The sequence below is a fragment of the Mariniflexile gromovii genome (assembly GCF_017814435.1).
Lineage (GTDB): Bacteria > Bacteroidota > Bacteroidia > Flavobacteriales > Flavobacteriaceae > Mariniflexile > Mariniflexile gromovii.
On record NZ_JAGJCB010000005.1, the window covers coordinates 115344 to 173014 of the forward strand.

The 57671-nt window shown below is 32.3% G+C and carries 47 protein-coding genes (2 of these 47 cut by a window edge); 13 read left to right on the forward strand and 34 right to left on the reverse strand.

Going from position 1 to position 57671, the window contains the following annotated elements; translation table 11 throughout:
* Both J8H85_RS07580 and J8H85_RS07585 read left to right on the forward strand, forming a co-directional pair.
* Positions 1–215, forward strand: partial view of an OsmC family protein gene (locus tag J8H85_RS07580; RefSeq protein ID WP_209654143.1) — the 3' portion only. 208 nt of this gene lie to the left of the window's left edge; 215 of the gene's 423 nt are visible here — the last part of the coding sequence; its start codon lies beyond the left edge, outside the window; it ends in the stop codon at positions 213–215.
* 16 nt (positions 216–231) lie between these two features.
* Complete coding sequence (locus tag J8H85_RS07585; RefSeq protein WP_209654145.1) at positions 232–681, forward strand: response regulator; 450 nt, start codon at positions 232–234, stop codon at positions 679–681.
* A gap of 40 nt (positions 682–721) precedes the next feature.
* On the opposite strand, the gene J8H85_RS19150 is transcribed toward J8H85_RS07585, so the two are convergent.
* From J8H85_RS19150 to J8H85_RS07625, 8 genes are all read right to left on the reverse strand, one after another.
* Entirely contained in the window at positions 722–1039 is a 318-nt protein-coding gene (locus J8H85_RS19150) for a four-helix bundle copper-binding protein (protein ID WP_209654147.1), read from the reverse strand.
* Between the two features lie 383 nt (positions 1040–1422).
* The gene (locus tag J8H85_RS07595) at positions 1423–4026 is read right to left on the reverse strand and encodes a PAS domain-containing protein (protein ID WP_209654149.1); all 2604 of its coding nucleotides are present in this window, start codon (positions 4024–4026) and stop codon (positions 1423–1425) included.
* Between the two features lie 6 nt (positions 4027–4032).
* Complete coding sequence (locus J8H85_RS07600) at positions 4033–4479, reverse strand: response regulator (protein ID WP_209654151.1); 447 nt, start codon at positions 4477–4479, stop codon at positions 4033–4035.
* 371 nt (positions 4480–4850) lie between these two features.
* Positions 4851–5198 carry a hypothetical protein gene (locus J8H85_RS07605; RefSeq protein WP_209654153.1) on the reverse strand — a complete coding sequence of 116 codons (348 nt, stop codon included), beginning with the start codon at positions 5196–5198 and terminating at the stop codon, positions 4851–4853.
* Positions 5199–5369: 171 nt separating this feature from the next.
* A complete protein-coding gene (locus J8H85_RS07610; RefSeq protein ID WP_209654155.1) occupies positions 5370–6281 on the reverse strand; it encodes a mechanosensitive ion channel family protein in 912 nt (303 codons plus the stop codon).
* A gap of 10 nt (positions 6282–6291) precedes the next feature.
* A complete protein-coding gene (locus J8H85_RS07615; protein ID WP_209654171.1) occupies positions 6292–8115 on the reverse strand; it encodes an SLC13 family permease in 1824 nt (607 codons plus the stop codon).
* A gap of 113 nt (positions 8116–8228) precedes the next feature.
* Complete coding sequence (locus J8H85_RS07620) at positions 8229–9248, reverse strand: AI-2E family transporter (protein WP_209654173.1); 1020 nt, start codon at positions 9246–9248, stop codon at positions 8229–8231.
* A gap of 38 nt (positions 9249–9286) precedes the next feature.
* Positions 9287–9526 (reverse strand): DUF7218 family protein, encoded by a 240-nt coding sequence (locus tag J8H85_RS07625; RefSeq protein ID WP_209654175.1) that lies wholly within the window; start codon positions 9524–9526, stop codon positions 9287–9289.
* 198 nt (positions 9527–9724) lie between these two features.
* Here J8H85_RS07625 and J8H85_RS07630 point away from each other — a divergent pair, with 198 nt between their 5' ends.
* Positions 9725–9910 (forward strand): CsbD family protein, encoded by a 186-nt coding sequence (locus J8H85_RS07630; protein ID WP_209654177.1) that lies wholly within the window; start codon positions 9725–9727, stop codon positions 9908–9910.
* A gap of 142 nt (positions 9911–10052) precedes the next feature.
* On the opposite strand, the gene J8H85_RS07635 is transcribed toward J8H85_RS07630, so the two are convergent.
* From J8H85_RS07635 to J8H85_RS07655, 5 genes are all read right to left on the reverse strand, one after another.
* The gene (locus tag J8H85_RS07635) at positions 10053–10586 is read right to left on the reverse strand and encodes a lipid-binding SYLF domain-containing protein (protein WP_209654179.1); all 534 of its coding nucleotides are present in this window, start codon (positions 10584–10586) and stop codon (positions 10053–10055) included.
* A gap of 108 nt (positions 10587–10694) precedes the next feature.
* The gene (locus tag J8H85_RS07640) at positions 10695–11543 is read right to left on the reverse strand and encodes a mechanosensitive ion channel family protein (protein WP_209654181.1); all 849 of its coding nucleotides are present in this window, start codon (positions 11541–11543) and stop codon (positions 10695–10697) included.
* A gap of 4 nt (positions 11544–11547) precedes the next feature.
* The gene (locus J8H85_RS07645; protein ID WP_209654182.1) at positions 11548–12270 is read right to left on the reverse strand and encodes an MlaD family protein; all 723 of its coding nucleotides are present in this window, start codon (positions 12268–12270) and stop codon (positions 11548–11550) included.
* A 6-nt stretch (positions 12271–12276) separates the two neighbouring features.
* The gene (locus tag J8H85_RS07650) at positions 12277–13020 is read right to left on the reverse strand and encodes an ABC transporter ATP-binding protein (RefSeq protein ID WP_209654184.1); all 744 of its coding nucleotides are present in this window, start codon (positions 13018–13020) and stop codon (positions 12277–12279) included.
* A complete protein-coding gene (locus J8H85_RS07655) occupies positions 13020–13838 on the reverse strand; it encodes an MlaE family ABC transporter permease (RefSeq protein WP_209654186.1) in 819 nt (272 codons plus the stop codon). The genes J8H85_RS07650 and J8H85_RS07655 overlap by 1 nt, the downstream gene beginning before the upstream one ends.
* A gap of 870 nt (positions 13839–14708) precedes the next feature.
* Between J8H85_RS07655 and J8H85_RS07660 the strand changes: the two genes are divergently transcribed.
* From J8H85_RS07660 to J8H85_RS07700, 9 genes are all read left to right on the forward strand, one after another.
* Complete coding sequence (locus J8H85_RS07660; protein ID WP_209654188.1) at positions 14709–18707, forward strand: non-ribosomal peptide synthetase; 3999 nt, start codon at positions 14709–14711, stop codon at positions 18705–18707.
* Positions 18694–19488 (forward strand): 4'-phosphopantetheinyl transferase family protein, encoded by a 795-nt coding sequence (locus J8H85_RS07665; RefSeq protein ID WP_209654190.1) that lies wholly within the window; start codon positions 18694–18696, stop codon positions 19486–19488. Before J8H85_RS07660 ends, J8H85_RS07665 begins: the two co-directional genes overlap by 14 nt.
* Positions 19489–19962: 474 nt before the next feature.
* Positions 19963–21087 carry an acyltransferase family protein gene (locus J8H85_RS07670; RefSeq protein WP_209654192.1) on the forward strand — a complete coding sequence of 375 codons (1125 nt, stop codon included), beginning with the start codon at positions 19963–19965 and terminating at the stop codon, positions 21085–21087.
* Between the two features lie 520 nt (positions 21088–21607).
* Positions 21608–24241, forward strand: a complete 2634-nt coding sequence (locus tag J8H85_RS07675; RefSeq protein ID WP_209654194.1) for a non-ribosomal peptide synthetase family protein — start codon at positions 21608–21610, stop codon at positions 24239–24241.
* A 254-nt stretch (positions 24242–24495) separates the two neighbouring features.
* A complete protein-coding gene (gene gmd / locus J8H85_RS07680) occupies positions 24496–25608 on the forward strand; it encodes a GDP-mannose 4,6-dehydratase (RefSeq protein WP_209654196.1) in 1113 nt (370 codons plus the stop codon).
* Positions 25609–25692: 84 nt separating this feature from the next.
* Positions 25693–26784 (forward strand): GDP-L-fucose synthase family protein, encoded by a 1092-nt coding sequence (locus J8H85_RS07685; protein ID WP_209654198.1) that lies wholly within the window; start codon positions 25693–25695, stop codon positions 26782–26784.
* A 412-nt stretch (positions 26785–27196) separates the two neighbouring features.
* Entirely contained in the window at positions 27197–27667 is a 471-nt protein-coding gene (locus tag J8H85_RS07690) for a T9SS type A sorting domain-containing protein (RefSeq protein ID WP_209654200.1), read from the forward strand.
* Positions 27668–27671: 4 nt separating this feature from the next.
* On the forward strand, positions 27672–28400 hold the full coding sequence (locus tag J8H85_RS07695) for a hypothetical protein (protein WP_209654203.1): 729 nt from the start codon (positions 27672–27674) through the stop codon (positions 28398–28400).
* Positions 28397–31456, forward strand: a complete 3060-nt coding sequence (locus tag J8H85_RS07700; protein WP_209654205.1) for a fibronectin type III domain-containing protein — start codon at positions 28397–28399, stop codon at positions 31454–31456. The genes J8H85_RS07695 and J8H85_RS07700 overlap by 4 nt, the downstream gene beginning before the upstream one ends.
* Positions 31457–31805: 349 nt before the next feature.
* On the opposite strand, the gene J8H85_RS07705 is transcribed toward J8H85_RS07700, so the two are convergent.
* From J8H85_RS07705 to J8H85_RS07805, 21 genes are all read right to left on the reverse strand, one after another.
* A complete protein-coding gene (locus J8H85_RS07705; protein WP_209654207.1) occupies positions 31806–33050 on the reverse strand; it encodes a WcaI family glycosyltransferase in 1245 nt (414 codons plus the stop codon).
* Complete coding sequence (locus tag J8H85_RS07710; protein WP_209654209.1) at positions 33047–33469, reverse strand: VanZ family protein; 423 nt, start codon at positions 33467–33469, stop codon at positions 33047–33049. Before J8H85_RS07710 ends, J8H85_RS07705 begins: the two co-directional genes overlap by 4 nt.
* Before the next feature lie 289 nt (positions 33470–33758).
* Positions 33759–34607, reverse strand: a complete 849-nt coding sequence (locus J8H85_RS07715; RefSeq protein ID WP_209654211.1) for a glycosyltransferase family 2 protein — start codon at positions 34605–34607, stop codon at positions 33759–33761.
* 28 nt (positions 34608–34635) lie between these two features.
* The gene (locus J8H85_RS07720; protein WP_209654213.1) at positions 34636–35196 is read right to left on the reverse strand and encodes a DapH/DapD/GlmU-related protein; all 561 of its coding nucleotides are present in this window, start codon (positions 35194–35196) and stop codon (positions 34636–34638) included.
* A gap of 44 nt (positions 35197–35240) precedes the next feature.
* Positions 35241–36500 carry a glycosyltransferase gene (locus J8H85_RS07725; protein ID WP_209654215.1) on the reverse strand — a complete coding sequence of 420 codons (1260 nt, stop codon included), beginning with the start codon at positions 36498–36500 and terminating at the stop codon, positions 35241–35243.
* Positions 36500–37681 carry a glycosyltransferase gene (locus tag J8H85_RS07730; RefSeq protein WP_209654217.1) on the reverse strand — a complete coding sequence of 394 codons (1182 nt, stop codon included), beginning with the start codon at positions 37679–37681 and terminating at the stop codon, positions 36500–36502. Before J8H85_RS07730 ends, J8H85_RS07725 begins: the two co-directional genes overlap by 1 nt.
* 17 nt (positions 37682–37698) lie before the next feature.
* On the reverse strand, positions 37699–39015 hold the full coding sequence (locus tag J8H85_RS07735) for a hypothetical protein (RefSeq protein ID WP_209654219.1): 1317 nt from the start codon (positions 39013–39015) through the stop codon (positions 37699–37701).
* Positions 39015–40247: a glycosyltransferase family 4 protein gene (locus J8H85_RS07740; RefSeq protein ID WP_209654221.1), complete on the reverse strand. Its 1233-nt coding sequence runs from the start codon at positions 40245–40247 to the stop codon at positions 39015–39017. Before J8H85_RS07740 ends, J8H85_RS07735 begins: the two co-directional genes overlap by 1 nt.
* Positions 40248–41309: a glycosyltransferase family 4 protein gene (locus tag J8H85_RS07745; RefSeq protein WP_209654223.1), complete on the reverse strand. Its 1062-nt coding sequence runs from the start codon at positions 41307–41309 to the stop codon at positions 40248–40250.
* A 64-nt stretch (positions 41310–41373) separates the two neighbouring features.
* Entirely contained in the window at positions 41374–42480 is a 1107-nt protein-coding gene (locus J8H85_RS07750) for a glycosyltransferase family protein (protein WP_209654225.1), read from the reverse strand.
* A 53-nt stretch (positions 42481–42533) separates the two neighbouring features.
* The gene (locus tag J8H85_RS07755) at positions 42534–43868 is read right to left on the reverse strand and encodes a UDP-glucose dehydrogenase family protein (protein ID WP_209654227.1); all 1335 of its coding nucleotides are present in this window, start codon (positions 43866–43868) and stop codon (positions 42534–42536) included.
* A 44-nt stretch (positions 43869–43912) separates the two neighbouring features.
* Positions 43913–44761 (reverse strand): dTDP-4-dehydrorhamnose reductase, encoded by an 849-nt coding sequence (rfbD, locus tag J8H85_RS07760; protein ID WP_209654229.1) that lies wholly within the window; start codon positions 44759–44761, stop codon positions 43913–43915.
* Positions 44758–45303 (reverse strand): dTDP-4-dehydrorhamnose 3,5-epimerase, encoded by a 546-nt coding sequence (rfbC, locus tag J8H85_RS07765; protein ID WP_209654231.1) that lies wholly within the window; start codon positions 45301–45303, stop codon positions 44758–44760. The genes rfbD and rfbC overlap by 4 nt, the downstream gene beginning before the upstream one ends.
* On the reverse strand, positions 45300–46169 hold the full coding sequence (gene rfbA, locus J8H85_RS07770; RefSeq protein ID WP_209654233.1) for a glucose-1-phosphate thymidylyltransferase RfbA: 870 nt from the start codon (positions 46167–46169) through the stop codon (positions 45300–45302). The genes rfbC and rfbA overlap by 4 nt, the downstream gene beginning before the upstream one ends.
* An 11-nt stretch (positions 46170–46180) precedes the next feature.
* Positions 46181–47224, reverse strand: coding sequence for a dTDP-glucose 4,6-dehydratase (gene rfbB / locus J8H85_RS07775; RefSeq protein WP_209654235.1), 1044 nt, complete (start codon positions 47222–47224; stop codon positions 46181–46183).
* A 73-nt stretch (positions 47225–47297) separates the two neighbouring features.
* A complete protein-coding gene (locus tag J8H85_RS07780; protein WP_209654236.1) occupies positions 47298–48239 on the reverse strand; it encodes a glycosyltransferase family 2 protein in 942 nt (313 codons plus the stop codon).
* Positions 48240–48261: 22 nt separating this feature from the next.
* A complete protein-coding gene (locus J8H85_RS07785) occupies positions 48262–49011 on the reverse strand; it encodes a CatB-related O-acetyltransferase (protein WP_209654238.1) in 750 nt (249 codons plus the stop codon).
* 19 nt (positions 49012–49030) lie between these two features.
* Entirely contained in the window at positions 49031–50275 is a 1245-nt protein-coding gene (locus tag J8H85_RS07790; protein ID WP_245243756.1) for an MATE family efflux transporter, read from the reverse strand.
* Between the two features lie 114 nt (positions 50276–50389).
* A complete protein-coding gene (locus J8H85_RS07795) occupies positions 50390–52705 on the reverse strand; it encodes a polysaccharide biosynthesis tyrosine autokinase (protein ID WP_209654240.1) in 2316 nt (771 codons plus the stop codon).
* Positions 52706–53218: 513 nt separating this feature from the next.
* Positions 53219–53692, reverse strand: coding sequence for a UpxY family transcription antiterminator (locus tag J8H85_RS07800; RefSeq protein WP_209654242.1), 474 nt, complete (start codon positions 53690–53692; stop codon positions 53219–53221).
* A gap of 53 nt (positions 53693–53745) precedes the next feature.
* Complete coding sequence (locus tag J8H85_RS07805) at positions 53746–55101, reverse strand: exopolysaccharide biosynthesis polyprenyl glycosylphosphotransferase (protein WP_209654250.1); 1356 nt, start codon at positions 55099–55101, stop codon at positions 53746–53748.
* 622 nt (positions 55102–55723) lie between these two features.
* Here J8H85_RS07805 and J8H85_RS07810 point away from each other — a divergent pair.
* On the forward strand, positions 55724–57671 hold the 5' portion of the coding sequence (locus J8H85_RS07810) for a hybrid sensor histidine kinase/response regulator (protein WP_209654252.1). 479 nt of this gene lie beyond the right edge of the window; only the first 1948 of its 2427 coding nucleotides appear in the window; it begins with the start codon at positions 55724–55726; its stop codon lies off the right edge, out of view.

Consider the following 57671-nt stretch of genomic DNA (forward strand, 5'->3'; position numbering starts at 1 on the left):
GCTTTACACCAGAAGTTATTGAAACCAAATGTGCTATTGTAATGAAGGATGGCGTTATTACTAAGTCACAACTCTCTGTTAAAGCAAAAATCCCGAATATAAAAGAGGATGAATTTAAAGAAGCTGCTACAAAAGCAAAACAAAATTGTCCTGTAAGTAAGGCTTATAAAGCTTTGGAAATAAGTCTTGAAGCTAGCTTAGAAAATAAAATATGAATTAATTTCATTTATTATGTTACAAAAACCGCTCTTAATTTACCTAGCCGATGATGATAATGAAGACCGTATGCTTTTTAAAGAAGCATTGGACGAAATTAACATGAATGTTTCTGTTGAAGATTTTGATAATGGTGTAACCCTTATGGAACATTTATTAATGAAAGATAAACCTTTGCCAGACGCCATTTATTTAGATTTAAATATGCCTTTGATGAATGGTGAAGAATGTTTGAATGATATTAGAAATGAACCTTATCTTTCGCAAATCCCCATCATTATATATTCAACGTATATTGATGAACAAATGGCCGATAGACTACAAAGCAATGGCGCTAATTGGTATTTGATGAAGCCTAATACTTTTGGGAAACTTAAAAGCTTACTACAAAAAAGCTTGAATTATATTTATTCAGACGCAAAAAAAACATCTCATCTTCCCGAATTCATAATAACGGCATCGTGAAGGAGATGTTTATTAGTTTAAATAATTTCAAAAACTAATATTAAACCATATGCACTCGGCATTCTTGCGCACATGCAATACAGGAATCTGCACATTTTTTACAGTGTTCATGGTCATGCTGTTGGCATTGTTCTGCACACCATTCGCAAATTTCAGCACACAATCCACAATATTTTTTAGCGAAAAAACTATCGGCTAGCATAAACTTTACACAAATTAAACATGCCTCTACACATTGCATACAGCAATTTGGACAATCGTTGTGACTTTCCTTACCCATCATTTCCGAAAGACATTTTTGGCAATCTATTATACATTGTTGACAGGCTTCTATGCAACTTTCATAACTACGTATCATATTCTTAAATTTAGATTATTACTATAATTTACCTCTAAGTTAAAAGAATAGAAATAGCTGTTTTGGCTCAAAAGAAAAAGAATTTGACACAATAGCAAATGAAAAACATTTACAGTCAATAGAAGTATTGAAAAAAAATTGAATATCCGTAATCAATCATAAATTACTGTCTCCTCGAGCATTGCCGAAAACAAAACGTGTTTTGGTTGAAGGTAGCTCGCAAAGCGAATCGAGAGATTATTAAACTTTAATAACTTCAAAATGAGGTCTCGACTTTAGTTTATCTTGAGCGAAGTCGAAAGGCTCGACATGACATGAAGTATTTAATTATGATTGATTACGGATAAGCAGTAAAAAATTAAACAGAAAACAATTACAATGAATTACTCGTGCTGTGCTGGAAAATAGACAATAAATTGAGCACCTACATTTTCGGTTCCAATTGCTGTTAAATAGCCGTTATGGTTTTCTACAATTTTTTTACATATGGCTAAACCAATACCGGTACCAGAATATTCTGTTTTTTGATGCAGGCGCTGAAATACCTCAAATATTTTTTCGGCATATTCCTGTTTAAAACCAATGCCGTTGTCTATAAAGGATATTTTGTGAAACTGCTGTCGGCCTTTAGAGTTTTGATCTGGTATTTCAGAGGCTGATGCTTTTGAGTAAAGAATCTGAATTTTAGGTGTTTCATTTGCGCTTTTGTACTTTATAGCATTCGCTATTAAATTAGTAAACAACTGTTCCATTTGAAATGTAACACCCTTTATTTTTGGAAGTTTATCTGAAATTATCTTGGTTTCAGAATTATGAATGCTGGCCGCTAAATCTTCCTTAACCTTATCTAAAACCTGGTTTAAATCAATTTTTTCAAAATCACTTTTACTGAGGTTTATTTTAGAATAGGCAAGCAAATTCTCAATAAGTGATTGCATGCGGCTAACCGCTTTTATTACTTTACCAAAATACTCTTTACTTTTATCTGAAAAATTTTCAGCTTCAAAATCTTGTATTCTTAAAGCAAACAATTGGATTTTACGTAAAGGTTCTTGCAAATCATGACTTGCAACACGGTTAAAAGACTCTAATTCGGCATTTCTGTTTTTTAACTCTAAATTACTTTTCAACAAATTCTCTTCCGCTTCTATGGTTTGGGTTACGTCCTGCACCACACCAACCATAACCATGCTGCCATTTTTATTTATAAATTGCCCATCGGTTTTAAAATACTTTACAGCTCCTTGCTTGGTAATAACACGGTATGTATGCTCGGTAGAACGGAGTTCTTTCAGTGCTTTTGCCCCTACTTTATCATAAGCTTCTAAATCGTCTGGATGGATAAATTCCCTGTATTTTTCAAATGAAGGCTCAAATTCTTTGGGTTCGTACCCTAACATTCTATAATAATTATCTGAAATTTCAGAAACATGAGTATCTAAATACCACAGAAAACTGCCTGTTTTAGCAATACGTTCCGCATCCGTTAAAATAGAATTTTGAATAACGAGTGTTTCATTCAGTTTGATTAATTCCTCAGCTTTTTCCTTTTCTTCAGTAACATCACTTGTGGTTACTGTAACCCCGTCACCTAGTTTTATGGCTGTAGCACTAAACCATTGTATGGAACCATCTTTATTATAAGGAACTTCATATTCTACGGTTTTATCATCCTCTACAGCGTTAACCAAATGTTCAAAAACACCAGATTTGAAGGTATTAGGAAATACCTCCGATAATTTTTTACTCTTAATATTATCTGGCATTTCTCCAGTAACGGGACTTATTTTATCGTTAACAAATAAAATTTCAAAGTCTATAATTTTACCATCGTTTCCTCTGATGCTTTTAAAGTGCATTACTATATGTGAAATACTCTTGAAGATATTTGTAAGCAATGCTCGGTTCTCTAAAAGCTTTAAATTTTGATTTTCTAAACGTTTTTTGAGTGTTAATTCTATTTGTTTGGCTTCTTCTTCTGGTGTAGAATTACGGCCTGTTACCAAAACGCCTTCTGCAAGTGGTGTAGCCAACGAGTGAAACCACATTTGTTTACCATCTACTTCAATTTGTCTATCAAAAATAACTTTGGTTTTTTCTTGAAAAGACTTTATTAATTCTTCTAACTCCTTATGCGACTTATGTAAAGGGTACACTTTTAAAACAGTATTTCCAACTATATCGTTAGGTTCAAGCCCTAAATAATCTCTGTTACAATCATTAGCATATAAAATTTTGAAATCTATGATTTCATTAGAACCATTCAATACGGGTTCGTAGTAGTTTACAATATTATCGGTTGTTGCAAGTAAACTTTTTAAAAAAGCTTCTGATTTTCGAACCTTTAATTTATTATTATATATTCTAAAAAATGAAATAACAAATACAAATAATGCAAAAAAAGCCAGCAATAGTAACATACTGGGCGTTAGAGATTTGTGAGCGCTATAAGTTACTTTTCTTTCTTGCATTAAACGCTTTTCATCTGCAAGCATCCTATTTTTAATACTTTTTATTTCATTAAGGGTTTTATTTATTTTTAATTTATAGGATTGTTTTGCTTGTAATACCTCTTGACTATCTTGAGCAGTGGCTAGATCTAAATTTGTAAGTTGGCTATATAAATTATTCAATAAAGCTGTTAACGGTTTTATACGTGCTTTTTGTAAATCACTATCATGAGTAAGTATTTTTAAACTATCCAGTATTGTTTTACCTTCTAATTTATAGTTTTCAAAAACCCTATTTGAAGATTTGTCTTTTATTAAATCCTCCCTAAATTCTTCAGATTCAGCTTTAGTGTAGTGGGTTGTTAAATCACCTAAAGCATTATAAACTTGCAAGGTATGCACAACCATTTCAGCCGATTTTTGGGTAAGCATAATTTGCCTATAAGTCATACTTGTTGTTACCAAAAGCAACATTATTGCAATAAGCAACAATACAATATAGGTTTTTGAGGAAGTATAAATATGCTTAAAGCTCATATAGGTTTAAATACGTAATAAAAAAGTATCTTTATTTAAATTTGAAGTATGCTCATGCCAATTAACTTTTAAGGTTTTCTCTACTATTTCACATAGTTTATTAAAACAGCTAGGTTTGTTTATATACACACTGGCGCCATTTTGAAAAGAGTCCTCAATATCTTTCTCTGATGAAGAAGTAGAGTACATGGCTATGAAAACGTCTTTAAATAATGAATTGTTACGAATTTCTGTTAAACACTGTATACCATTTAAAATAGGCATATTAATATCTAAAAATATTAAATTTGGAAGTTTAACATTAGGCTGAAAAAGATAATCTAATAATTCCTGGCCATGTTTAAAAAGTGACAATGTTGTTTGTATCGAAATTTCCTCCAAGGCTTCGCTAAAAAGCATTCTGTCATCTTCATCGTCATCTGCCAAAATAATATTAAATATAGTATCGTTCATAAATGTAGTTTCTAACTAAGGTTAAATTTAGCATATTGCTTTCTTGGTAAATATACTTTTTACAAACCTTAACACTACTATTATTGTACTATAAATCTGTAAAGTAATAAGCTTGTCCTTTGAAAAAATTGGAGAGAATACTAAAATCACATTTTACAAAAAAGAGCCTTTTAAAAACCAATCCTTATCATGCCTAAATTACTATTCGAAAGATATGACTTTAATTTAAAAATTAAAATCATTAATGACATTAAATATTATATGTTTAAAATTTTATTGAGTTTTATACTGAGTAGAAATCGAACAGCCCTTAAGCTCTAATATACAGAGAGATAGATTATTTGTTTAAATGACACAGAAAAAAAATTAAATCAATCTTCAATATTATTGATGTTTTCTTTGTTAGAAACATTTGCTTCTGGTATTTTTTTAAAAAATTCTGCCAATTCTAAATCAGTATTTGGTCCATAACCCAATAGAAGTGTCCCTCTTTCTTCTTTGTTTGTTTTAATTATATAAAGTATAGACATATCCGAAGGGTCGCTCATACCTTCATACCTGTGTTCAGCAACAATAAAAACATCTTTGGGGGTATATTCGTTTTTTGTTTCACTGCTTATTAGTTTATCACCTTTATAATGAAAATTAGCAGTATAACCTTTCTTTTGATATATTTTTATATAATCTTTCTCATGTTTTGCAAATTCATCATTTTCCATTTCCTTAAATTTTAAGATTAGTTTTCTTTTTTTTAGGATGCATAGCTTATACCTTCTACACCCTAACTAATCAAATTTGCAAAAAAAGGCAGAATAAGATTAACCCAAATACATTTCTATTTAACCTTATTCATTAAAAAGGTTATATAACTATAAACATTTTAAAGAAAATTAGCCTTCATTTGAATTTTCGCTGGCATCTTCATTTGGGGCAATTTGCAGCTTGTTTTTACCAAAATCCAAGGTGCGTATTGGGAATGGGATATTGATACCTTTATCGTTGAAATTCGTTTTAATGAGTTTGATGGCTTTATGCCTTGCTTCATGTTCTTGTTTTACTTTAACCATATCAATCCAAAAGCGGGTCATAAAATTGATGGAGCTATCTCCAAACTCCGTATAGAAAAACTCAACACCCTCCCCTTCTTTTTGTTCGAAATTCTCTGAAATAATACGTACTACCAAATCTTCAACCTCTTGCAAATTACTTTCGTAACCTACGCCGCAGCTTACCGCAATTCTGCTTCTAGGGCTTATGGAGTAATTGGTAAATGAATTTTCTACAAATTTTGAATTTGGAATTACCACATAATTATTATCTGTTTGTCTTAAAACGATGTTCCGGAGACTTATTTCAGACACAAAACCATCAGCATCACTAGTTTTAATGTAATCGTTTATTTTTATTTTATCCATAAAAGACAGCACCACGCCTCCAACTGTGTTGCTTAATGTACCTTGAAGTGCTAAACCTATGGCTAAACCTATTACACCGGCACCAGCTAGAATGCTAGTTAAAACTTTATCCAGATCTAAAACACCCAAGGCTACAAAAAACCCAATCATGATAACAGCAATGAAAATTATTTTTGCTACAATTTCTTGGATTGATTTTTGACTGATATGCGTTAACAAATACTTGTTTGAAACCTTTCTAATGCCTCGTGCAATAAAATAAAACAGCACCATTACCAAAATGGCCATGATTAAGTTTGGCAGTTTTAAAATAATGGCATCCATCCAACCATCTAACTTATCCCATAACTTACTTACGGATTCTTCTATTGAAAATTTATTTTTCATCTTAAAAATTTTATAACATTTTGGTTAATAAAAAAGTAGCTAACACCCAAAGTATCAAACTAAGCATGCCACCTATAAACAAAAAGTGTTTAAATCGGTAATTACCTATGCCGTAAACCAAGGTATTTGTTTGATAACCAACAGGAGTAAAAAAGCTAAAATTAGCTGCAAACATGACTGCCAATATAAATGGTTTGAAATCTAGATTCATACCTTGGGCTACCGAAATAGCTATAGGCGTCATAATAATAGCTGTTGCATTGTTACTAACCACACCACTTAATACCATCGTTACAAAAAACAGGGTTCCTATAATTATATGATTAGGTTGCCCTCCTAAAAACCCCAATAACTTTTCTGAAACCCACATATCGGTTCCAGTGTTGTGCATGGCAAAGCCTAATGGAATCATTCCGGCAAGCAAGAAAAATATTTGCCAGTTTACTTTTTTATAAACGGTGTTTAAATCTAAATTTTTAGTTATTAACAACAAACACACACCTGTTAAGGCGCTTACCATAATGGATAATATGCCTGTTGCTGCCAATAAAATTACTAAAAGAAGAACACTTAACGAAAAATATCTTTTGAACTTCGATTTTCTATTAACATTGTCAAACTCTTGTAATATCACTACATTTTCCATAGTTTGAAGTATAGGAAATTTTTCTTTTGATGTTTCAACCAATAATCTATCACCAGACTTTAACGATAATCGATTCATACTGCTGCGCACCGTTCTATCTTTTAAATTTGTAAGCGTTTTTCGTTTCTTTATTGCTAATGGTATTACATCTTGAGACATAAAACTTCTTAAACTTCCTAAAGTTTTGCCTAACAATGCAGCTCCAGGGAGCATTAATAGTTCTACGAAAACCTTTTCATCTAATTCACTAGACTCTGTTGTTATTTTATCTTTGACTTCATCTTGTAGCTCGTTGAATTTTTTTTCTTCATAAACACTTAGATTTTCAGATGTTTTTATACGGGATAAGTTTTCAAGATCACACATTAAAAGCAATTCATCATTCTCCTTGAATGTGATGTATTTACCAGGTGAATTATGAATTCTGTTATCACGAATTAGCTGTAAAAATGAAATATCTGGGTTCTCGAACAAAAAGGTTTCCTGAATTTTTTTTCCCACTAAATTTGAGTCGGGATTTATATGAACTTTAGTTATATAATTATCAATTTCATAATCTTTACTTAAACTTTGTGCTTTATCCCACGGCAACCAACGCAATGTTATGGTAATATACACAATAGAAACCGTTAGAAATATAATACCCAATAATGAAAATTCAAAAAAACCTAACTTTTCAGCTCCTAAGTTTTTTGCAACAGCGCTTACAATTAAATTTGTAGATGTGCCCATCAAGGTACACGATCCTCCTAATATACCTGCAAAAGAAATTGGCAGTAAAAGTTTGGATTGCGGAATTTTATACTTTTCTGAAAGTTGGTTAATAATTTTTATAAAAACAACTACTACGGCCGTAGTGCTAATAAATGCAGAAATACCCGCCGTAACAAACATAAAAAAGGGAGCTATAATATAAATGGGCAACGATTTTACCTTACCCATACCAGACGTAAGCCAATGGATAACCCCGTTTTCTTCCATGGCAATAGCCAGTATCATTAAGGAAAGAACAGCAATTGTGGCAGGGTTTGAAAAACCACTAATGCCTTCTTCGGGAGTTACCAATCCTAATAAAATGAGCGATACAATAATAAAAAAAGCTATTTTATCTATAGGGAAAATCTCAAAAACAAAAAGCACTATGGTAACCAATAGCACTGAAAACATTAATATAATTTCTCCCTCCATCTATTAAAATATTAATTTTTTAACTATTGATTTTATATGTTGTAAATTATAAATTTAAGCAATAAGCTATTAACTTAAACCAAATGAATATTGATACCATAAATAAAAATATATTAAAGCCTATTATGGTCTTTACCGTATTCTTTTTTATAAATTCGGACGACTAACAAGAATAAACTAATTAATAACGGTCCAAAAACCAACCCTATAAAACCAAAAAGAGGTATTCCAATAATAACCCCTATGAGTGTTATTAATGGATGAACATCGTCTAGTTTTCGTAGTACATATAAACGAATAAGATTGTCAGTAACACCTACCACAACAATACCATATATTAATACGCCCCAAGCTTGAAAAGTGTCTCCATTCGAAAGTGCCAATATAAAAACGGGAATAGTACCAAGAAAATTTCCAACAAAAGGAATCATGGAACCAATGGTTACAACTACTGCCCAAAAAAACGGACTTTCAACACCAAACAATAAAAATCCTATTAAGGCAACCACTCCTTGTGCAATGGCCACTAGTGGAATACCCAACGCATTGGAACGAACCATAGCATATATTTCTTCTCCCAATGTTTTAATATTTTCCTTACTAATGGGAATATATTCAATTAACGATTCTCGAAGTTTTCTTCGGTTAGTAAGCATATAAAAAAGTAAAAAATACATAACAGATATGGCAATAAATGTACTAAACGTACCCCCAAGAATATTCGTCACGTTTTTTGTTATACCGCTTGAAATGGAAGATGCATCAATTTGATCCGTTATATTATAGCCTAACGCCTGTTCCCATGTTTGCAGTTTTGTTTTAACCGCTTTTATTACTTTTTCTGAATTTTGTGCAGCTTTACCTATTTTGTTACCTAACATAAGTACAGCTCCAGCAATTGGGAGTAGAATAGATATAAAAGATAAGAACATAAGAAATCCTGCTGCCAAATTAGCATTCCACCCTTTTTTTACTAATTTAACCATGATACCTTTTAACAAAACGTATAATGTAATAGCTCCCAGTACGCCCGAAAAATAAGGTATCATTTCCCTAAAAATCAAACCTCCCATTAAGAGTATTATTAAAAGTGTAAATATTTGACGTATTTTTTTTGGATTTATAATGTTCATTGTTCAGAATTATATTTAATACAGTTACTATTAAGTGTTTAATTATTTCTTAGGGCATGAATAAGTTCGGGTTTATTCATTTTAGAACGTCCTTTAATACCAACGTTTTTTGCCTGTTCATATAATTCGTCTTTGGTCCACTTTTCATAAGGTTTAGCTTTTCCTCCTTTTTTCCCAGCATCTGGCGTATTGGCAATACGAGCTGCTTTTTGTTTACTATACCCTTTCTCACGAAGGGCTTCGTACTGTTCTTCGTTTTTTATACTTGGAATGTCCATAACTTTAATTTTTATATTCAAATTTTAGTAAAAAATATTAATCAACTTAACCTTATCGCATTAAATATTGACTTAAAACAAACAAATGACTTGCTGTTTATTGCATCAATAAATTATGCTTTTGAGTTAATGAGTGCGTGTTTGCTTCAGTAATTTTATTTCATAGTAAAATAAATTATTAATTAAAAATTAAAAATCATGAATAAAGATCAAATAGAAGGAAAATGGAAACAGATTAAAGGTAAGTTCAAACAAAAATATGCAGATCTTACCGATGACGATTTAACCTACTCTGAAGGGAAATTCGACGAAATGATGGGTAAACTTCAAGAGAAAACAGGTAAAACGAAAGAAGATTTAAAAAGAGAAATTGAATCTTGGTAAAATTACCGATTAATAGCAATGTCCTCCTAATTAAATTTAGGGGGATATTTTTTTTGAACTAAATAAACCCTGTTTGTTTTAATTACAAAAAAAAGGTTAGCCAAATTTGGCTAACCTTTTTCTAAATTAGACTAGTGTCTAATTATTTAAATGAGTGGTATTCAAATTTTTGTCCACCTACCGAAGCATCGGCCATAAGACCTGCTTTTGGCAATGCAAAAACCATAACACCATCAGAATAACCAACATGTTCAGATTTTCCTTCTTCCGCTATTACTGCAGATGCTTCAGCGGAAAATTCATAATTACCTTGTTTAAATTTTTCCAATGCCGCATCAGTTTCAAAGAAGATGACTTCAATTACAGCTTGCCCACCAGCTTGCAATCCAATATTTATTTTCTTCAACGAAGTCATTCCTATAGCTGTACCATTTTCATACACAACACCATTACCACTGGCACCACCTACAATTAAACCACCTTTACCCACATTAGGAAAAATAGCATAACCAGAAGCATTCTTGAAAAATTTTTCCAATCCAGCATCTTTGGCAATTAACGTGCTTTTGGCTTTCTGAGCATCGGCCATTATTTCTTTGTCTTTGTTCGTTTGCGCGACAGCAGTGACTGTAATTAGTGTGACACAAGCTATCATGAGTTTTTTTAGAGTTTTCATAATTTGATTTTTTTTATTGTTAATATGTTCAAATTTAGAATATTAAGCTATTTTAGAATATCTCTAACAAATTCATTATTAACTCAAAAAAAAAGATCTTGTATGTTATTAATTTTTCTCAACTTGTTCAATAGAAACGGTTGTAGTGGGTAAGTTAAACTCACGCGATTTTAAAGTAGCATATATTTTTAATTGTAAATCCGTTTTCAGTTTTCCTCCAGGGGCTCTTACTTCATCTGTTCTGTACCAAAAATGCACTAAAATATTAACTAAATCATTTTCAATACTATCAACCAAAATATCGTACATAGGATTTTTCAAAACAAATTCATTCTCATTTAAAATAGACTCAATAAGTTCTAAAACCTTATGTATATTATCATCATGCACCACACTTACAATGAATTCGTTACGCATTAATTCATCTATAGTGTAATTTTTTAGATTATTCTTTAAAATAGAACCGTTTGGAATGTAGGCATCAATACCATCTACTGTTTTTATGGTTGTAGAGCGTAATCGCATTTCTATCACCCTACCTTTTATGCCTTCAATTTCTATCAAATCTCCTATTCTAAAAGGTCTTTGAAATGCCATTAATATGCCTGCTATAAAATTTTCGCCAATATCTTTTAACGCAAAACCAATTATAAAAGTAGTTAAGCCTGCACCTGCCAAAATTTTATTTGTTACATCGTCAAAACCTATAATACCTAGAGCTATTACAAACAGTACAACCGTTAAAATCAATGAAATAACGCTTAAAATAAAGTCTGCTATTAAGGGATCGTTGGATTTTGAAATAATCATTTTTTTGGCAGATCTATTTATAAATTTAATAATGAATAACCCAACTACAAATACTACTAAGGATAATAATATTTTTGGTAAATGAGCTACCAAATTTATCCATGATTGGTGAATAGAATCCTTAATTACATTTATTTCAGTATCCATATTTTTATTTATCTTTTTCTGCTTGTTTCTCTGCTTCTTCTCTAGCTTTTTCCCTTTCCTTTTCTTTCTTTCTAAAATAACCTCTTAGCAGGAAATTATGTTTAGCCGCTTCCATGTTTTGTTCTAAACCTTTGGATCCCTTTCTTAAATTTTCCATGGTTTTTTCCATATCCTCAGCAACGCCTTCATCGTTCAACAATCTTCCTAAAGTTCCCTGCCCTTCATTAATATCTATTAACATAGTTGCTAATTCGTCCGTAATAACTTCGGCATTTTCTGCAGTTATTTTAACGGATGCCAAAATATCATCGAATTCAACTGGCTCAACCGATTTTATTGATGCACCATCTTTAACTTCTGGAGAATTTGTACTGCCTTGTGAAATCATTAAAAGTTTATCTCCAATAACACCTTCCGAAGTTATGGATGCTCTACTATCCTTCTTAATGAACTTTTTCACATTTTTGTCCATCATAGCTACCACATTTACGGTAGAATCGTTAGTAATTGATATGCTTTCTATAGTACCTACTGCAATTCCTGAAAAGCGTACCTGACCACCAACTTGGAGCCCACTCACATTTCGGAAATTGGTACTGATTTTAAACTTTGAACTAAATAAATTTTGGTTACTTCCTATAAAAAAAATAATTACAAAAAGTATCAAAAGTCCTAAGGAAACAAATATTCCCAGTTTTATTTTATATGCGTTTTTATTCGTCTTCATAATTTTCTATTTAAAAAATGATTGTATGTATGAATCGTCGTCATTAATAAATGCTTCCAAACTGCCTACTTTGTAAACTTTCCCATCTTTTATCATGGCAATTCGATCGGCAACCGTTTTTACGCAGTTAATGTCATGCGTGATGATAATGGATGAATTTTTGAATTTTCCCTTAGTATCATTTATCAAATTACTTATTTCGTGAGACGTTACAGGATCTAAACCCGTGGTAGGCTCATCGTATAAAATGATATCGGGATTTACTACCAGTGTTCTTGCTAAACCAATCCTTTTCTTCATCCCACCTGATAATTCTGAGGGCATTTTATCAATGGAATCTGGCATGCCTACATTTTCTAAAGCTTCAACAATTTTATTGTTCATTTCTTCTTCAGAAAACCCTTCCTTTAATCTTGAAAGCGCAAAAGTTAAATTTTCCCTAACCGTCATAGAATCATATAAAGCCGCACTTTGAAAAAGGAATCCTATTTTTTTTCGGACTTCAATTAAATCTTCTTCGTTAATGTCGGTTAGCTCATACTCTCCCACTTTAATACTACCTTCATCATGCTTTAAAAGGCTGACAATACATTTGATTAAAACCGACTTTCCTGAACCTGACTTTCCTAACACCACTAAATTTTCATTATCATGTAGTTCTAAATTTATGCCATCTAAAACCTTTTGATCTCCAAAACTTTTTTTGAGATCATTTATTCCTATAAGAACGTTATTTGCTTTTTTTTCCATTAGAATAAATCGGTTATTTGTACAGCAATTAAGTCTACAATAATTAATAATAACGATGCGGTAACTACGGCCGAATTTGCAGCAATACCAACACTTTCGGTACCTCTGCCTGCATTGTATCCTTTGTAACAGCCCACTAACCCAATAACAGCTCCAAAAAAGAAGGTTTTTATAACCGCAGGAAATACATCAATAAACTCTACTTGGGCAAATGCTTGGTTTATAAACAAATCCAAACTTACATTGTCTTTAAGGTTAATACCTAACCAACTTCCGAAAATCCCAATAGCATCGGCATATAAAGTAAGTATGGGAATCATTACAGTAGCCGCTAAAACCCTGGGGATAATTAGAAAATTTATGGGGTTTGTGTTTGAAACCTCCATGGCATCAATTTGCTCGGTAACCCGCATAGAGCCTAATTCAGCTCCCATACTAGAGCCTATTTTACCTGCACAAATTAAAGCTGTGATTACGGGTCCCATTTCCCTTATTATAGAAATAGCCACCATACCTGGCAACATGGCAACAGCCCCAAACTCTACCAACGCCGGTCTGGATTGAATGGTTAAAACCAAACCTACAATAATACCTGTAATGGAAATTAACCCCACCGATTTATTCCCGATTTGATAACATTGTTTTAAAAATTCCTGAAATTCAAATGTTTTGGTAAACAAGTTTCTTAATACTGTTTGTAAATATTCAATAACATTCGCAACATCGATAAAAAATGAGTTGCTTTTATCTTTTATTAAAGTAAGAAACGAATTGAGATTTAAAGAGGATTCTTCTTGATTATGTAATTTATCAGGCATAGTTATTGTCTTTAAATATGCCTATAAAGTTACATGCTTTCAAATGTTTAAAATTTATAAGATTTTAATGTTTTATTATAGAATATCAATGAATTTAAAATAGTCAAATTGAATATTAATTTTTTATCTTTTCTAGTTTCATTACTTTAATTAATTGCCACAGATTTTACAATTTTTGAATCTTTATTAAAATAATTCGACTATCGTCCAGCCAGTGCCTCCACAAATTTTAAAACGCAAAATTTCATGAGTTTTAAAATTTGAATATATTTTTACATTCATATAATTTTAACGTTTTTTTGACCTTTATATAATTTTACAGATACTTTTTTTTCAATTTTTCAATAAAAACAAAAATACCCCTAAAACATAAAACATTCACCCAAAAACAATCATCTAAAACACCTCACTTACCCTACCATTACTGTGTTATGGCTCACTTTAATAAACAGTAATTCAACGAATATAATTGCTATATATAGGATTGTTGACCAATCTTAATTTATAACGTAATATTTTTAAGCCAGAAATCAATTTAGTCCCTATATATAAGTATTGGTTTTCGATTAATAGCACATAATAATTTTAAACAACAAATCATTCTAGCAATATTTTGCTAGTACAACATGTTAAAATAAAATTTATAGACTATTAGGCTTCATTTCCCTCATTGAAGTCATTATGAGAATAACCTATATTTTCACTTTTTACATGAATAATAAATATTAAACCAAGTTTTTTTATGATTCATAAGTTTAAAAAACTTAATGATTCTAATTGAACTACAAATTAAAATTTAGTGCAAACAAAAAGTATAAACTCAAAATAAAAACCCCCAATACAATATTTAATATAAATCCTACGTAAAAAATGAAAGTTCAATCTCACAATCAAAACAAAACTCAATTGGATCCACTTTTACACAACATTGAAAGTGTTATCAATACCACAAATACACAATTAGAAATATGGACAGATTGTATAATAGGAGGTGATGATGCCAATAAGTCTTATAATCTTTCTTATTCCATTACATTCAAAGGTGATTTAGTTTTAGAAGCATTACAACAAGCCGTGAACATTTTAGTTGAGCGTCATGAATGTTTGAGAACTTCGTTCAGTTCTGATGGTATTTATATGAATCTCTTCAAGGATCTTAAAACCGAAATAAGCGTTGATGATATCTCTCAAATTCCTGAAGATGAAAAGGAAAGCGCTAAAAAAAATATAATAGATAGCGAAGTTAATTATCTTTTTAATCTCGTTGAAGGCCCTTTATTCAAAGTTAAATTAATTAAACTCGATGATTTAGAAAACATTTTAGTACTTACACACCATCATATTATTGGAGATGGATTAAGTATTAACATAATAGTAGAAGAGCTTAGTATTATTTATTCTGCCCATATTGAAAATACAATACCAAAACTAAAAACTCCAGAACGTTTTAGTGAATATGCAAAAAAAGTAAATGCTTTAAAAGAAAACAACGAATACAAACAGATAGAAGATTTTTGGCTTGATATCTATAAAGATTCTGTTCCAACCATGGAATTACCTATAGATGAAACCCGACCTCCATTACGCACATACAATAGCACACGCGTTGATTTTCCTATTGATATTAAACTAATAAATTCATTAAGACAGTTAGCAAACAGTGCCGATTGTAGTTTAACAACCAGTTTGCTTGCGGCGTACGAAATTTTTATATGCAAAATCACTGGTCAAAAAGACATTGTAGTTGGGTTTCCTGTTTCAGGAAATAGGCAATACAACATGAAACATTTAATTGGAGATTGTGCAAACCTGCTCCCGTTACGAACTAAAATAAATACCAATATTAGCTTTGTAGACTACCTAAAACAAAGAAATCCAGCAATAATTGAATCTTATTTACATCAACAAGTTAGTTTCGGGCATCTTTTGCAAAAGTTAGCTATTGCTAGAGACCCTTCCAGAGTACCCATGGTACCTATTACTTTAACGGTCGATTTAAATAGGGATATAGAAACTGAGTATTCCTTTATGGGGCTCACCTATGAGTTTGAAATTAACCCAAGAGCTTATGCTTCTTTTGAAATGCAAATTCATGCTTGCATGTCCAAAAATGTACCTACCCTTCAATGTTATTATAATACGTCACTTTTTAAGGAAGAAACCATACATAAAATGATGACTTCATTTGAAGACACCATAAGCAAACTCATTTCAGAACAAAACAGCCCATTAGCAGATATTATAAAAGGTGATTATCTAGCCGATTATACGAAGCTAAATGATACTGAAACGCCCTACCCCAAAGTTTCATTATCTGAAATACTAAACAAACGATCTGAAATTTCCCCTAACAATATTGCTATTGAATATAAAAATACTCAAATAACCTATAAAGATTTACACATTAAGGTAAATCAATTTGCACATTATTTAGAAGCCCAAGGTGTTCAATCTGGTGATTATATCGCGGTTTCTTATCCAAGAAGTCCAGAATTAGTATATGCCATTTTAGCAATTATTCAATGTGGTGCTGCCTATCTTCCTTTAGATCATGAATACCCCGCTAAGCGTGTAGAATATATGATGGAAGATTCTGAAGCTAAATACTTATTAACCAGTAAGGCATTGTCATTATCATTACCAAAATGTTCTAATACCATTTTGATAGATGATGCGATGGAATCATTAAGTCAATACCCTGAAACAAAGCTTGAAAGGTTTGTAGACCCAGAAAACGTATTGTACCTTTTATATACTTCTGGTTCTACCGGAAAACCCAAAGGAGCAAAAATAACGAATAGAAATGTAGTTAATTTATTTTATTCCCTAGAGGTTGAACCAGGTATAACGGAAACCGATAGAGTTCCTTTTATTTCTACCATATCTTTTGATATTGCTAGTTTTGAGTTGTTTTTCCCTTTATTCAAAGGTGCTGTTTTAGTGATACCAGACCATGAAACACCAAGCGATGGTAGATTATTTTTAGAAATGCTAGATAAGGAAAAAATATCCTTAGTTGTAGCAACACCAACCACCTATCAAATGCTTTTAGATTCAGGATGGAATAAAAAATTACCAATAAAAATATGGTGTTGTGGCGAACCTTTACCCGCTAAACTGGCCAAAGAACTTATAGATAGGAGTGATGAACTTTGGACCTTGTATGGCCCTACTGAAGTAACTATTTTTTCTTCTTGTAAACACATAAAAAACGAAGAAACCATCATTTCTGTTGGTGCTCCTATTGCCAATATGCAATATTACATTGTTGATGAGCATTTAAACCTATTGCCTCCAAACGCTATTGGCGAGATTGCCATTGGAGGGGACGGTGTTGGAAAAGGATATTTAGGAAAACCTGAATTAACAGCTGCAAAATATATTCCTAATAAGTTTTCAGATAAAAAGGATGCTATCATGTACCTTTCTGGTGATATAGGCAAATTACTTCCTAGCAATGAAGTGATGTGTTTGGGACGTATTGACCATCAAGTTAAAGTAAGAGGGCACCGCATTGAAATTGGAGAAATAGAACATGCATTAACTTCCATAAAAGGCATAAAGTCGGCCATTGTATTGGCTAAAAAAGATATTCTTGTTGCTTTTGTTGTAGTTGATTATGAATTTACTACAGAACTTGATGAAATTAGATCATGGAGAAATGAATTGGCATCACAACTACCAACTTTTATGGTACCGCATGTTTTTCATATTCTTGATAAAATGCCTAGAACTTTAAACGATAAAGTAGACCGTACGGCATTGCTGGAGTATAAATCAACTTCTGAAAATGAAGATGCCTGCACAGAGCCGAGAACAAAAGAAGAAAAGTTAGTCGCAAGCATTTGGCAAGACATATTAAAAAAAGAGAAAATAGATATTTTTAGTAACTTTTTTGAGATGGGCGGGCATTCTATTATGGCGGTAAACGTTATGGTAGCTATAGAAAACAAAACAGGGATACGCATTCCTCTTTCTGCATTGTTCCAACATTCCACCATTGAAAAATTTGCCAAATTATTAACTGTTGAAAATGAAATTTCTTCAGATTATTTAGTACCGCTCAAGCCAAATGGAACAAAAACACCTCTTTTCATCGTTCATGGGAAAGGACTGAACATTTTAAATTTTGCACACGTCATAAATCATTTTGATGAAGACCAACCCGTTTATGGGCTGCAAGGTGTTGGACCTAATGGTTATGATAACTGGTTTGAATCTGTTGAAGCTATGGCGGCACGCTACATTGAATCTATTATGGAAGTTCATCCTCAAGGACCTTATGCTGTAGCAGGGTTTTCTTTTGGTGGCGTAGTTGCTTTTGAAATGGCTCGCCAATTAAAAGAACAGGGTAAAACAGTGAGCCTCATTGCTGCATTAGACTCAAATGTAGATTCCTCTTATTATTGTGCCTCACTTTTACAAAAAAGATTGGTTAGATATTATGATCGTACGTATAGACGTGTAGATTATTTATGGCAAATGCTAACAAGTTGGGAAGCCTTAAAATTAAGGGCTAATACAAAAAAAGTGTATCTACAGAAAAAATACTTTGGTTTAAAGGATGATATGACAGAACAGGAAGTTGTAGCACATGAACTTTACGTAGAAGCTGATGCCATGGTTTCAAAAATTGTGGATAAATTTCAACTTAAGCCACAAGATTTTGAAGTGGAGTTATTTCGAGCAAAAGATGATGATAGTTACAAATTAGACCCAGAACACTTAGGATGGAAAAGAGCTGCTTTAAAAGGCGTTAATATTCATAATATTTCTGGGAATCATCTAAATATAGTGGCACCTCCAAATGATAAAAAGTTAGCGAGAATGTTACAGGATATTTTAGATAAAAAACATGCCAACATCTAAAATCCTTATTTCATTTTCAAATGTAAAGAGTGTTAAATCAATACCTAATAAAGAAACTTCTTTCATTGCCAATGATAGCATCATTTATAGTATTTATTTACCCGATTTCCTCAACTTAGAAAGCGATTTAAAAAGATATCTAAATTTAAATGAGATTGGCAGAGCCGAACGTTTTCACAGGGATATAGACCGACATCGATTCATCATTTATAGAGCTATCTTAAAATTTATTTTAGCAGCCTATACCAAGTTAGATGTACGAACTATTGCGTTTGATTATCATTCAAATAAAAAACCATATTTGGCCTCTCATCCATGGCTTCAATTTAACAGTTCACATGCTGAAGACTATGCGCTTATTGCCATTTCTCGAAAAAAAATAGGCATTGATATTGAACATATGTCTGATGATTTTAATTTCAACAACCTCATCCAAAATGTTTTTGGGAAGGAAGAAACCTCAATAATCCAAAATGCTGTAAATAAAAAACAAACGTTCTACACCTTGTGGACACGAAAAGAGGCTTTTGTTAAGGGTATTGGAAAAGGTATTGATGATGATTTTAGATATATCCCTTGTTTAGATGGGCAACATGAGATCCCTTCTGGCCTAATACAAAACACTGAAGACTGGCAGGTATGTAGTTTTAATGTTGGAAATCATTATTTGGCTGCGGTAGCAATGGAAGGTTCATCAACATATTTAATAGAACCCGTATTGTTTACGGTGCCTAATACTATGAAGGGTTTACTTAAAATGGCTCAACTAAGTATCGATTGACCCAATCAATTTAGATACTTTTAAAAACGCCTTCCCCTTCTTAAGTTTCTCTTACTCCATCATATGCAATTCTATGCCCAAGCAACCACTTATTAAATTTCTCAACTTTCTTGTTTCATAATATCTAAATAAACTTTAGCCCTTTTATAAAAAAATTCGACCATTGATATGGTTTCTACTTAGGTGGTTTCAATTATAATGGAAAACTTACGGTTTAAAATATCAAAAAAAAAATCCTGTTAATTATCAAAAACGTAATATTTCCAATCTATTTGGGCAAAATCGAAAAAATAGCAACAGATTGCAAATTGTTTTTTTTATTGCAATAAAAAACTTTAATATTGCCAATCCCTAATGCTATATAGCAGCAATTTTTTTTGTTGTTAATTATCTAATAGTTTTTATTTTTTACAAGTTTGTTTCCAAAGTCCCCAGGTTTTAGAAGCTTAACCCAAAATTATATAAGTACTATTTATGATACAAAATAAAAAACGAATTAAAATTTTTGATGTAGCAAAGGGCATTAGTATCATACTAATGACCATGAGTCGCTACCCTTTTTTGGAAACTTATCCTACCTTAATATCTTTTCAAAATGTTGCAATTATTTTTAAAATGCCTACATTCATTTTTATATCGGGATATCTTCTAAGCGATCGATTGGATTTCAAAAGTTTTTTTTATCATAAAGTTGATGGTCTCATAAAACCTTTAATAGGGTTTTTATTTAGCTTAACATTGTTAAATATAATACTTTATTTGGTGACCTCTGACAGGATAATTCTGCATGATATTTTACAATACATTCTAAATTTGCCGCGATCATTTTTCCACGGAAGTTTTGATGTTGTAAACGTGTCATTTTGGTTTATAACAGCTTTATTTTTAGGGCAGATATGCTTAAAAGGATTTTTAGTAATTTCAAATTTAAAGAAACCTTTTAATTACCTGCTTTTAAGCATTTTTTTTATAGTATTATTAATTTTGAATGCCATTAAAACAAAATTTTATTGGTCTGAATATATACCTTCATTTTTTACTTATTTATTTTTAGGTTATGGTTTCAAAAAAATAAGCCTAAGATTTTTTAATGGGACTTCATTTTTTTATAATAAAAAAATGATTTTATTTCCAATTTTATTTTTAATATCGTACGTTACCCTTTACGAATTAAACTTTGATGTTGATTTAAATTTAGCTGGACTTCATTTTAATTATCATTATCTTTTAATCCTATCGCTATTCGGTGTATTTACCATTATTTATTTATGTAGTTTTATTGAAAAAATACCCATCCTAAATTCTGTTTTAGTCTATTGTTCCAAAGCTAGCTTTTTTATTTTGGCCTATCACATATTTATTAAAGATGTATTTTCCACCATGTTTGATCTAGAAACTTACAACCCTTTATTGCATACATTTTTATTTTTCTTAAACATAGTACTTTGTTGTCTAATTTATATGCTATTAAAGCGAGTAACTATTGTTCGTCTTTTGTTTTACCCCTTAAAAACGATTGAATTAAAGGATATAGAAATTAAGTTATTAAAATCTAAATATATTAGCAGAATTATTCCAAAAGAAATATCATTGGCCTAACTTCAAAAGAAACATCATTAATAAAAGCAAAATGCAATGCTTGTTTTCTTGTATTTCGTTAGAAATGATTACTTAACGTGTGTGAAATTCAGTTTTTAACATCCTTTGCGTCTTATTACAATAAAACACTAAAAACCAACCACTTAAGATAAAATTTATGTAAATGATTTTATTTAATTTACAGCTAACTAATAATATTTTTCAAATAATGTAATTCATCGATTATAATTGCTGTGTATAGAAAAATACAATATTATAATTATTAACATGATATTTTTGCCTTAGAAATAACTGTTATTTTTCTTAATAAACATTGAATTTCAATTAATAGCACTAAATAATTTTAAAACACAAACTTTATGGCAGAATTGTATTAAAACAATCTGTTAAATTAAAATTTATAGTCTATTGAGTACAATCTATCCCACATGTATTTTATCATTAAGCTTATTTGATGATTTTGTTAGTTTTAATTAGAACGTATTACAAATTACATTTAATAATATAGCTGTATAAAAAAATGAATAGCAATAAAACTTATTTATCTTATTATAATGAACTAAACAATACGGAAGCTGTTTACCCAACAGAACCGTTGCACGTATTGTTACATAACCAAGCTAAACTATTTTCTAACAAAACAGCTATAGAATTTAAAGGCTCCTGTGTTTCCTATGAAGCATTGCAAAAAAGAGCGAATCAATTATCGCATTATTTAGTAAATCAAGGGGTATGTGCTGGAGCCTTAGTAGGCGTATCTTTAAATCGGGATCCAGAATTATTGGCTACACTAATGGCTATTTTACAATGTGGTGCCGCCTATGTTCCGTTAGATCCTAATTACCCAAAGTCTAGATTAGAATTTATACTAATAGATTCTCAAGCAAAACACCTTATTACAAATAAAGATAATACATTACATATTGATGATTCTATTAAACAGTTATATATTGAAGATGCATTATCTCAAGAAAAAACGCTTCTCAACACTCCTTTAAATATTGTTGTTAACCAAAATGATCTTGCTTATATTCTTTACACATCAGGTTCTACGGGGAAACCAAAAGGTGTTCCCATATCGCATAAAAACCTAGTGAATTTTTTATTTAGTATCTCTAAGGAACCTGGTATTACTGAAAACGATAAGCTTTTAGCAATCACAACTATTTCATTTGATATTGCAGGTCTTGAACTCTTTTTACCACTTTTAAATGGCGCATGTATTATAATGGTAGATGCTGAAACAGCTCGTAATGGAGAGTTATTACATGATATACTAAAAACTAAAAAGATAAGTATTGTACAAGCAACGCCTACTACTTGGAAAATGTTATTAGAATCAAAATGGGAACAACCACTACCTATTACAGCTTTGTGTGGGGGTGAAGCTTTAACTTCAGAACTTGCACAAAAAATATTATCTAAATGTAAAAAACTGTGGAATATGTATGGCCCTACAGAAACCACTATATGGTCCACTATAAAAGAAATAAAACCTGATGACGAATTAATTACCATAGGCAAACCCATTGCCAATACACAAGTTTTTTTATTAAATGCATCAGGTCTGCTAGCAAAACCAGGAACTATTGGAGAGATAACCATTGCTGGAGATGGTGTTGCAGAAGGTTATTGGAAACGCCCAGAATTAACTGCAGAGAAATTTATAAAAAATACATTCAACTCAAATACGAATACATTACTTTATAAAACAGGCGATTTAGGGATATTATTACCTTCAAACAATATACAATGCTTAGGTAGAACAGATCATCAAATAAAAATACGTGGCTACCGTATTGAACCAGAAGAGATTGAAAAAAACCTCATCCTTTTAAACCACATACAAGAAGCAGTTGTACTTGTCCATAATGATATACTAATCGCTTTTGTAAAACCTATAGTTTTTGAAAAATTCACTAGTGAGCATATTAACGAATGGAAATCAAATTTAACAGATAAATTACCTTCGTATTTTGTTCCAAACCAAATTAAAGTTGTTAAAGAATTTCCAACTACTCCTAATGGAAAATTAGACAGACAAGCGCTTTTATATTCAGAAACAATAAAAATTGAATCAAGCTCTATTTCAGAGCCAAAAACAGATACCGAAAAACTCATTGCTGGCATCTGGGAAAAATACCTACATATTGATTATGTAGACATTCGAAATAATTTTTTTGAATTAGGAGGCAATTCACTCATAGCCATTCAAGTTATGAATGACATTGAAAAAGAAACAGGAAAAACCCTTCCATTATCTTCTTTATTTGAATATTCTACTATTGAAAAATTCTCTCAACTATTAAATTCTGAAAATATAGATACATGGGGCTCTTTAGTTCCTATAAAACCCCAAGGAAACAAAACACCGGTTTATATAGTGCACGGTGCTGGTCTGGAAGTTTTAATTTTTAAAGAATTATCAGATAACTTAGATGCAAACCAACCTGTTTATGGGCTCCAAGCAAAAGACCTTTTCAATTCTACAACCACATATGACACTATTGAGAAAATAGCAGCTCATTATGTAGACACCATTATAGACGCGAACCCTGAAGGAACTTTTGCTTTAGCTGGCTATTCTTTTGGTGGTATTATAGCCTACGAAATGGCAAGAAAACTTACAGAGCAAGGTAAAAAGGTAACCATGGTTGGGTTATTAGATACTGCTATAGAGCCACACTTTTACCACGCATCTCCTTTACTTAAAAAAGCAGCTATGTTAGCTTATAAAAATAAAAGAAGATTGAATTTTTTAAAAGAAATGACTCAAAGTTGGGGTCATGTTAAATTGCATTTGAATCGTAAAAAGGAGTTTTTATCTCAAAGATATTTACATCCTAAAAATTTCGAAACAGATCAAGAGCAAATAAAGCATGAAGAATTCATTAAAACTGAAAGCATCATTCATCCTATAAAAAATCGTTATTATATGACCTCTCAGCATGTCATTGTCGATTTATTTAAAGCAGAGGAGCATATCGCCTATGTTGATGATACAACATTTACAGGATGGCAGAATTTTGCATTAAATGGTGTAAACGTTCATAGAACCCCTGGAAATCATGATACCCTTCTAAGTTCTGAAAATGCAAAAGAATTGGCTCGTATTTTTCAAAGTGTATTGGATTTAAGAAACAACAATCAATAAAAATTTTCTAGAACCTAAACACCAAACTCTTTTGAAGAAATCATAAAACATTAAGAAAACCCCCGTTCTTACCTATCCCATGTAATTTATAATTAGGAAAAACTTAATCAATTAACGGTCACAAATTGTTGAAACCATAAGAATTAGCTCCTAATTTTTAGAAATCCCCATTTATTAAGAAATTCTCTTATTTCATATAGAAAAAAACAAATATTATCTTAATTTCGAGCTTAATATTTCAATTCAAATAATATATGAAAGTAGCATTTATTACTGGCGTAACCGGACAAGATGGTGCCTATCTTAGTGAATTTTTATTAAAAAAAGGCTATCAAGTACATGGTTTAAAAAGACGGTCTTCATTGTTTAACACCGATCGTATTGACCACTTGTATCAAGACCCGCATGTAGATAATCGAAATTTTTTCTTGCATTACGGCGATATGACGGATAGCACGAATTTAATCAGGCTTATCAAAGAAATCCAACCAGACGAAATTTATAACCTAGCCGCCATGAGTCATGTACACGTGTCGTTTGAAATTCCAGAATACACAGGTAATGCCGATGGTTTAGGAACCTTAAGGATTTTAGATGCGGTTCGTTTATTAGGTCTTGAAAAAAAGACCCGTATTTACCAAGCCTCAACTTCCGAACTATACGGAAAAGTTCAAGAAGTGCCCCAATCTGAAACCACACCTTTTTACCCTAGAAGTCCGTATGCAGTAGCTAAAATGTATGCTTTTTGGATTACGGTAAACTACCGTGAAGCTTATGGCATGTATGCTTGTAATGGTATTTTATTCAATCACGAATCACCCATTCGTGGGGAAACTTTCGTAACGCGTAAAATTACCCGAGCTACCGCTAGAATAGCACTTGGTTTGCAAGACAAAGTATATCTTGGAAATTTAGATGCTAAAAGAGACTGGGGGCATGCCAAAGATTATGTAAGAATGATGTGGATGATTCTTCAAGCTGAAGAAGCCGAAGACTGGGTTATTGCTACAGGAAAAACAACCACTGTGCGCGATTTTGTTAAAATGGCTTTCGGTGAAGTGGGTATCGAATTAGAGTTTAAAGGAGAGGGCGTTGATGAGAAAGGTTATGTAAAATCTTGCTCAAACCCTAAATTCAATTTAGAAATAGGTAAAGAAGTATTAGCCGTAGACCCTAAGTATTTTAGACCAACAGAAGTTGAATTACTTATAGGTGATGCTACCAAAGCAAATACCAAATTAGGATGGATTCCTGAATATGAATTGAAAGATTTGGTTAAAGATATGATGGCCAGTGATGTGAAGGTGATGCAAAAAGACCAACACATTAAAGAAGGTGGTTATCAAACTTTTAATTATTATGAATAATGTTTTAATTGTTTAACTGTTGAATCGTTTAATTGTTTAACTGTCAAACTTTTCAACTTTCAATTTTGCAACTTAATAAAGAACATGGAAAAAAATTCCAAAATTTATATTGCTGGTCACCGGGGTTTAGTTGGCAGTGCCATATTAAAAAACCTGAAAGCCAAAGGTTATACAGATTTTGTTACACGTACCCATAGTGAACTAGATCTTAAAGATAGTACGGCAGTGGCTCATTTTTTTGCCAGTGAAAAACCCGATTATGTGTTTTTAGCTGCGGCTAAAGTGGGTGGTATTGTTGCCAATAATACCTATCGTGCCGATTTTATTTATGAAAATCTCATGATTCAAAACAATGTATTGCACCAAAGTTATCTGCATGGCGTAAAAAAATTGATGTTTTTGGGAAGTACCTGTATTTACCCAAAAAACTGTCCTCAACCCATGAAAGAGGATTATTTACTTACAGATGTTTTGGAATACACCAATGAACCTTATGCTATAGCTAAAATAGCAGGAATTAAAATGTGCGAGAGCTATAACATACAGTATGGTACAAATTTCATATCTGTTATGCCTACCAATTTATATGGGCCTCATGACAATTTTGATTTGGAAAAATCGCATGTGCTACCTGCCCTTATTAGAAAAATGCATTTAGGTAAAGCTTTAGAACTTCAAAATTGGGATTTAATTCGTAAAGACTTAAACCACATGCCTATAGAAAACATCAATGGCAGTGCCTCTGAAAAAAGTATCCTTCAGGTACTCACTAAATATGGTATTAGCAAGCAGGGAGACAGCATTCAATTAGAAGTTTGGGGTACCGGAAAACCCATGCGTGAATTTTTATGTAGCGAAGATATGGCCGATGCCTGTGTGTTTTTAATGGAAAACCGCAACTTTAACGACTGTTTTGCCAAAAATACCAAAGAAGTACGTAATACCCATATCAATATTGGTACAGGTATCGATATTTCCATAAAAGATTTGGCTTACTTGATTAAAGATATCATAGGTTTTGAAGGCACTCTTTATTTTAATGATACCAAACCGGATGGCACCATGAAAAAGCTAACCGACCCATCAAAATTACATGGGTTAGGTTGGAAACATACAATAGATTTACAAACAGGCATAAAAAAAGTATATGATTGGTACTGCTCTGAGGGTGCTTGATTTTGCAGGCGATTCAAATTTAAAGTTTAATAAAGGTCTAACGAGATATTTCTATTTCGTTAGACCTTCGTTTTTGAAATAATCGATGAAATCACCAAAATAACGTTAAAATTAAAAAAAATATAGCTTATAATAATCCAAAAAGTCATCAAAAGCGTATATCACACTAATGAATTCAATTTTTTACAATTTTAAGTTCAGCATTAACACTTTATCGAAAAGACACTTGTGTTTTATCGAAAATAAAAGACTTTAATCGTTTGTTTTTAAGTATTATGCTATTTTTGATAAGAAAAAACAACAAAAAACTAACCAATATTCTGTGAAGTCTATATTTTTTATAATTAGAAATTTACTGCTGTTTTCAATATTATTTTTTTCATTTGAAGGAATGGGTCAAACCACCCCGCTTATGGCATCAATTAACAGTTCAGGTGGTACAGCAACGGGCAATTCTGGTTCGGTAAGTTATTCCATAGGACAAGTTGTTTATACCTATGTAAACGATACAGGTTATAGTATAGAACAAGGCATACAACATGCTGAAATTCCACAAGACGACACTGAGGAAGAAAATAATTTACCCGAAGATATTGATGGTGAAGGAGAAGCGGACATCATACCGGAAACACCCGAGGTTCATGTGTTGATTTATCCTAACCCTACAACCGACTATGTTAACGTTGCTACCGAAGGGCTTTTATTTGAAAATCAAAATAACTTTTACCGACTTTTCAATTATCAAGGTCAACTTTTAATGGAAAAAAACATCAGTGAAGATACTACAAAGATCCATTTAGACCATTTAAGTGCATCCATGTACATCTTGCGTGTATTTGTTAACAATAGCCTTTACAAAACATTTAAAATATTAAAAAAATAAAATAATGAAATATATAGTTACTTTCATACTTTTTTTAGCCGTAACGGTTAGCATATCTGCTCAAACACCAGAAAAAATAAGCTATCAAGCCATTATTCGAGGAAACAATAATAGTTTGGTGGCAAACTCTAATATAAGTATCAAAATTCTTATCCGTCAAGGTACCATCACTGGTACTACGGTTTATGAAGAAACCCATACTGGCACCACCAATGCTAGTGGACTTGTAAGTTTGGTTATAGGTAATGGTACCCCGTCAACGGGTAGTTTTAGTGCCATAAATTGGTCTCAAGCTTCTTATTTTATAGAAACACAAGTAGATCTTACAGGAGGTTCCAATTACAGCGTTATTGGAGCTAGCCAACTGTTAAGTGTCCCTTATGCACTACATGCTAAAACCGCTACCAGCATCACGGGACCAAACCCTTATAAAGCAGCTATCATTCCTTTCACTGCTTCTAGAACTATTGCGAGTTCGGATGTAAACAATACGATTGCATGTACTGCCAATGCCACTTTAACATTATCCTCCAATTTTTCTTCCATGGCTATAGGAGATACTATAAACTTTGAAGCCCATAATGGTGCTACACTAACCATTAATGCAGGTTCTGGTGTATCTCTCAATTATACCGCAGGTGGATCGGGGCAATATGTAAGTACCTCGGGCAATGTACGGTTTGGTATGCTTAGAAAAACAGGAACGAATGCGTATATAATTTCAGGACAATGAGGTTTATAATTTTATTTTTACTTTTTTCCACAGCGGCGGTCTCGCAGAATTACCATTATAGCCTAGACCAACAGGAAGCAGATGTTATAGCTCCTACGGCACCCACCAATGTAGTGGTTAGTAATATAGCAATTTCTGCGGTTGACATTACTTGGACAGCATCTACAGATAATGTAGCGGTTACCAATTATAATATTTACAACAACAATACCTTAATAAAGGCATCTATTGGCAATGTAACGTCTTTTACCCTTACGGGATTAGCTCCTTCCAATAACTATAATATAACTGTTAGAGCTTTAGATGCTGCTGGAAATATTTCCAGCAATAGTAATGCACAATCCTTTAGCACTATCGGTACTCCTGATACAACGCCACCTTCAAATCCTACCGGTTTGATAGTGAGCAACATTACTGAAACCACCGCAGACCTTTCATGGACCGCTTCCACCGATAATATTGGTGTTGTAGATTACCAAGTTTACAATAATGGAATACTTTTAATACCGTCTATTGGCAATAATGGTACTTCTGTTAATTTAACTGGCCTTACACCTGATACCAACCACAGCTTAACGCTTCGTGCAATAGATGTTGCTGGAAATATATCCGAAGACAGTAATACAATAAATTTCACAACCCTGTTTGTAGATACTGTTGCACCATCAATTCCAACAAATTTAGTGGCTAGCGATATCACGCAATCTAGCGCCACTTTAACTTGGACGGCATCTACAGATAATGTGGCTGTGACCGATTATAAAATTTACAATAATGGTGTTTTATTAGTGGAATCAACCGGTAATGTAACTACTTATTCTATAACTGGGCTTAATGCTAATACAGTTTACAGTTTAACTGTTAGCGCTATTGATGATGCTGGTAATAAGTCTGAGGTTAGCACTACTACAGAGTTCACTACACTTGCTGTTCTTTTAGCGGAAAACATGCGTGAAGAAATACCATACTTCAAGGCCTATTTACTCCCTTTAGCTGAAAAAGCGAATTTACAAAATGCTTTAGATACTTATGGTGCTGTTAGATTAGAAAAAGGCGATTATGGTTTTAATAACAAAACAGTCATTACAATGTCAAGTAATCAAAAATTATATGGACACCCATCATTAACACAAACACCCAAAATAGCTATAACTTCCGGAAGTTCAAATGTTGAAATTCAATGTATTTGGAATGAAGAAATTGAATTTTTATCAGGTGCACCAATTAAAAACTGTTTACTAAAATCTATCAAGTGGTCAAATATAGTTACTACGGGCGGAATGTTAGAGGACAATTTATTCATTGATGTTAAATCCAGTATTTTATTTGATATGAGTAGATCGGGCTATTATCGTAACAATAGAGTATATAGGCATCAAGTGCATATACCACTTGCATTAAAGATTTTAGGAAATAGTGCGACTCCTAGCTACGGTAATGTTCATGTATGGTCTAATTGGTTAACACCGAGGGCTGAAGGAGTCATATTAGATAATATAGAAAGTATTACCTTTTTAGGCGGGGATTCTGAAGGATGGAATGGTAGTAATTTAACAACCAAAGCTATGTTTACCGCAACTAATATGGGAACTTTAAAAATAACAGACTTGGGAGGGGGAAATGGTTATTGCCCGGGATGCGAAACACCAGCTTGGGATATTCAAGCAGAAAACCTTTATTTTTATAATAAATATATAAGTAACGTAAGTCCTTATAAAAGCGTTGCAAGAGCAGGCACAAATGTATTTAGTGTAAAAACTTTAAGCGGAACGGAATTATACGATGTAGAAACTGGAGGTATACATTTTAAAGCACATCCTAGTAATAGTGATGGTTCTCAATATAATTCTGTGTATTTAAATGGGGTTGAGCAAACTGCTGTCACTATTACTGACCCTACATTACAAGAAAAATTAACAAGTATGATTTTAGGTCCCCAATATACCCCCATTGAAAGATACAACTGGGAAACACTTCCAGACCCTTTAGGAACGAATTGGGAAAGTGAAAGAATAGGGAAACCTGATAGTAAACAATACATTCAAAACTTGATAGATACTAATACCATAGCGGAATTGCCCGAAGGAGTTTATTACATAGGATCATCATTAACTTTAAAAGCAAATGAATTTATCAACCAAGGTATCATTGGATCGGGGACAGGTAAAACTGTAATATGTGGTATAACAGATGATTTTCCTTTAATAACTATAAATTCAGATCCAAACTTACAAATGAGTATTCATTTAGCACATTTAACTCTTCAAGGGGGTAGTAAAGGAATTTATTTTCCGAAAGAAACCCGTCTAATAGCTTACAATATATGGAAATATATCATTTTTAGAAATCAATCAATAGGTATACATTTCCATGAGATGTTTGGTTTTGATAATAATTATTTAGAATATGTAAATTTTGTGAATTGTGGAACTGCTATTTTTAATGATGGTCTTGAAAATACTGGTCAAGATAATTGGTATGAAAGTGAATTAGGTTATATGGATAAAACATTTTATTATAGATGTCAATTCATTAATTGCGATAATGCATTGGAGTTGCAATCATACCGTGCCAGTGGCGGAAATACTTGGATGGAATGTAAATTTGATGGTAATAAAAAAATTGGAGATTTTTCCGGAAATAATTACCCCATTTTTGTTAATAGCGATTTTACTAATAACACAGGTGGAAATTTAACTGGTAGTTTCTTATTTGAAGGTGAACCAGGAGTTTTTTGCAACTCAAATTTTAGTGGAAACTCTTCCAACTATATTTTTAACACTAAAGGCTTCATATCATATGGTTCTAACTTCCTAGATACTGTAACACTGTGTTCTCCCGATGTTCACTGGGACCAAAGTTTTTATGTATTTAATAGCACCTTGAATGGTCTGTTAGGTGGCGGACGACGATGGAATCAAGGCTGTTTCGTAAACAGTAATTTTGCCTTGCAACCAGAATTGAGCAAGTTGTTTGTAAATATAAGCGACAGTGTAAACAAAACAATTATAGATGGCACACCAAACCCCTATCCTCAATTATTTGTAAAACATTAAGCATAATAATTTCTCTTTAATCAAATATGATAATCTTATAAACATTTAAAAATTATATCATTGTCGTATTTATTTATTAAAACTTCAAATTCATTATTGGCGATTCTTCTAAAAGTTTGTCCAAAAATAATATATTGATATGTCAGATACATTTATTTAAATGAGATTAAAATCTATAATTATCAACTCCAAAACATCTACCACCAAATCAGAATCTAAATAAAGTACATAATCAATTTTATTTTAAGATTGAATCAAAACCTTCTATATAATTTTTATTATTATCTAAAAGTTACAAACATACCCGAAAGCCAGCCTCAATATACATAAGTATGCGTGTTTTATTATATTAGTTTAATATTGAACTTACAAACGCTGTCATCACGTTATTAATATCTAAATAATTTTCAGCATATTTACGGGCATTTTTCATAATCGTTAACCGCTCACTTGTTGATAAAGCTTCTTCAATTCCTGAGTTTAAAGCTTCTTGATTTTCGGCAGCAACTAGCACCCCCATGTTATATTTTTGGGTTAAAGCATATAAACCAGAATCTTGATTGGCGGTAATTAAAGCCAAACCACCTACCGATAAAATGGTGGTTAATTTGGAAGGCATCACTAAATCGCTGGCCTTGGCTTTTTGTATCACTAAATGCACATCGGCCATATTCAAGAATTTGTTAAACTTATCCATAGGTTGCAATGGAAAAAACAAAACACTGTCTAGCTTAAAAGAAGATGCCATGGTCTGTAATTTTTCCTTATAAGGTCCAGAACCACATATCACAAATTTAATGTTTGGTTGCGCTTTAAAATTATCCGCCGCTTTTATAATACTTTCAAGTCCTTGCTTTTCGCCTATCGCCCCAGAATATAACACTATTTTATCGGTAGCTAAAAAACCAAACTCTGTTTTTAAAATTTCTTTATTTTCTAAAGGCTTAAAAAATGTCGTATCAGACCAATTAGGAAATAAAAGCACCTTTTTGTTTGTTTTCTCTTCTATTTTTGAAATCATTTTTTCGGAAATACTACTTATAACATCAGTGTTTTTGAAAATAAATTGTTCTACTTTATACAAAAGATTAATCACTTTTGGAGAACTAATCATATTCAAGTCTTGTGCTGCCTCTATTTGCATATCTTGAATATGATATACCGTTTTAGATTTTTTAAATACTTTATAGAAATAGCCCAATAAGCCAAACTGAAATGAGGGCACTACGGTGATGACGGTATCATACTTCTTTTTAAACAGCAATACCACTAATTGAAAAAAGGCAGATACCATAAATGAAACATCCAAAAGCATCCGCTTTTTACCAGATGGTTGAGATGGCACATACATAGGGCAGCGATACACCGTCATTTTTCCACCAGAAGCAAATTTTTCAACTTCCTTTATATACCAAAATTTATTTTTTTTATAAGGTTCTTGTACACTCCAATAAGGATAATAAGGATAAGTGGTTACCACTGTGCAATCATACCCTTTATTTACAAGCCAATACATCATTTCGCCACTATACTTCCCAATTCCTGTAGGTTCAGGAGTAAAATTATAACCTATAAGTAGTATGCGTTTTTTCATAATTTATTTTTGTTTTTAAACCAGTGCCACATTCGTGCACCAATACATATAAAACCTAATCCCAGGGCAGAACCTACTGAACCCCAAACCATATCGAGGAAGTCTACGGAACGCATGGGTCTAAAATACTGGCCTAATTCGGCAAGAATAACTAGGATCGTTAAAAGCATCCAACTATAAATCCACCTAACTAAGGGTTGTTTTCTATAATTTAGGTAAATACCTAGTAACATTCCTAAAAGCACGAGTGGAACTGCGGTTCTAATCGCCATAAATTCGTAGCTATCTACCCAATTTTTTATCCAAGGAGGCATAAAACGCATCTCCCCTATTATGGGGCTGCTTACCCAACTTAAGTACAATACCAATATGGCACCCACTATAACAGACATCCAGATAGTAACTGAAAATAATTTCATTCTAAATATTGATGTTGTGCATTTCATATAAATTAAAACTGCTTATCCGTAAACGATCATAAACAACTGTCTCATTGAGCATTGTCGAAAGCAAAACGTGTTTTGGTTGCAGGTAGCTCATAAAGCGAATCGAGAGGTTATTTAAACTTATTAACTTTAAAATGAGGTCTTGATTTTAGTTTATCTTGAGCACAGTCGAATGGCTCGACCTGCCATGGTGAGTATAATTGTGATTGATTATGACATTCAAAAAATTAAATGTTCAAATTTTATAAACACTTCATGCAAACTAAACTTCTTTATTAGCTAAAGGATCAGACAGTTCCTTGATTCTACAATAAATTTGCGTAAAATAAGACATCTTTAATATGGCAAAAGCAAAACCTTTAGAGCCATCTTTCCAACCACCATAAAAGAAAAAACTTCCAAAAAAGTAAACAGACCCTATTAATGGACTTTTGATTAGTTTATATTTTATTTTTTGTTTCCAAGTCAACTTTTCTATTTCACTCTCGTTTTTAAACGTTTTTAAAAATCGATAAGCTTCCCATGAAGCATATTCATTATGCTTGGTCATGTAATGTGAAACACCTCTAAAATCGCGATGGTCTATTTTGCTTTTTATATGCCCTATATTACCATCTAGTATAGGGTGTTCATGAATTTCCATATCTAAATTACTCCACTTATCTTCATCTATTTTCTCATACTCTCCTGCTCCTACTTGAAATAATGCTAATTTATTGAGTGGATACCCCCCTTTTAGTTTTTTCCCCATAAAATATATAGTGTAGTTAAGCCAAAATCCTATATAATTTTGTGTGTCGATTTTCTGTCTTAATTCACTTTTAAAAGCATCTGTTAAATATTCATCAGCATCTAAAAACAACACCCATTTCGTTTCTAAATCATAGTTACGCAAAAACCAATTTCTCTTTTTAGGAAATTTACCATCCCAAACAAAATTCACTACCGATGCGCCTTGTGACTTTGCAATTTCAATGGTATTATCTGTGCTACCAGAATCAATGATAACGATATGTTTTGCAAAATCAGTACCAATAGCTTGTAAACAACCTAGTAAGTTTTTTTCTTCATTTTTAACTGGTATTGCAATGGTTAAATCGAGTGTGTTCATAAATTCTTATTATAATTGATTTAAATATTTAATTAACTTCATGAATGCCTTCCAAAAAACGTTCTTTTATTGGTTTACAGGGGTGTCCCGAACACACCATCCAAGGTGGTTGGTTTTTAGTAACAACAGAACGCGCTCCAATAACAGCACCCTCACCTACCGTTATACCTGGATGGATAAATGTTTCGGCGGCTATCCATACATAATCTCCTATTTCAATAGGTTTTGTATAGAGTGGAAAACCCATTTTCGTATAGTCGTGGGTACCAGCTACCAAATGTGCTCCTTGTGAAATAACGGAGCGCTTCCCTATGCTTATTTTACCTTGACAATATAAGGTAACTCCATTGGCGATACCACACTCATCTTTTAAAACTAAATTCCAAGGAGCCCATATAGTTACCTTTGGATACACATGAACGCCCTTTCCAACCGAAGCACCAAAAAGTTTTAATATAAAGTTTCTCCATGCGTGGAAAGGTTTTGGAGAGTAACGAAAGAACAAAGTAGCTATAACATTCCATAACAATCGCGCCAATCGATTTTTTAAACTAAAAGAAGGTCCAGAATGTGTATCTGTGTTGGTCATGTTTTATTTTAATTATTGATTAAGTTTAAAAAAAACAGATATGTCTATGAATCCAGTACTTTAGTTTTCCAGCTATGTACCAGAGCTTCTATAGAAAAACATGTTTTAAAACAAACCTCTGCATGATTCCCCATTATTTTTTTGTTTTCCTCTGATAAATTTATCCAATCTGCCAAAAGTTTTGTTGTTCCCAAAAGGGTATCATTTTCAATAAAACCACCTTCTTTATTTTGTATTTCTTTACAAATATTGATTTGGTTTGATATTAAAACGGGTTTTTTACAAGCTAGCGACTCTACCACAGCTATTCCAAAATTTTCTTGGTGACTAGGCAACACAAAGGCTTCACTGTTATAAAAAGCGCCCCATTTAGCAGCACCAGATAACATGCCTGGAAAAAAAATTCTATTTTTAAGTACAGGATTATCATTTATTTTTTTCAATAATGCTTGTCCGTACTCGGTTTCTATCCCTGGGCCAACAATAACTAATGCAGGAATCTCAAAATCGCCCTTATTGGCATCTTTATTTATCTGTTCCCCATTTTCCTGAAAGTTTGCAGTTAAATAAGCAGATGGATTTAATATGATCTTTTTATAAGCTTCTATTAATAAGTCTACCCCCTTTTTTTCATTAATCCTGCTTAAAAACAACAAATATGGTCTCTTTTCTAGCCCTTTACAGCTCTCAAAAAAAGCTTGATCCATTTTTGGATTGTATTGCGGAGGAGCTTCCACACCAAGACCTACTATAAATTCGTTTTTTGGATGATAAGGCATGAATGGTTCTTTGGCGAGTTTACTTTCTTCTTCGCAAGTAAATAACAAACCATGGGATGCGTTAACCACTTTATTTTCAATAAATTTCCAATACAGCCAATTGCGAATGGCTTTTAAACGTCTGCCTGATGCTTTTTGAAAATAGGGATCCAACATACCATGTGGCATTACCAAATATTTAGTACCAGTATTTAAACCTTTATTATCTTTTCTGTTTTTGAATGCTTTATATACCGCATATGAATTATATAACCATAAACCATGTACTACAACATAATCAAAACGGTCGACATTAGTAGCTAACCAAGATTGTAAATCTGGGTTATAACCCCAAGGATTGGTACTTTTGCCTAAAGCATGCCATTTAAATGATTGGTTTATTACAAATCCATCTTCTGGGTTGTCTAAACTTACTACCTCATTTATAACCCCTTCTAATGCGAGACTCGATGCGATGATAGTAACTGCTTTACTAACACCTCCCAACACAGGATCCATACTATTTACTACATGTAAAACCTTCATTACTCAATTTTTTGCTCCAAAATTAATTCGTAATGCTTTTCTATTTTATCCAATGCCAAACATTGATTAAATCTTTCTGCATTATTTATCCCCTTATCAATACAGTCATGGCGCTCATGCTCTGACAAATTGATTACTTTATTTAAAACTTCTGACGCTTTTTTTAACCAAATTTCCATCTTAGTTTCACTATCAATCGGCATTACAGGCATATAAAACGCTGCATCAGCCCCCACTTCATCCATAGGCGATTCATTGGTGGTTATTACCAAACAACCCGATGCCATCGCTTCTGCTATGGGCCAACCAAACCCCTCTGCTAAAGATGGGAATAGAAAAACCGATGCTCCATTATAAAATTTATTAATAAAAGCATCACTCACTCCTGATAAGAAAATAATATCTTTCTTGAATATAGAATCTTGAAATATACTCAATAAGGCGTCATCAGGATTTTCACCAATTAAAATTAGTGGAATTTTATTTTGGAAATGAGTGCGCCAATAATCATATATTTTAATTATTCCTTTTCTATTTTTATACCATTGATTGCCTCCTATATGTAAAATATAACCCTGATGGCAATCAATATTAAAACTTTCACTAAGTTCTTTCCTAATGATATCTATACTTTTAGTTTGAGGAGAAAATTCTCTATTCAAACCATTATATACTACTTCGGAAAGTAAAGGTTCTTTTTTCAAAAATGATGCTAAATCTATTTTAGTTTTATTTGAAACTGATATGAAATTCTGCCCTTGAGAATATCCATTTCGAATTAATTTTTGATACCATTTACCAGAGAAACCCACATTGTTAAATGGTATTTGTCCTAAAGCGGATTGTTGTGCTAAAAAATCATGACAATGTATAACGTGATGCCTTTTCTTAACATATGGAACCCAAGGCCCTAAAGCATGATCACAAAAAACAAATAATACATTCTGATCGATACGTTTTATTCGTTTTTTGATTGAAATTGGAAAAATAATATATTGGTCTATATACCCAAGCCACTTCTTTAATTGGTTTATTTTTGAAAATTTAACAAAGATAGGACTGGGTGTCCATACCTGCACATCGTGTCCTTTATTTTTCATCCCTTCAAACAACATATTTGAAAAACGAGGCATACTTTGGTGATGTGTAAAGCTAGGATGTGTAAAAAATATAATTTTCATATCAGGCTTTAAGTTTTTTAATTAGTGATTTTTGATGATGCCAAAATTAATCCCCCTATTAACGTACTAAAGCCCAGTACAGTGGGTTGTGCCCATTGACCTTGCATTATAACCATCAATCCAACACTTAGAAGTAACCATGGTAAAATATTATCAAACTTTAAACTTTGGTAACTTTTTATAGTAATATCAGCGCAAAAAGCAACTCTTAATAACAATAGTAGAATACCTAAAACAAAACCCATCTCGCCAACAATCCTTAACCATTCTTGTTCGGCGATTAAAAAAGTAATCTCTTCTCCTTTAGTTGTTAGAAGAGCTGCTCCAACATTGGTACCCATACCTAGACCGTAACCGAAAAATGGCAAATTACTTTCGGTAATAGCTTCTATCATTCCACCAAAAAAGCGATCCAATAAAGAAGTAGAAACCCCTCCTTCTACTTCACTCGCCACCTCAAAACGGTTTGTAAAAGCTTCTGTTGCTGTAGCAAAAAAGGGGGTATTACCTAAAATAACTAAAGCTATTGCCATCAATACTACAAAAACAAGCATTCTTACGAGAAACTTTGGCTTGCTAGCCACAGAAATGATTGTAAAAATAAAAGTAACCGCAATAGAAAACATTAAGGTTCTGCTTATGGATAAAGGAATGGCTGCCAATAAGGCCACCGTAGCTGCTATTAAAATAATTTTATTGACCTTTACTTTAGCTAACCAAAAGTAAAAAATATAACACGCCGAAAAACTAAAAAACAACACATTGCCTGTAGTAAATGAAAATGTACCCGATGGCCTGAAATACCCCATGGCTCCACTAAAGCCAGCGCCTTCGGTATCACCACCGATACCTCGGTTTACCCAAGCCGATTGGGGGCTGTAGAACTGTAAACCTATAAGTACTGCCATCACTACAGTCATTACTAAAAGTACCTTTCCTATTTTAATAACATCGTCCAAATCAAATACCTTACCTATTATAAACATAACAGGAAAATGTATAATTAAAATACGTGCACCAAAAAAGGTTACCATAATATTACCATGCCCAAAAACCAATGCTGTACTAACAGCTATAATTGTGATTAAAGACATGGCCAATACATAAAAATTGGCTTTTATGACATTGTGTTTCCAAGCTGTATAAATTATCCAAATGGCTAACGGATCTCGTACAATTAATAAAGGTGTTGCTAAAAAAGACAAAAACCATTTACGTAAGGCGCCTTCAAAAACCAAAAGCAGAAAATAAATCCAAATACCATTTTTTATAGTATTAATAATGGCTGCTTCTTTTGTTAGAATTTCCGTATGCCCCTTTAAAACTTTATCCATTATCCTTTTGATATCGCTTCGGCCAACTCGTCGCCATATTTGTGCCATGGGCGTTGCTTAGCCGTTTCCAAGGCTGCATTACCTACTTCTTCTATTTTTTTTGGATTTTTAATTAATGCCGCGATACATTCTTGCAAATCTTCGGTAGAACCTGCTTCCACAAGCCAACCATTAACATCGTGCGTAATAAGATCTGGCCCTACCGTTCTATCGGTGGTAATCACAGGAGTCCCCTGAGACATGGCTTCTGTAATAACCATACCAAAGCCTTCAAACAGCGATGGAAATAACAACACATCATGTGCCTGCATTTGTTCTAAAACGGCATCATGGGATAAACTAGGAATCCAGTGGTGTTTTTCAAGGGCTTTGTTAAGCGGTATGCAGTCTTCGGTACTTTTTCTACCAATTACTGTTAATTCAACATCTGGTAATAAATTATCAACAGCGGCAAACATGTTTGCAATGCCTTTACGCTGCGATAAGCCCCCTACAAATAATAATTTTAAAGGCCTGTTCCCCATGGTATAGGTTCTAGACTTAATGGCTTTTGGAAAACCGTAAGGAATTACCTTAATGGGTGCTAAGGTATCTGGATAATCTTTTAAACTCTTGGCTGTAAAACTACTTGCCACAAAAATGGTATCTGCTAAGGCGAGTTCTTTATCTTTGCGCTGAAGCTTAGATTCCGAATCCATAAAACCTGTTAGGGTTGATGCCCACTCTGGCCACATATGTATCTCATTTTCAAGAAGCCTTCTAGCCGCTCGCCAATACCCAATGGGCAAATCGTATAAACAACGGATATGCTGTTTTTTAGCTTCTTTAAATGAGTAGTAAGCACCATCTTCATAGGCATAAACAGCATCTAAACCATTTTGTGATGATTTTTTTAAACTTTTAGCTACTTTTTTATCTAAATTTTGATACACCGAATCAACAGAAAACAAACCTGTTTCGTGCTTAACCAAAGATTCAATACCAAATTTGGAAGCTGCCAAACGCCCCAATTCCATAACAGGGGCTGTTTTTGTAAATGGTTTTAGTTCCAATTCAAAATGCCGTCTGCACAATTCTTTAAAAGGTCCTACCGAACTTAACTTATTAAAAAAGTCGCCTTGAAATGTAGCGACACCCGTATGAAATTCATAAAGCATTTGAGCATTCAAGATGCCATTAACAACGGCACGACTATTTTGGTTACTTGTTGGGTGTGATATAATTATCTTCATCTAATAGCTGTTGTTTAAAACATTATTTATGCTTTCTATATATTTTTCGCCAATAAGATTGGAATGATGATTCTTTAAATGATTATTGGCAGCATTTTTTAGTTTTTTTTGTAAAACAGTACTATATAAAAGTTCTACAATATTTTCAACCATGTCATTTAAATCACCTCGTTTAAATATAACTCCAGCTTCACCTATTGCTTCAGGTAAACCGCCACCATCTGAAACTATTGGAATGCATCCACAGGCCATTCCTTCCAATGCTACCAATCCAAATGGTTCTTCCCAAACAGATGGAACTAAAATATATCTATGTTGATTTAAAACTCTTACTAACTCTGTGCCTTTGAGGGTGCCTGTGAAATTTACAAATTCATTTAATTGAAACTGGGAAGTTAATTTCAACAAGTTATCTTTTTCCTCGCCATCACCAATAATTGTTAAATTCAATTTATACCCTAGTCTAGATAACTCATGAAGTGCTTTAATTGCCATATCTGCCCCCTTATCGGACACCAACCTTCCTAAAAAGACAAAGTCCATGCTCTTCTCAACATCCTTTAGGACTTTAAAATCTTCTGCTCTATAAGGATTCATAATAACATCGGCTTTTTTAAAGCTTTTAATTCGCAATGCATTACTAACTGCAATAACTTTATTTGCTCTTTTGAGCCATAAGAGTTTTAACTTATCTTGCCATGCTAATTCATTATCGAGTCTACATATCCAAGTATGAAGTACTGTAACTAATGGCTTTTTCAAAAATAACAAAGGCCATGATGCACGCAACACTGGATTGTTTTCTATTACAAGATCAGCCCATTTAAATTCATTTATTATTCTTGCCAAACTAGGATTTCTAATTACTTCAAAAGGTAATACCCCTTCATGGTTTTCTTGAGTCCATGTTATAACTTTAACCGAATATTTTGCTTCAGCAAGGGTATTTGCAAGAAACATAGACATCACTTCTATTCCTCCAACAAAAGGAAAAAATTTATGAGACAAAATTAATATCCTATGAGATTTTTTTGAATTTTTATAATTTTCTATTGAATCCATAGTTCTTTCTATCTTCCCTCATTTAAATAAAACACTCGATTTAAACACATACTTAAAATACAAATCAATCCTTTAAAGACTCTATAAAATTGTTTGTTATTGTTTTTAAACTATTTCTACCTGAATTGTCTGGCTTAAGATGAATATAATTTTTAAAATTCCCTTTTTGATATTCCAAAATATCATTGGGTATCGCAACTTTTATATTTTTATTGCTGCGCCATGGTTTAGAAACACTTATAACAGGTAAACCATGTTGCCTCATAGCTATGGTCGTTCCACTTTTCTCAACCAAGTATGCTGGTGTAGTCGTGATACCTATGGTTGCTATTTGTAAAGCTTTTGAAATATTCTCTGCACTTTGCTCTCCCAAATCATTTACTTTAATCCCATTAGATGAAAATACACCAATCCATTTTTGTTTTTCTATTCCAGATCGACCCACAAAAGTAACACTTATGCTCGCTTTTTCTTTAAAATATAAAACTACCTCATTAACGAATTCATCAACTGGCGCTTCTGGATGAATAGATCCGAACAATAAAAATTTAATCTTATTATTTTCGTTGGTATGTTCTACAAAAGGCTGATTTAACTTTTCAATATTAGAAAACAAAGGAAGAAGTTCGGTTTTAAAACCAAGCGTTTTTAATACCTCTTGATATAATATTGTTTGTGTATTAATAGTTTTGGGTTGCAAGTTATTAATTAAGCCTTTAATAATTTTTTTTTGAATTAAACCAATTAAGTAAGTTTTTTTTGTAACCCCTACTTCCATTCCAATCCATAACTCATGGAACATGATATGCCATTTAGAATCACCTCCAATTTTCTTTAATTGATTTCCTAAACCAAACGGCAATCCTTTTTTATTAAAAGAATAGGGTACAAACTGCAAGCTTAACCACTCAGGGTTATGAAGCTGTTTCCATTCTTTTGACTGTTTAGTTTGTTTAACCCGAGACCATGTACTAGGAATTCTAAGTACTGGAATACTAATTTCTTCAAATGTTTGATAACCATTTTCTTCATGAGTAATGTAATGATCATTCAAAGCTAAAATACCAACAGACACGCCTTGGCCAATTAACGCAGCGCTTAAACGCCGGGTGTAATCACCCACCCCATCCTTTCCAGGCTCTAAGCATCCACAAATGAAAATAATTTTCATGAAAAATTAACTTATATTTCTAAAACTTAGATTAATATTACTTGTTAACTATATTAAACGGCTTTTTTCCCTATTTGGAAATATTCAAAACCATTCTCCCGCATCATTTTATCATTGTATTGGTTACGACCGTCAAAAACTATAGGGTTTTTTAATTGCGTTTTTAGTTCTTCAAAATCTGGTATTCTAAATTCCTTCCAATCTGTTAACAGCACCATAGCATCGGCATCAATAACTGCTTCATATTTTGAATTGCAATACGTAATCCCTTCAATGCCTTTTAAATAAAACTCTTGAGCTTCGTGCATGGCCTTGGGGTCGTATGCTTTTATTTTGGCTCCTCTTTCAATCAATTCTTTAATAACATAAATGGCAGGAGCTTCTCGCATATCGTCGGTATCCGGTTTAAAGGATAAACCCCAAACAGCAAAAGTTTTTCCTGTTAGGTCTTCGCCAAAACGCTTTGTCACTTTTTTAGCAATCACTAACTTTTGAGTATCGTTTACAGCCTCTACAGCCGCTACTAAACGGGCTTCATAACCATGTTCTGCCGCGGTACGATGTAATGCTTTTACATCTTTTGGAAAACAAGACCCCCCATAGCCACTACCTGGGTAAATAAAACTGTACCCAATACGACTGTCTGACCCAATACCAATACGTACATCATTAACATCAGCCCCAACTAATTCGCAAATGTTGGCAACCTCGTTCATAAAGGAGATTTTGGTGGCTAACATGGCGTTTGCTACATATTTAGTCATTTCTGCAGATCGTACATCCATAGTAATTAGTCTTGCAGAACCACTTCTGAAAAATGGCGCATATAAATCTCTCATCTTTTCAGTAGTTGGTACATCATCTGACCCTATGACTACGCGGTCTGGTTTCATAAAATCTTTAATAGCGTCGCCTTCTTTTAAAAATTCGGGATTAGAAACAACTTCGAAAGCTATATCTAATTGTCTTTTATTTAAAGCCTCTTTTATGGTAGCCCTTACCTTATCTGCTGTACCAACAGGCACTGTCGATTTATCAACCACAATAATAGGGTGTGACATGTTTTCACCTATTTCTTTAGCTACTTGGAGTACATATTTCAAATCTGCAGAACCATCATCTCCCATAGGAGTACCCACTGCTATAAAGGCAATATCACACTTCTCCAAATGTTCAGATAATTGTGTACTAAACCTCAATGTTTTGTTCTCGTAATTTCGTTTTACCATAGCTTCCAGCCCTGGTTCAAAAATAGGGATGATACCTTGTTTTAACTTTTCTATTTTGTTGGCATCAACATCAATACATGTTACTTTATTACCCATTTCGGCAAAACAGGTACCACTTACAAGACCTACATAGCCTGTTCCAATTACTGTAATATTCATAAATTTAAATTTTAATTAGAGTATATATATCCATTTATAACATTTTATAATTTAATTAAACACTCTCTAAGACTGTCTCTCCAATAAGGTATTTCAATATTTAAAGCATTTTTAATTTTAGATTTATCCATAACGCTAAATGCTGGACGTTGTGCTGGTGTTGGATATGCCTTTGAATTTATTGGGCATAATTTGACATTTGTTTTAGTTTCATCAAAAATTGCTTTTGCAAAATCATACCAACTTGCTATACCTTCATTGCTATAGTGATATACACCATACTCATCAAATTGGGTTGTAATCATCTTTACAATAGTCATTGCAAGATCACCAGCATAAGTTGGTGAGCCAATTTGATCACATACAACACTTAATATTTCCTTTTCTTTTCCTAATCGCAACATGGTTTTAAGAAAATTATGACCATATTCTGAATATAACCAGGCCGTTCTTATTATTATATGTGCTTCTAGAGAAGCTACAGCTTTTTCTCCATTTAGCTTAGAGACACCATAAAAATTTACTGGATGAGTAGAATGTTCTTCTGTATATAAATTGGATTGATCACCAGCAAAAACAAAATCAGTAGATATTTGAATTAGCTTAGCTTTATATTTGTTACAAGCATCCGCTAAATTTCTAGGACCTAATTCATTTATTTTTTTTGCAATTTCTTTTTCTGATTCTGCTTTATCAACTGCTGTATATGCAGCACAATTTATACAATAAATAATATCATTACTTTTAAAAAAAGAATCAACATCCTCTAATTTGGTAATATCAAGTTCCTCTAGATCCGTAAAAATGAATTTATAACCTTCTAGATATTTAGACGCATCTTTTAAGCAAGATGCCAATTGGCCATTTCCACCGGTTACAAGAATGTGATTCATAAATTTGCATCTTTAAATTTTGGTAAAACTGAATCTTTTTCTGAAATTAAGTGTTCTGACAGCGGCAATTCCCAATTGATATTCAAGGTACTATCATTATATAAAATGCCTCCTTCTGATTCCTTATTGTAATAATTATCGCATTTATAAAAAAACTCAGCTGTTTCACTTAAAACGGCAAAGCCATGAGCAAATCCTCTAGGAATATATAGTTGTTTTTTATTTTGTCCACTCAATTCTACTGCGACATATTCACCAAAAGAAGGAGAGCCTTTTCTTAAATCGACTGCAACATCCAAAACACGACCACTTAATACTCGTACCAATTTAGCTTGGGCGTGATTACCTATTTGATAGTGTAGCCCGCGAATAACACCCCTCGAAGAAAATGATTGGTTATCCTGTACAAAATTTACTGGTTCTCCTATGCCAGAATCAAAGATTTCCTTATTATAAGACTCCATAAAATAACCTCTATTATCAGAGAATACTTTAGGTTCTATAATAAAACAGCCCTTTAGCTTAGTTTCTTTAAAAATCATAAATGTTTATTTAATATACCTAATAGATTTTTACCATAACCACTTTTCATTAAAGGTTCTGCAAGCATTTTCAATTCATTTAATGTAATAAATCCCATTTCATAGGCTGCAGCCTCAATAGCACCTATTTTTAAACCTTGACGCTCTTCGATAACCTCAACAAATTGAGAAGCTTGCATTAAAGATTGAAAGGTTCCTGTATCTAACCAAGCAGTACCTCTATCTAGAATACTAACACTTAATTTTTGTTTATCCAGATATACTCTATTAACATCGGTAATTTCTAATTCTCCTCTATGGCTGGGTGCAATATTTTTCGCAATTTCAACAACATCATTGTCATAAAAATAAATTCCTGGCACTGCATAATTCGATTTCGGATTTTTAGGTTTTTCTTCTATACTTACCACTTTCCCTTCTGTATCAAACTCTACAACCCCATAGCGTTCAGGATCCTGTACACGATAGGCATAAACAATGCCTCCATCAGGATTATTATTCGATTGTAACAGTTTTGCAAGCCCCGTTCCGTAAAAAATATTATCCCCTAAAATTAAAGCTACTTTATCTTTACCAATAAAATCCGCCCCTATTATAAAAGCTTCTGCCAATCCATTTGGTGCTTCTTGCACTGCATATGAAAAAGAACAACCATACTTTTTCCCATCCCCAAGTAAATCTTTAAAAAGTGGTAAATCTTTCGGTGTGGATATAATTAAAATCTCTCTTATACCCGCATACATTAGTGTTGATAATGGGTAATATATCATTGGTTTATCGTAAATAGGCATTAATTGCTTACTTACCGTCAATGTTAATGGATGTAACCTTGTTCCTGAACCTCCTGCTAAAATTATTCCCTTCATAATTGTGTGTTTTATTTGTATTGGTTCTTATAATAAGTTTGATATACCCCTGAAGTTACGTTGTCTAACCACTCCTTATTTCTTAAAAACCAATCGATTGTTTTTTCAAGCCCTTCTTCAAACGTAACAGAAGGCTCCCAACCTAGTTCTTTATTAATTTTCGAAGCATCAATGGCATATCTTAAATCGTGTCCAGGTCTATCCCTTACGTATGTGATTAATGCTTCACTATGTCCAATGTTCCTACCCAATTTAACATCCATTATCTTGCATAGTAATTTTACCAAATCAATATTCTTCCATTCATTAAACCCTCCAATATTATATGTTTCGGCATTTTCACCTTTATGAAAAACAAGATCAATAGCTCTAGCATGATCTTCTACAAATAACCAATCGCGGGTATAATTACCATCTCCATAAACAGGCAATGGTTTTTCTTGAATAATATTATTAATAAATAAAGGTATTAGTTTCTCAGGAAAATGATTCGGTCCATAGTTGTTTGAACAGTTGGTAATAACGTATGGCAAGCCATAAGTTTCACCATACGCTCTAACAAAATGATCGGAGCTTGCCTTTGATGCAGAGTATGGTGAATTAGGATCATAAGGGGTTGATTCAGTAAACAATCCTGTTTGCCCCAAAGAACCATAAACTTCATCAGTACTCACATGATAAAATCGCTTTTCATTTAAATTCTTTTTCCATAAGGCGTTTGCTGCATTAAGCAAATTTACCGTTCCAATAATATTCGTTTTCACAAAAGCTAAAGGATCTGTTATGGAACGATCTACATGCGATTCAGCAGCTAAATGAATAACACCATCAAATTGATATTTAAAAAATAACGAATTAATAAAATCCATATCGTTAATATCTCCTTTTATAAAAGAATAATTGGAAGCAGATTCAATATCTCGTAAATTCTCTAAATTCCCTGCATAAGTTAAAGCATCTAAATTATAAATTTCATACTTAGGATAATTATTAACGAGTCTACGAACAACATGCGAACCAATAAATCCAGCGCCTCCTGTAACTAATATTTTCATGATTTTCAATTTTAATATTTATTATAACATGTTTTCTATGATTCAGAAAAGTATCTTCTAAATCTTAAAGAATTTATTTTTTATTAGAACGATCCAAAAAAGAAGCAGCTACACTTCCATAGAAATCATTTAAGGTTAAATTATATTTTTTCCTTAGATTAAAACATCTTAAAAGTCCGCTAAATATATTTTTACTACCTATTTCAGATCGGATTATATTTAGTTTTTCAGATTTATAGGCTTTATTTGTTGTAATCCTTAACATCTTATGCTTTAATAAAAGCATTTCATCTTGAGGTTTTTCGGATAAAAATTTTTCTATCCAATCAAAAAACATTACAAAAGCTTCCCGTTTCTTTTCTAAATTTCCTGTTGAAGTTATATTTACTGAATGGGATCTGTAGTTAAATACGGGTTTATTAGTATGGGCTATTCCTTTGTTGACACTTAAAATAAATGAAGTAAGATAGTCTGAAGCCCAACCTAAAGGCAACTTGTAATACCCTCCATTATTCACTAAAGCACTAGTTCTGTATACGAAATCCGATACAAACTGTTCCCTTCTTCCTTCTAGACAGTTTATTATATAATCATATTCATCTTCATAACATGGGTTAATTGGTGTTAGTCTTAAAGGTTTTGTGAATTGATCAATAATAGTGGAGCGGCAATGCCAAACATCTAACGATGCATAGGTTTTTATGAGATTAACAAACTCCTCTAAATAGTCAGGTTCCATTTTATCATCATCGCCCATGAGTATAAAATACTCTCCTTTAGCAAAACTTAAACATTTATTCCAATTATCAACAACATGTAATGCCCCAAAATTTTTCTCATTTTTATGATATTGAATCCTTGCATCGTCATATTTTGCAACAATATCATCTATAGGGTCGGGTGAACAATCATTAACAATAATCAATTCGAAATCATTATAAGTTTGAATTAAAATACTATCAATACATTCTTTTAAATCTTTAGCTTTATAGGCAGGTATTCCAATACTGAACATATATATATATTATTTATTTAATTTATATTATAGGTGAAGAGGAAAAATCTTCCTGAAAAAGATGCACGTTTTTTTTCAACCATTCTAAGTCTTTATCCCACCAATTTAGTTTTTGTATCTCTTTTATCTTATCGTTTACAAATCTATATTTTATTATTTTAGCAGGAACGCCACCTACAATGGCATAGTCTGGCACATCTTTAGTAACAACTGCACCCGCTGCTATAATTGACCCGTTACCTATAGTAACACCATCTATTAAAAAAACATTGGCCCCTATCCAGACATCATTTCCTATAGTGGTTTTTCCATTTTGTTTATATTTTTCTTCTTTTGTTAAGGCAATCCCAAACATAGGTTTTGAACTATAAAATATGGGGCTTGTACTTAAAAAATTAACCGGATGCGTACCATAACCAACTTTTACGCTTGGCCCGATGGAACAGAATTTACCTATCTCTGCATTATTTATAGCCGAAAAATCATTTATATATGAAAACTTACCAAGGGTAGAATTTGAAAAAGCACAGTTAACCCCTAGAAACGTATATTTACTTAAAGTTCCATTAATAACTATACTGTTTGAATTAACAGTTGTATTCCCTTCAAATTTAGATGCTAAAACAAAAGTATTAGAGTTAAATATATTATTATTTCCATCAATTTGAGATTGTTTTATTATTACACCTGTTCCTTTAACCGATTTGTAATAACGCACATAACTTATTATAATTAATATAAATCTTTTCAATACTTTCAAAAAAATACTCATAATTCTATAATAAATTAAATTAAACTTTAATACTCTTTATTTTTATCAAACTATATAACAAATTCATCAAACATAAAATTGAAGCTACGTATATATTAAACTGGAGAACTCCTTTTAAATTAGATATTGGAAATATAAAAACACCTGAAACTACCGCACTCAAATCTACTAAAATAACAATTATAGGGTGTATTATCCAGCCTCTTGTAGAATAAAAACTAAAGGATACACCTGCTAATGCTGAAACACAAAAACCTACAATGCTCAAAATTAATTCATACTCTAAACCCGAATACTTTTCTCCTAAAATCCACAGTATTTCTTTTGATAAAAGTGAAATGGTTAATGCTAAACCAGTATAAAAAACAAACACCAACAATATTGTTTGCAAATATTTTTTTAAAAGTATATGCTTTTCATTAGGTAATCTAGCTAAACGTGGAACAATTAAAAACCCAAATAATGCACTAAATAGGTTAAATATAAGAGAAATACGCCCCAAAGCCCCAACTTGGGCCAAGGCCATGGTAGTTCCAAATAAAGAAATAAACCAGATAGATATTTGTCCGGAAAAGGTAAAATATACTGAAGACGGTAATACTCTTTTTACTATAGCCATTAAATCCTTACGGATAATACTATCAGGTTTTTGAGATTCATCTGCAAAATTATATGCAATTTTTTTTAATTTAATATTACCCAAAACTCTTGGAATTCCACTCGCCAATATTGCAACAAAAGTCCACGGAAATATAAAAACCAATATAGCAGAAAGCACTAATCGTCCAATACTGACAGAAATTTGATTTTTTTGAAGAGAATAAATATCTTGGTGCAATTTTGGCACAATCTCAAGTAGGTTATCAGAAAGTGATGCGTAGAAAGCTGGAATTATTGATAATACAATTAAAAAAGAAGTAAGCCAACCAGCTCCATTGTGCAATAATAAATAGAATAATATTGGTGTCGTTACTATAAGACTCCAAAAAGCTAACTTACGCCTTAAATGCAATCCTGTCATTAAAACTGCTCCAAGTTTCTCTCTACTCTGCCAAACTTTCCCACCTTGTGCCATAACTCCATTAGAAACACCTACATCTGCAAGCATAGTCATTGCTCCTAACATGGTATTTGCTAATGTATATAATGCATATTCTTCTAGCGGTAATAAACGTATAATTAAAATACCACAGAGAAATCCCAACCCTTGCACTACCATTTGAGATAAGGCTGTAATAGAAATCGTTTTTCCCCAATAAAGCAATTTATTGTATGATGGATGGGATTTTAAAATTCTTATTTGATTTTTGATTTGGTCTAGTTTTAGTTATTAAATATTAAATTACCTTTTTAGGAATTATTAAGTTCAATTTAATCACTATGCTTTCCCTCCGTAAGCATACCCATATCCGGATGATTTATCCAATTTTACATCGTTTAAAACCACCATAACGGATTGTAACTTATTACTTTCAACAATATCACCAAACACTTCAAGTTCTGCTTTTTCAGTATAGTTGCTACGTACTACATACAGTGTTGAATTTACATAAGGAGCTAAAGAAAAAGCATCGGATACTTTACCAATAGGCGCGGTATCTATAATAATATAATCAAACGTTTCTTTAAGAGTGTCTATTAAAGCTTTAATACGATGGCTCAGCATCAACTCACCTGGATTAGGAGGAAGTGTACCAGAACCTATAAAGAACAAATTATTGGCTTCCGGATAAGTTACTATGATATCATTTACAGATAGTGTAGGGTTTATAATAAAATCTGTTATTCCTAAAGTATTTGTTAACCCAACATTAGCCATTAATTTTGGAGCGCGTAAATCGAACCCGAGAACTACTACTTTTTTCCCAGTAACAGCTAAACTTGCAGCTAAATTAATAGATATAAAGGTTTTTCCTTCACCTTGGTTTCCAGAAGTAACCATGATTACTTGTTCCGATTTCCCTTGAGAACTGAATTTTAAGTTATGGCGCAGTAAACGGAACAACTCTGCTATAGGACTCACATTGTTTTCGGTAACTACTACCGTGTTTTTTTCGGTATTTGAAGCAATAGATCCTAAAATAAAACAATCGGTAATTTCTTCAATATCTTCTTTGGTTTGAACTTTACTATTCAACATGTTTTTTGAAAAAATCCATACAAATGGCACAAACATTCCAAAAAGGATAGCACCTAAATAAATGGGCATTTTACTTTTATTTGCTGGATATGCTCTGGGAGCTTCAATAATTCGAGTTTCGGAAAAGGGTACCGAGATCGACAAGGCTTCTTCTTCTCTTTTTTGTAATAAATACAGATATAAATTTTGTTTTAAACCTTGATCTCTATTGATTTCCAAAAGGGCTCTTTCAGCCGTTGGAACTGTAGATATTTTAGATTTATAACTTACTGCGTTATTTAAAATATTTTGTTTAGAGCTAAGTAAACTAGATTTAATACTTTGTACATTCCCTGTTATAGCATTTTTTAGATCTAATAATTGTTTACTAATCTCTATAACTACAGGATTCCCAACTCCTGCGGTTCTTAACATACTTTTTCGGGTTTGCACCAATTCATTGTACCTAGAAATCAACCCTGTTAAAGATGCATTTTGATACCCTACAGCAGTAATTAATGCGTAAGAGTCTCCACTGGATTGTGCTAAATTATTTTCTAAAGCATTGATGCCGTCTATTTGCGATTTTATAAGTTCAAGTTCTCTGTCCGATTCGCCCGCAAGCTGAATAAAACGTGCCGCATCTGAACTGACATCGGTTAAATCATTTGATTTTTTATAGCTTTCTACATTTTTTTCAACGCTGCTAAGTTCCCCTGAAAGCAATTCCAAACGCCCATCAATTAAACTTAGGGTGGTATTTGCCAATATATTTTTATGCTCGGTAGATTTACGCTCATAAATCTCTATCAGTTTCTTGACTACATCAATGCCCCTTTCAGGAATCACATCATTCATCGATATCTGTAACAGTCCACCACCATCTTTTTCAACAGTTCCAACCGACAGTTTGTTGTTATAACCCTTGGCCAATTCCTCTGTATTGTTGAAACTTACCAAAATGGGTTTTTGAGATTTAAAATTGATGTTTTTATCATCTAAAAAAACTGTAAATGTTGCAGAAGATGTTTTAATTTCTTCACCAAAGTTATAGGTTGTTTTTTTGGAGTTCCCTTCAGCATCGTTAACTTCTATTTGGAATGTTTTAGAATCTAAAAGAGTAAAACTACCAAAATCTCCATATTGCGATATGGGAACACTGTCATTTAAAATAATGTGAAAAGGAATTTGTGTTTTATAAACTTCCATTTCATTCAATCGGCCTTCATAATAATACCCTACAGCCATTCCCAATTCATCTAATGTGATTTTCATCAAATCGTAAGACTGTAACACCCCTATCTCATCTTGGATATTCTTAGACACTTTAAGTAATCCGAAATTACTCATGGTTTCTAAATTTGAAGACTGATCGCTTCCTTTTTTATCATTTAAAAGGATTTTTGCGTAAATGTTATACTCAGGTACAACCCGGTAGCGTAAATGTAAAAAGGCTAGCACAAAACAAATACCTGCTCCTATTACAAACAAATACCAATACTTTGAATAATTGGCTATTATTTTAATAATATCCTTTTCCATGTTCTTTTTGGAAATTGAACTAACTTCTGGCATATAGTGGGAAATAAATTTATTTAATAGTTATGAAACTTAAAGCAATTATGGTTAACTATAAATGTTTATAATGTAACGGTAAAAGCACGTTTGAGTTAGTTTTTGTTAACGCAAATGATACGTTCTTTCCACGGCTCCGCCGTACGAGTCCCATTTTTAAGACCATATAAAAACATTTTAATTTTAAATTGAGATATATAATATACCTCTGTAATGTACATTTAAACTATTGACAAAACGAATCAATAGTTCTTTTTGTACTAAAATAAACCTAGTTTTTTTATTAGATTTTCACCAAAGAAACATTTTTTTTCATACTTAACAAAGTAATCTGGCGAATTGAAAAGTGTATCTGTAAAGATTTATAGAATATATATTTACAAAAGCTTTTAATAAAGAAACCATAATTTTGCAGTGGAAAAATTACACATGGTTAATACTTAATATTAACATTTATGTTGCTGTTTTTGTGTTAACCATGTGTAACTATTGTAAAATTGGGGTGTTAAATATTTATACTACGTCCCTTAATTTTACTTGAGCCACAACGCCCATTTCTTTCAATAAAAAGGCTACGTTATTTTTATTAATCCAATACACAACGCCTTTATGATCTTTAAGCAGTCCGTTTTGAACAACAATTTCACTACCTGGAATTAATTGAGAAAGCTTATCAAGGTCTTTACCATCATCTGCAATCCATTTCTTTATGTTCCAAATTTCTTCATCACGAACTACAGCAGGCTTACCTAAGTAAAACAAATAGCGTATAACCCCTGGAGCACCGAAAACAATGCCTCTATATTTCTCTTCTAACTTAACAAATACGTAAGATTTAAATAAAGGTGTTTCTACTACTTTCTTACGGTCGCTCCACACTTTAGTTTCCTGTATCATTGGACAGTAAACTTCTACATTCATTTTTCTTAAAACATCTGCAACTTTTTTTTCCTGTTGTGCTTTAACACATAATACAAACCAACTCATATATTTATCTATTTATGTTAATTATCACTTATTTACAAATAAAACATTACGTTTTAGTATGCTTTTTCTTCGCCCCTTATGGCATTTAATACTGTTTTGAATATAATTTTTAGGTCCAACCACAAAGACCATTTTTCAACATAAAGAATATCCAAACGGATTCTATTCAGAATATCGGCAGGCGTATTAATTTCACCTCGAAATCCTTGTACTTGTGCCAAACCTGTAATGCCTGGTTTTACAAAATGCCTTACTAAATATTTATCCACAGATATTTCATAATCTGAGGTATGTTTTTCCATATGCGGGCGAGGACCTACCACACTCATATCGCCCATAAATACGTTTAAGAACTGAGGAAGTTCATCAATACTGGTTTTACGTATTATTCTACCAATTTTAGTAACACGCATATCATTTTTTGTTGCCATTTTGGTATCAGAGTCTGTGCTAGGTGCCATCGATCTAAACTTTATACACCAAAAAGCACCTCGATTCAACCCATGTCTCCTTTGTTTAAAAAACAGAGGGCCTGGTGATTCCAGTTTGATAAGAACATACATTAAAGGAATTAACCATGATAATAGGGTAACAATGGCAATAGTTGAAAAAACAAGATCAAAAGCACGCTTTGCTACAAAAGCAACTTCTGTTTCCAAAGGCACCGTTCTTAATTTCAACACTGGAATATTGTCGTACTGTTCTATAGACATAGATCGCGTAAATATTTCCTTGTTGTCTGGAATTATTTTGAGTTTAATTAAATTATTATCTGCAAAATTGATAAGGTTTTGAAGTTGCTCTTTTGAAAGTTTTGCTGCTGTGCAATACACTTCATCAATTCTATTATCTATGATATATCTAAAACAGCCCATAACAGGACCATGGTAAGTTGGACTATTAGAGGGTCCATCATCAAAAAAACCACAGTACCTATAACCAAATTGAGGATGATCAAAAATGCGTCGTATTTTTTTAAGGTTTTTATCCCTTCCTATTACTACCACCTTAACAAAGTTACCCCCCTTTAATCTGTAATGACGAACAAATTCATAGAAAACAATTCTATACAAGGTAAGACAAGCACAAATTAATAAATAAACAAAAATGTAATAATATACGGAGGTCACTTTTATACCCGCTAATCCAAACCAAGAAAAATAAGCAAGACCATAAATTGCGTACAAATAACACAATTTCCTGATATTGGTCATAAACACTTCTCTACGGCCGGTGGGGTAAAATTTTAATTGATGAGCAATAATTAGCCAAGAGCAATTATAGTATACAAAAGCCCAAATATTCAAATAAAGTTCTGGAGTAAAAAGCCATAAAATACCATTTATAATAATTAAATGAACAATTATAGTGAGAGGTATAATTAAATTTGAATAGCTTTTTGTTCTCATATAGTATTTTAAAAATATTCATACTGCATTTTAATAAATAGAGCAAAAGCTTAAACATATTAAGCACAGTACTTAACTTATTAACCTAATACTTTAAATATTTTGACACACTTTTTTAATATGCCGGTAATCTTAAAAATGCTATTAATCTAAACTTAAAAAAAACTACTTATGGGCTGTAACTTTCGCTAAATATTAGCGCAAAAAAAACAAGAAATTAACAAATAAATGGTATAAATTCTTCACACAGCAATTATAATCGATGAAGTACATTATCCGTTATATGGTTAAAAATCTCAATCTTTTAGCCTCTTTTTTTTAGGAGTTAATATACCATATAACCCTATTAAAATACCACACACATGGCCTGTAATTATGGGTGTATAATCAACATACACTCTTTTTGATATTCCAAAAATCTTTTTATTTTTAATGCTACTAAATTAAAGACAAAACTATTCGAATTCGTTCAATGTTAGGTTAATAAAAAAACACTTTTTAATCATCAAAAAGTTACTACCACTTGAATTCATAAATTAAACACCAATGAGGCAACAAAAGAGTGCCCAAAACGTTCTTCATTAAATAAACTTGTACTACCATATAAGCTTACTTAATTTTTATGAAGTTACCCAAACATAGAATCACCTTTAAGATATTAATGGGCTATTTTATACTCGGTATATTAGCCACTATTTCTGGTGTTTTAGTGCTTTCGGAAATAAAAACGTTTACCCAACTGCAACGCGAAGACATAACAGACCGAGGTAAAATTGTTAAAGTAGGAAGTTTAATAGCGAATATTTATGAAAACGAAAGTTTGGCTAGAGCAGCTATTCAATTAAATTCCACAGACAAATTCAACGAATATGTTTATGAAAACCAACAGTTATTATTAAAAATTGATTCGCTAAATTTTATAGCCAATAATGGTTCGCAAGAATTTATTTTAGACAGTATTAAACTGGTTATTGACAAAAAACTTAAGAATATAACCGATTTAAAAAACCTGAAACTTAATGACAATTCCGACGCATCTTTAAACACAGCCATTAATAAATTAAGTTCCATCGATCCGCTATTAGGAAAAATATCCATTACAGATTTTGTAAAAAACCCACAATCGTTAGATATTAAAACCCGTAAAAACCTAGAAGAATATGTTAGCATACTTAACAAATACAACCCTAAGGATTCCATAAATAGTATTGACCAAAAACAAATAGATTCCCTACTGTCTATTTCCAAAAACTTATTAAAAGATGCCCAAACGGAATCTAACAAACAGCGCATCTCATTACAAAAAAAAGAACGGGAATTAATTGAAAACGACTTAACCATTTCTAGAAAATTACAGGAATTGTTAAGCAACTTAGAAAAAGGCATCCTTTTATATTCCAACAACATCAACAAACAAAGGGAAAAAACACTTAATCGCAGTACCAATATCATCCTTTTTGCAGCAGGAATCAGTTTCATCATCATCATCATCTTTTCCATAATCTTTTTAAATGATTTTTGGAAAAGTCAACGGTATCGTATGAAACTGGAACAAGCCAACAAAACCACCTCTTTACTTTTAAAAAGCAGAGAACAATTAATATCTATGGTGAGCCATGATTTGAGAACTCCTTTAAGCACCATTACGGGTTACAGTGAACTGCTTCAAAAATCGACTAACACCATCAAGGATAAAAATTATGTAGAGCACATTCAAAACGCTTCAACTTATATGGGGCAATTGGTTGATGATCTTTTGGAATTTTCAAAATTGGAAAACAACACTGTTTCAATGGAATCCATTCCTTTCAATTTAGAGAATCTCATCAATGAAGTGGCTGAAACCGGAAAAAACTTAGTGCAAAACAAACCCATTAACGTCATTGTAAAGCACGACGAAACTATTAAAAACCAAATAGTTAGCGACCCTTTTAGAATGAAACAAATTTTATACAACTTGGTTACAAACGCCTGTAAATTCACCAACCAAGGTACCATAACCATTGAAAGTGTTTTACTTCCAAACAGCCAAGAACCTATATTACAAATTTTAGTAAGCGATACCGGAATTGGAATTAACAAAGATGAACAAAAAAACATTTTTAAAGCGTTTACACAAGCCAATAACACCCAAGAAAGCAAACAAAGTGGTTTTGGTTTAGGACTGGCCATTTCAAAAAAACTGACTGAATTGTTAGGGGGCAGCTTAACTTTAAAAAGTGAATTAGGAAAAGGAAGTACCTTTAATTTGAAAATTCCTATCACCTTCTCCAAGCAACCTCTACATGATAAAAAATGGAGTGAATCGGAAAAAAACTATCATTTAAAAGCTGTGGTTGTTGAAGATGATGCCTCTATGCGACAGCTTATTAAAGAACTTTTAAACCAATACGGTATTGAAGCCCACATTTTTGAAAATGCCCAAAGTGCTTTACAAACCATTGATAAAATTTCTTTTGATTTGGTGCTTACCGATATCCAGCTTCCTAAAATGAATGGCATCCATTTTATGGAAACGCTTAAAAACCACGATTCTTATAAAAACCAACCCATTATTGCTATGACGGGAA

What these genes read in the sequence shown, in the direction of transcription:
- J8H85_RS07585 (WP_209654145.1), top strand. Translation starts at nt 232, where the DNA reads ATGTTACAAAAACCGCTCTTAATTTACCTAGCCGATGATGATAATGAA.
- J8H85_RS19150 (WP_209654147.1), bottom strand. Translation starts at nt 1,039, where the DNA reads ATGATACGTAGTTATGAAAGTTGCATAGAAGCCTGTCAACAATGTATA.
- J8H85_RS07595 (WP_209654149.1), bottom strand. Translation starts at nt 4,026, where the DNA reads ATGAGCTTTAAGCATATTTATACTTCCTCAAAAACCTATATTGTATTG.
- J8H85_RS07600 (WP_209654151.1), bottom strand. Translation starts at nt 4,479, where the DNA reads ATGAACGATACTATATTTAATATTATTTTGGCAGATGACGATGAAGAT.
- J8H85_RS07605 (WP_209654153.1), bottom strand. Translation starts at nt 5,198, where the DNA reads ATGGAAAATGATGAATTTGCAAAACATGAGAAAGATTATATAAAAATA.
- J8H85_RS07610 (WP_209654155.1), bottom strand. Translation starts at nt 6,281, where the DNA reads ATGAAAAATAAATTTTCAATAGAAGAATCCGTAAGTAAGTTATGGGAT.
- J8H85_RS07615 (WP_209654171.1), bottom strand. Translation starts at nt 8,115, where the DNA reads ATGGAGGGAGAAATTATATTAATGTTTTCAGTGCTATTGGTTACCATA.
- J8H85_RS07620 (WP_209654173.1), bottom strand. Translation starts at nt 9,248, where the DNA reads ATGAACATTATAAATCCAAAAAAAATACGTCAAATATTTACACTTTTA.
- J8H85_RS07625 (WP_209654175.1), bottom strand. Translation starts at nt 9,526, where the DNA reads ATGGACATTCCAAGTATAAAAAACGAAGAACAGTACGAAGCCCTTCGT.
- J8H85_RS07630 (WP_209654177.1), top strand. Translation starts at nt 9,725, where the DNA reads ATGAATAAAGATCAAATAGAAGGAAAATGGAAACAGATTAAAGGTAAG.
- J8H85_RS07635 (WP_209654179.1), bottom strand. Translation starts at nt 10,586, where the DNA reads ATGAAAACTCTAAAAAAACTCATGATAGCTTGTGTCACACTAATTACA.
- J8H85_RS07640 (WP_209654181.1), bottom strand. Translation starts at nt 11,543, where the DNA reads ATGGATACTGAAATAAATGTAATTAAGGATTCTATTCACCAATCATGG.
- J8H85_RS07645 (WP_209654182.1), bottom strand. Translation starts at nt 12,270, where the DNA reads ATGAAGACGAATAAAAACGCATATAAAATAAAACTGGGAATATTTGTT.
- J8H85_RS07650 (WP_209654184.1), bottom strand. Translation starts at nt 13,020, where the DNA reads ATGGAAAAAAAAGCAAATAACGTTCTTATAGGAATAAATGATCTCAAA.
- J8H85_RS07655 (WP_209654186.1), bottom strand. Translation starts at nt 13,838, where the DNA reads ATGCCTGATAAATTACATAATCAAGAAGAATCCTCTTTAAATCTCAAT.
- J8H85_RS07660 (WP_209654188.1), top strand. Translation starts at nt 14,709, where the DNA reads ATGAAAGTTCAATCTCACAATCAAAACAAAACTCAATTGGATCCACTT.
- J8H85_RS07665 (WP_209654190.1), top strand. Translation starts at nt 18,694, where the DNA reads ATGCCAACATCTAAAATCCTTATTTCATTTTCAAATGTAAAGAGTGTT.
- J8H85_RS07670 (WP_209654192.1), top strand. Translation starts at nt 19,963, where the DNA reads ATGATACAAAATAAAAAACGAATTAAAATTTTTGATGTAGCAAAGGGC.
- J8H85_RS07675 (WP_209654194.1), top strand. Translation starts at nt 21,608, where the DNA reads ATGAATAGCAATAAAACTTATTTATCTTATTATAATGAACTAAACAAT.
- gmd (WP_209654196.1), top strand. Translation starts at nt 24,496, where the DNA reads ATGAAAGTAGCATTTATTACTGGCGTAACCGGACAAGATGGTGCCTAT.
- J8H85_RS07685 (WP_209654198.1), top strand. Translation starts at nt 25,693, where the DNA reads ATGGAAAAAAATTCCAAAATTTATATTGCTGGTCACCGGGGTTTAGTT.
- J8H85_RS07690 (WP_209654200.1), top strand. Translation starts at nt 27,197, where the DNA reads ATGGCATCAATTAACAGTTCAGGTGGTACAGCAACGGGCAATTCTGGT.
- J8H85_RS07695 (WP_209654203.1), top strand. Translation starts at nt 27,672, where the DNA reads ATGAAATATATAGTTACTTTCATACTTTTTTTAGCCGTAACGGTTAGC.
- J8H85_RS07700 (WP_209654205.1), top strand. Translation starts at nt 28,397, where the DNA reads ATGAGGTTTATAATTTTATTTTTACTTTTTTCCACAGCGGCGGTCTCG.
- J8H85_RS07705 (WP_209654207.1), bottom strand. Translation starts at nt 33,050, where the DNA reads ATGAAAAAACGCATACTACTTATAGGTTATAATTTTACTCCTGAACCT.
- J8H85_RS07710 (WP_209654209.1), bottom strand. Translation starts at nt 33,469, where the DNA reads ATGAAATTATTTTCAGTTACTATCTGGATGTCTGTTATAGTGGGTGCC.
- J8H85_RS07715 (WP_209654211.1), bottom strand. Translation starts at nt 34,607, where the DNA reads ATGAACACACTCGATTTAACCATTGCAATACCAGTTAAAAATGAAGAA.
- J8H85_RS07720 (WP_209654213.1), bottom strand. Translation starts at nt 35,196, where the DNA reads ATGACCAACACAGATACACATTCTGGACCTTCTTTTAGTTTAAAAAAT.
- J8H85_RS07725 (WP_209654215.1), bottom strand. Translation starts at nt 36,500, where the DNA reads ATGAAGGTTTTACATGTAGTAAATAGTATGGATCCTGTGTTGGGAGGT.
- J8H85_RS07730 (WP_209654217.1), bottom strand. Translation starts at nt 37,681, where the DNA reads ATGAAAATTATATTTTTTACACATCCTAGCTTTACACATCACCAAAGT.
- J8H85_RS07735 (WP_209654219.1), bottom strand. Translation starts at nt 39,015, where the DNA reads ATGGATAAAGTTTTAAAGGGGCATACGGAAATTCTAACAAAAGAAGCA.
- J8H85_RS07740 (WP_209654221.1), bottom strand. Translation starts at nt 40,247, where the DNA reads ATGAAGATAATTATATCACACCCAACAAGTAACCAAAATAGTCGTGCC.
- J8H85_RS07745 (WP_209654223.1), bottom strand. Translation starts at nt 41,309, where the DNA reads ATGGATTCAATAGAAAATTATAAAAATTCAAAAAAATCTCATAGGATA.
- J8H85_RS07750 (WP_209654225.1), bottom strand. Translation starts at nt 42,480, where the DNA reads ATGAAAATTATTTTCATTTGTGGATGCTTAGAGCCTGGAAAGGATGGG.
- J8H85_RS07755 (WP_209654227.1), bottom strand. Translation starts at nt 43,868, where the DNA reads ATGAATATTACAGTAATTGGAACAGGCTATGTAGGTCTTGTAAGTGGT.
- rfbD (WP_209654229.1), bottom strand. Translation starts at nt 44,761, where the DNA reads ATGAATCACATTCTTGTAACCGGTGGAAATGGCCAATTGGCATCTTGC.
- rfbC (WP_209654231.1), bottom strand. Translation starts at nt 45,303, where the DNA reads ATGATTTTTAAAGAAACTAAGCTAAAGGGCTGTTTTATTATAGAACCT.
- rfbA (WP_209654233.1), bottom strand. Translation starts at nt 46,169, where the DNA reads ATGAAGGGAATAATTTTAGCAGGAGGTTCAGGAACAAGGTTACATCCA.
- rfbB (WP_209654235.1), bottom strand. Translation starts at nt 47,224, where the DNA reads ATGAAAATATTAGTTACAGGAGGCGCTGGATTTATTGGTTCGCATGTT.
- J8H85_RS07780 (WP_209654236.1), bottom strand. Translation starts at nt 48,239, where the DNA reads ATGTTCAGTATTGGAATACCTGCCTATAAAGCTAAAGATTTAAAAGAA.
- J8H85_RS07785 (WP_209654238.1), bottom strand. Translation starts at nt 49,011, where the DNA reads ATGAGTATTTTTTTGAAAGTATTGAAAAGATTTATATTAATTATAATA.
- J8H85_RS07795 (WP_209654240.1), bottom strand. Translation starts at nt 52,705, where the DNA reads ATGCCAGAAGTTAGTTCAATTTCCAAAAAGAACATGGAAAAGGATATT.
- J8H85_RS07800 (WP_209654242.1), bottom strand. Translation starts at nt 53,692, where the DNA reads ATGAGTTGGTTTGTATTATGTGTTAAAGCACAACAGGAAAAAAAAGTT.
- J8H85_RS07805 (WP_209654250.1), bottom strand. Translation starts at nt 55,101, where the DNA reads ATGAGAACAAAAAGCTATTCAAATTTAATTATACCTCTCACTATAATT.